We start from the raw sequence: 57,671 nt of genomic DNA on the forward strand, positions 1-57,671 counted from the left end.
TCGATGATATTGGTTTTATCCTTGAGGTCTGTGGTACAGGTGATCCCTTTGGGTTTGTTCAGGGCAATGTACACGGTAGCTTTTTTCTTTTTGAGAGGCTCCCCGTCTACTTCTACCACGTCGCCATCTTTAACGCGATTCCCTTTGGAGGCGATGTTGTCATTGATCGTTACGCGGCCCTGTTCAATATATTTATCAGCTTCGCGGCGACTGCAAAAGCCGGTTTCACTGATGTATTTGTTAACGCTTATATCCATAATCAGGTGCAAATTACTTAAAACCGGGCAAAAATGCTTCCACTGCTCCCGTATCCAGGTTCAGCAGTTTCATGGTATATAAAAGTACGTAGTGATGAAAATAGGCGCCGATAATACGTCCGCGGCCCTGTTCGGACTGGATGATATTACGGACAGCCCCGGTTTTCCGGTCCAGCACATATTCCACGCCCCACCCGTTGGCTTCGGTGGCGCCGGCGCTCAGGCATATCAGGGTATCGTCTTCCGTTACCAGGATATCCGTGCCATGTACCTGGCCACTGTCGCCGCCCAGGTCGGAGAAGTTGCGCTGCCACAGGGGCTGGAACTGCTGATCGCAGCAAAACAGGACGTTGCCATGCGTGAGAATCAGGTACTGCCCGTTCCACCAGGTGATTTTGCTCACCAGGTCGGGGTAAGGTGTTTTTACTTTAGTACAGGTAAAATCGGCGCCGTCCACGCGGATATATGCCTTCTGTTTCTCCATCGGGAAATAAAAAACATCCTGAAAAGAATCGTAAGTGCCATCGCCCAGGCGTACTGCGGAAGGTACTACTGCTACAATTTCACCGGTGGCAATATCCACCCAAACAGGTTTCTGGCTGTAGGCCTCCAGCAGGATATGCGTGCCTGCTGCATTAAAGAGGGCGTTATAATACAGGTGCCGGTTGCTGCTGTACAGTTCTTCCTGTGTGTCAATGTTCATCACCACCATCCGGCTCACCAGTTTGCGGGATCCTATAATCATCGGGGAATTCAGCACCAGCCAGCGGTTGCCGGGATGCCATGCTACCACGCTGTAACCGGGATACTGTTTCCACAATTGCACCCGTTCGTTGGGCGTGTCGTACCACAGCGGAGCTGCTCCCTTCTCATCAATGCTGGAAAGGAACAGCTGTCTGTTTTTATAATCTGTAATGATATTCATCTGGTTAGTTCATGTTTAACTGCGACAAAATTGTTGGGTCCTGGATCTCAGTATCTCTCGCCAGCAACAGTACTTTGGAGATCAGCTCGGCCGATTTCGGGTCATCATCTATAAACGGTAAAAATATCCGGCCGCGGTGCTGCGAATGCACCGGCAAAACAGACAGGTACTTTCCCGGCAGCTGGTGCGCCACAGCGCTACCCAGGTGCACGCTATATTCGCCGTGATGCCCTTTGATCCGCGCGTGACTGCCACTGATGGTCACGTTATCTACCTTAAACAAACGCAGCGTTTCCGCCAGCAACACACTCCGCATTTCAATGGACGAATGACTAGCCTCCGGATCCACCCCGCCGGCATGCGCTACACTCACCACCAGGTCAATATCCCGCATCACCTCACTGAATATCAGTGGAGAGATCTGCTCAAAGGCCACCGGCTTCCCGGTTTTCAGGTCATGAAATATGATGGTCTCCAGTGTAGGGGGCTCCACATCTGCAGGCGAAAACCAATCAGCCATCGCGTATATCTTCGCTACAAAACCTTCTTTATGGAATACTTTCTGCAACCCTTCTTCATAGTCCACTTTCCAATGCCGGTTCTTCAACAACGCTACGGTTTGAGCCGGCTGCACCTGGTGCCCCGCGTAACGGCGGGAGATAGATTTCTCCGCCAGCTCATCTGCCAATGGAATATACAGCTCACGGAACACCTGTTTAAATGGTTGCTGCCACTGTTTCTCAAAAAGATACCGCTGGTAGTCACTCCATACACGCAACCGGTACAGGTCTGCGCTGTGGGCAATACGGATCTCATCTCCTTCTGCCAAAACAAATTCCTTTCCTCCCGGTGTATGTAACACACCGTTGTGGTAAAACCCATGCCGCTCTCCGGCTACATACACGAGCTTCTCTAAATGTCGCGCAATTACCGGGTGATCAAATAAATTAGCCAGTTCTGAATATAAAAATCCATCGCCCCGTACCATCGCATCTTCGAGTGATTTCTTCGACCGGCTGAACTGCTCCCTCAATATCTTCCGGTAATCATGCAGTTCTTCTACTTTTGCGTCTTTCTTATATTTCGGAGGAACTGCCTTCAGGGCCTTATCTCCTTTGAAGGCTATCACATCGGCCACACCGGTGTCATCAATCACCAGCCCGATGGTCACATCATCATACTTCACCTGCGTTTCTTTTGATAAAATCCCTTGTACCTGCCGGGTTTCCATCGCCCAGGTTAGTCGCTGCGGATCGGCGTAACCAGCATTGCGGGCCAGGTTCTCCAGCGCTACCCTAATGGCCAGCGCCTCACTGGTTTGCTTCTGCGCACCAAACTGCCGGCTCTCTTTCTTAAATTGCTGCAGGTACTCATAACGTCCCAGCACATCTTTACCGGCGTTGGTTTTACTTAACGGAATCAGGCCATACATCCGCAGGTAATCCTGGTCGCGTTTCTCTTTTATCTTCTGGGTAACTTCTTTTAATTTAATATCCCCGGTAATAACGTCAGCGTATAAACGCGCTCTCCGGTGCTCATTACCATCACTGATGTATTTGGCGGCATCATATACTACCTGCCAGCGCACTTTCCCTATCTCTTTATATGCTTTCAGGAACCAGTCTTTGTCAACAGCACCAATCTTAAAATCAGCCAGGTCCACCGCGCTGTAACGCGCTATCTCACTCTCTGCCTCTGCATTCTGTTCCGCCGCACCGGACGATTTGGTATGCGCATGCATCCACCAGATGGCGGCATCCAGTCCTTTCCAGTTCAGGTACCTGCTCACAAATTTCTGCCACTGCGGGGCATACACCGCTGCTTCAATCAGCTGTGCTTCCGTTACAGTCAGTTGCTGCATAGCGGCATTAAAAAGGTCCTGCGTATCTCCGGGCAATGGATAACACTTCTTCAGCAATGTACTAAACTGCTGCTGCCGCGTAAAGGTATCGCCCCAGGTATAAATGTAACCCCGGTATAAAGAGGTCTTCCCTAGTCCCGTTAATATTTCCGCAAACCGGCTAATACCATACACCTGCTTGAGCTGCGGCACAAACTGCGTTACTGCCGTGGGTGTATCACCCCGCTTCAGTTCTATGTCCAGGAAATGTTCGCGCATACGTACAAACATCGCTTCCAGGAAAGAAAACTGTTCAAAATAATCAAACCCATTTTTATGCGGCTTACCCTGCGATAACAACCGGATATTTTCCTTGCTGATCAGCCCACGGTACATTTCACTCTCGCTGACAAGCCCTGCCTGGTAAGCATAACAGAACACCTCCAGCGGTGGTAAATGATCACCCGCGCTATCCGGCAATCCTGTAAATTGCCGCCAGTGGTACAGCTGCCAGCAATCGTTTATCAGCTCCGGCGCCAGGCGGGAACTCACCAACTCCAAAGGTTTATTCAACACGGCAAGCAATTGCCACCCGCCACGCACATACGGATAGGTTGTACCATCCGACCGGTAAGTAAACACCTCCGGCGTAAAAGACGCAAACAGCCTGCTGGCAACGCCAAGCAGAAACGCATTTCGTTCTTCAAAAGGATGGATCAGCTGCAACGCCGTAAGCGCCCGCAACACTGGATTCGACCATTTATAAGGATGCTGCTTTCTCGCGGCAGCCGGTAACATCACTTCTGCAGCAGGATAAAAAACATCCGTTAAATGCTGCCATGCTGCCACCTGCTCCTGCTGCTCCAGCATCAGCGTATTCAACAAAAACAAATCCCGTGACTGTATGTTGTTGGCCTGGTACCACTGTTCCCACACCTCCGGCAACGGATAAGCTGCATACTCCGCTTCGGGTGTTTCAAAGCGGTAACTATAAGGTTTGTTCTTATTAAATTCATTCGCCAGCAACACCTTGGCACGACTCCCATCATACTGCTCCACTTCATATTCGTAATCGCCATGCGACAATATCAATGCGTACAACGCTTCCAACGCCTGTTGTATAGCAGCTATGGGTTTGGAAAAACCAAACTCCCCGGTTTGCAAACACTGCGCATAATAATCATCGGTCTTTACTAGAGGCGCTACCACCGGCGATATCAGCGCCGGATCATATAAGCCGTAACCATTCTCCACTGTAAAATTCAGCGCCTCATTCTCCGCAGATAATTGTGACAACAACACTTCTTCACGCTGCGATATATTTTTTCTTTCCTTGAAAGATGCCTGCCAATCGTTGATTTCTTTTGTTAAACAGTTTGCCTTTTTCAGCTGTACAGCAATATCCAGTCCGGCTAAACGCTGCTCGGTGTCTCCTTCCAGCAACTGCGTGGTAACCGCCGCTATCACCGCTTCCGGCTGCCGTAAAATCAATGCAATGGCTTTGCTCCTGCCGCCGGCGCTCTTTCTTTTCAGTAACTCTATAAACACTGCCATCTCTTCCGTGGTAAACTGCTCTTTCCCCAATGCCCGGAAAGCCACATCCACCACAAGTTCAGCCCGGTCTTTCAACAGGCGTATCGCAAAGTTCCGCTGAAACGCTGTCAGTTCCGGGGCATCTTTCGCAGTCTGCTCATTCCAGCCCCAGGCCGCATGATAAGGAAAGGTAAGATGCGTCAGCTGCTGCCGCAGTGAAACATTCATCTCATCAAAATACAGCAACATTGTATCCAACCGGTCCTGCCGGTCCAGCACCAGGTGCGTCATCACCTGCAATGCCGCATTGCGGTCGAACTCCACATTCATCCACGAAAACACCTGGCCGGTAAACGTTTTTTCTTTGCCGCTGCTGCGCTGGACAATAGCATGCAGCCGGTCAAATAATTCCGGGAAATATTTATCGTAATGCTCTCCACGGTTATAGATCAGCAAATTAATACCTGTCAGCGCCATGCCCAGCACCACTTCTTCCTTATCTTCCAATGCCCGGTAAAACAGGGGCATGTCTATATTATAATATTTTGTTTCTCCTGCAAACTTCAGCGCAAGGCAACGCTTCTCTGTAGTGCCATTGGTAAACAACTCATCCAGGTAAGGTTTTGTCAGCTGCACATCCAGTACGCCCTGCGCCCACAGTGCCATGTATACCTCCATGTTGTTTTTGCTCTGCACGGCTTCCGGTATCAGCGCAGGTGTTTCGAGGTATATATGCGCTTTTTCAAGGAACTGCTTCACGGTGGTTTCTTTCTCCGCTTCCCAGCCGAGGCCGGCCCATACATCCACGGCACGCACTACAGAAGAAAAACGGGTCATGTTATTATCCAGCAACACTTTCGTCATATACTTCAGCGCACCAATACCTGTTTCATCCAGCGATTCCAGGATGGTTTGCCGCAGCCCTTCCTGCCGTTGTGCGGCCAGTAACAACTTCTCTACCAATACCCATGCAGGCTGTTTTTCACTATTCAGCAACGCTTTGATAATGGCCCGCGTAACTTTACCAATGCTGTCTTTATTAAAAATAATATCCTCCATCACCTGCAGCAACGCATCATTACCAAGATCAATGGCTGCTGCCCAAACCCGGTACAGCTGATGACTTTGCAGTTCCTGGTCGTAGCGCACCTGCTCCACTACGCTCAAATCAAAACAGTTAAATTTCACTACCGGCGCATACGTAGTTTGTGAAGCCTGCGGTACAGCATGAATAATAAAGTTCAACTGGTTTACAAAATACACTTCCGGATCATGCGGCGCCCGGAAAGAACGACGGGCCGAACTTACCTGGTACATCTGGTAAGGAATCCGCTCCCACGCATATTTTACATAGGCCGCCTTTTCTTCTCCAAAAAAATAAACAAGTAAACTCCATGCGGCAGGATCATTCCAGTGATTTGCCGGGAGCAGCGAGGCGATAAGATTATAACGTGTATCCTTATACGTTACATTTCTGCGGTAAGCAAAAGAGTGGTCTTTCTCTTCTTCCGGCGATTCCAGTAAAAACAGTAATCCCAGTGCGGCCATCTCTTTCGTTAACAAAGGATGGGTAATTTTGTTGGCATTAATGGCTTCCAGCTCCTCTGCCATTTTTTTCAAATGGTCAGGGATTTCCCGGCTCTCCAGGAACTTTTTTGCATCCATAAAAGGTCTTTTACTAAACGTTGACGGGTTAAAACAATTTTTCTTTACCAGATGCTTCCGGCGAGAAAGGTTAACCTGATAAAGGTAATAATTGTGAGACTATCTAACGAAAAAATGGCTGTTAAATTCTCTATTTCTTTATCATTGACAAACACCGCAAACAGGCCGTCTTCAAATGCCTGTAAGGCTGTAGTCTGCGCCTTTTCCGCATCAGCTTTATGTTCGTTGTAAATACTGCCAAAACCGGCTTTACCCGTAGCGGCAAGGTCGTCCGTTTGCTCCGGGGAAAGGAAGGGCAATAGGTTTTTCTCCGGCAGCTTATTGTTATACGCAGTTACCTGTTGTTTCACCACCGCCATCAGCAATTCGCGGAGTGACGGATGATCCGTTATATCGTCTATTTCCAGTACCTGCCTGTCTATAATCGCATGTTTCCGGCCGGCTTGTTTTACACTGATCGTAATTTGCATGTCTCCGTCTCTTTGGGTCCGGCAAATCTAACGGAAAAACCTATGTCGCCCAATAATTATGCTTTGATCTTAATCACTAAGAATGTAACTTGTTACCGGCAATCTGTCCCGCTGCCCGGCTCCCCGACATGAAAAGAATACTATGCCTGATCACTGGTCTACTGCTGCTGAAAAGTTCCCTACTCACGGGTCAGACAGCCCTGCCATACATACTCAATGGCGCAGCTGCCCAGCGTACGTGCAACTGCTATGTGCTCACACCGGATCAGCAGTTCACCAGCGGCACCGTATGGAATAAAAACAAGATCAACCTCAACCAGTCGTTTAATTATGTGTTTGATGTAAACCTGGGTTGTAAAGATGCAACCGGTGCAGATGGTATTGGTTTCATCCTGCAAACCAAAGGCACGAATCTCGGCGGTACCGGTCAGGGCATCGGTTTTAAAGGCATTTCACCGTCTCTCGGTATCATTATCGATACCTGGCAAAACAGCGATGAAAATGACCCTCCCTATGATCATATCGCCATACAGATGAACGGCATTACGGATCACAGCGATCCCACCGGCAATCTTACCACACCGGTAACTGTGCTGGCCAACAGCGATAATATTGAAGATTGCAACTGGCATCTCTTCCGCATCCGGTGGGACGCGGCAACAAAGCATATGGAAATAAGCGTGGATAATGAACTGCGCCTCACACTCGATAAGGACATTGTAAACGATATTTTCGGCGGGGATCCCAGCGTGTTCTGGGGCTTTGCCGGATCTACAGGCAGCAGCACCAACAAACAGGAATTTTGCGCCGCCCTGCGCCCGGAATTTAATTTCAATCCCCAGCAGATTTTCTGCGATGGTACTCCCATCCAGTTCAGGGACAATTCCAGCTCTTTCGGCTCTATCACCCGCTGGTGGTGGGATTTGGGAGATGGAACCCTTTCCACCGCTCCCCTGCCGCCCGCTCACGTATATCCTGCGGCCGGTCATTATGAAGTAAAACTGGTGATTGAAGATAACAGCGGCTGTATGTCCGACACCTTAAAAGCGCCTTTCACCGTAGGTGCGTACCCGGTAGTGGACTTTGGCCCCGACCCACTTTGTCTCAATGCCAAAATGCAGATGGAAGATCGTACTACCATCACCGTTGGAACACTTCAGAAATGGGAATGGAACTGGGGCGATGGCACCACCGCTATCGGTCAGCAACCAACAGCGCCCTACACCACACCCGGTACCCGGCAAATACAACTCTCGGTTACCTCCGCGCAGGGCTGTGGCAGCAACGCCACCAAATCTGTCCTGGTCAGCAACACCCCGCAGGTAAGCGGCAGGGGTGAAGATGTGTGCCTGGGCGTTCCTACCGGCTTTGAAGGAACCAACCTCACACCGGCCACGCCCATCAGCCGGTGGCACTGGGACCTCGGCAACGGCTACACGCTGTTGCAGCAACAGGGCACCTTCCGCTTCGCGGATACCGGCTACTACCCCGTACGGCTATACGCCGTTAGCAGCGACGGCTGCATCTCGCCCGAAGTGGAAGTTCCCGTCAGGGTTACTTCCGTATTCGCACAGGCCGGGAAAGATACTATCGTTGCCAGCGGCCAGCCCCTGCAACTCCAGGCGGAATGGCTCAATCCCCGGATCCGCTATGCCTGGTCGCCCACCACCGGCCTCAATGATCCCTACATACCCAACCCCGTCGCCATCCTGCAAAAGGACCAGACATACCGCCTCACCCTCACCTCCCCGGAGGGATGTGAGGACCACGATGACGTAAGCATAAAAGTGTATGAAGGACCGGAATTCTACGTACCAAACGCATTCACTCCCAACAACGACGGGCGCAACGACATCTTCCGCGTAATTGCCGCAGGCGTACCCAAACTGGATTTCTTTTGTATCTGGAACCGCTGGGGCCAGGAAATATTCCGCAGCGCCGACCTCCCCGGCGGATGGGACGGAAACTGGCAGGGGCGCCCTGCTCCCGCCGCCACCTACGTATGGATGGTGCAGGGCGTGGATTACACCGGGCGCCGCTTCAGCAAAAAAGGTACGGTAACGCTTATACGATAATTACATCCGGTAGCAAATCGCATTGATGTTCATGCCCGCTCCCACAGAAGCAAACAGGATCACTTCGCCGGCATGCACCTCCTGGTTGGCAATATGCCCCTTACGTACCATGTCAAATAAAGTAGGAACCGTGGCCACAGAACTGTTGCCAAGCTCGTGGATATTCATAGGCATAATATCCACCGGTATATCTTTAATACCGTATAATAAGTAGAAAGCCTTGATGATGGCAATATCCATCTTCTCATTGGCCTGGTGTATAAAGATCTTTTTTACATCTGCAATGTTCACACCTCCTGTGTCCAAACAAGCCTTCATTGCCTCCGGCACATGCTTCAGTGCAAACTCATATACCTTGCGACCCAGCATCTTGATATAACGTACACGCTTATCCGCTTCCGGTGCATACGACTTACCCATATAAATATAATTGAGCTCGTCCATCGCGTACGACTGTGCGCTCGCACTGATAATTCCTGCCGTACCTTCCGTGTCTTTGAAAGCCTCTACAATCACGGCGCCTGCGCCATCACTGAAAATCATGCTGTCACGGTCGTAGCGGTCAATCACCCTGCTCAGGGTTTCTGTTCCTATCACCAGGCACTTCTTCGCCAGTCCTGCTTTAAAAAACGCATCTGCCTGGATCAATCCCTGGATCCATCCCGGGCAGCCAAACAAAATATCGTAGGGTATACAGGAAGGATTGCGGATACCCAATGCCTGCTTCACCCTGGAAGCCAGCGATGGTACCGCGTCCGACTGAATCGTATCTGTTAATACATTCCCGAAATTATGCGCCAGGATAATCTGATCCAGCGTTTCCGGGTCCACTCCCGCATCTTTTATAGCTGCTACTGCCGCCGCTACTGCCATCTCCGTGGCGTTCATATCTATATCGGCATACCTGCGTTCAGAAATCCCCGTTACTTCCTCAAATTTGCGGATGATGTCTGCCGCCTCAGATGGGATTCTTTCCTGCCGGTCACTGTAGAATTCCTGTTGCAAAAAATCTTTATTTAGTTTTTTGTTGGCAGGAATGAAGCTACCAGTACCGGTTATAACTGTTCGCATTGTCTGAACCATAGATCGTTTTTTAAGCTGCCACCTGACAACCCATTACATAAAGATACAATAAAAAGCTACCCTGTATACACCCTCCCAACCTTCACCAGCCCGTAAACACAAAAGGCGCTGTCAAAAACAGCGCCATTATTAATATTGTTCTTTACTTAACTTATAAATTATCAACGATTCCTTTCAATAATTCGTACGACCGAAGCCGTGTGTCCTGGTCGTAAATGTGCGCAGTAGCCATCAGCTCATCTACCTGTGTTTCTTCCAGGAAACGCTGCAAGCCTGTTTGCACAGTAGCGGAACTACCAATAAAGGAACAACTCAGCATCTGTTGTGCATGCGCCGCCTCATACTCATTCCACACTCCCTCCATACTGTCTATCGGTGGGCCCAGTCTCCGCAGATTACCACGGATGATACCGAGGAACAACTGGTAAAACGAGGTGGCCAACCGGTTGGCTTCTGCATCGGTATCCGCCGCAATTACGTTTACACAGGCCATCGTATACGGAGCAGACAAAAATTCAGAAGGCTTGAATTGCTGCCGGTATATTTTCAGCGCGGCATGCAACTGTGCGGGTGCAAAATGACTCGCAAAGGCATAGGGCAAACCCATAGCCGCAGCCAGGTAAGCGCTGTCGGTGCTGGAACCCAGTATCCATATCGGGATATCAAGGCCCTCACCAGGTATCGCCCTCACAGCGCTGGTATGGTTATCGTACGATAAGTATTGTTGTAATTCCTGTACCTGCTCCGGGAAATCATGCCCCGCCCCAAGCCGGTCGCGGCGCAATGCCCGCGCAGTTACCTGGTCGGTACCCGGCGCCCTTCCCAGGCCCAGGTCAATCCGGTCGGGATAGAGCGAGGCAAGGGTGCCAAACTGCTCGGCCACCACCAGCGGCGCATGGTTCGGCAGCATAATACCGCCTGAACCTACCCGGATCGTGTTGGTACCACCGGCTATATATCCCAGTAATACCGCTGTAGCCGAACTGGCCACGCTCACCATATTGTGGTGCTCAGCCATCCAGAAACGCTTATATCCCAACTTTTCTACGTGTTGTGCCAGCCGCAGGCTATTCCGGAATGCATCTGCAGGCGTACTTCCTTCTGTTACCGGTGCCAGGTCCAAAACCGACAGCGGCCGTCTTAATCCATGCTTACTCATGGTTACAAATTTAGGTCATTGCGGCCCACCGAAACGGGGTGATATACTTTAGGTAAGCACTTACCCCTGTTAAGCATGCTCAAGCATATGTATAAATTCCGTGGAAAAACGGTACGCATCGCCCGGCCAGCGGGCAGATAGATAGTGCCGGTCCCGTACCGTAAATCCCCGCTCCGGATGTTGGGCATCATCCCGGGCCAAAGGCAGCGGCCCGGAAAGGAACTGCGTGGGATCGCCCAGCGCCGCCGTCACCTCGGCCTGTACAGTAACAGGATACGTGAGATAATAATCTTTTAACCACCACCGGGTAAGATGGTAAGCCATGCGCTCCTGGCTGGCCAGCAAGGCAGTGGTTTTATAGGAATGTAAAACGGATAACCCCGTCCGCGGGTCTTTGCTTCGCGCAGCCAGCACCACACCATGACAAATAGCGCCCACCGGCTTCTGCGCCATAAAAAAATGAGCAACGGCCTCCTGTAACAGGGATGATTCGAGGTAAACCTTCACGCCCTTATCATGGCCGCCAGGCAGCAAAAGCGCGTCATATTCCTCCGGACGGATTTGGGTATATTTTAAAGGGGTACAAAAAGATTCACTGTTCGACATCCGGTGATAAGCCATCACCGCATCTTCACGCGCCTGCAACAACCATTTCCACATACCCAGCTGTTCTCCCCTCAGTATCCGGAGATCCGCCATCCCGCTGTAACCGCCCGGCGTGGCAAATTGCACGTCGTATCCCTTTGCCGTCAGCAACAACCAGGGTATAGCCGCTTCGGTGGGATCGAAACCATAATCAGGTAGTGGCACCAGTACCTTCTTCATTCATGAACGTTTATGTGCAGGCAGTAACTTAAAAAGAAAGATAACAAAAAAAGCATTCTGCTGTTAGTGCTGGTACAAACAATCAGGTAAATAGGAATTTATTATTTTATAAAGATCAATAACGATAGTAATATAAGATAGATGACCAGCTTGGTGATCCGCCACCGGTTGGTGCGGAAGTGACGGGGACGCGTAAAATCAACATTGATCCGCTTCATAAAATACGCCGGTTTACCCTGTCCTATCATGGTTTTAAACATACCCCACTCTGTACTGCACCGCAACAACGTCATGTAATACGCTACTTTCAATTCACGATACCCCATGCCGGCAGCCCTTACGTAGTTAATACCCATGTCAATTAACGGAATAGCTGCTAAAAAGATCAGCCATTTCTGCCAGCTGAGAAATATAAAAAACAAAGGCGCACAAAGCAATGCCAGCACCCATCCTTCTATGGGATTAGGAAACGCATACCAGGTAAATTTTTTAAACCGCGGCAGCAACAACGCCATCCCTGCACCATAACGGGTAAAGCGATCGAAATGCGGTTGCGCATGGTTCCACCACGGATGCGTAACACGTGCTTCCTTAACACACATAAATTGCGTACCATGCAACATACTTACCCTGGCCCCAAGATCAATGTCCTCTCCTCCGCCAATAGCCGACAACATCGGGGAAAACCGCAAATCCTGCAATGCGCTCCGCTTAAACATAATGTTAGCCGTTACCCCCCACATGAATTGCTCCTTTTTTTTCGCGATAGTAAAAATACTGGTGAGGCCTGCTGCATCCAGCGCCCGCGTAAACGCATTTACCGGTGCAGGAAAATCTGTTAATCCAATAAAACCAATCGCAGTTGCTTTCTCTTTAGTCGCTTTTACATATTGTAACAACAAGTCGCTGTCCGCCACAATATCATCATCCAGGAATAGAATCCAGCTTCCGTTTCCCTCCTCAATGCCCCTGTTACGGGTTTCACCCGGACCTTTGTTTTCAGAATTTATAAAAAGATGAATTACGCCCTCTTTCGCCAGCCGCTGCAATTCCGCTCCGGGCTTTACCCCCGGATTATCCGCAATAATGTAATAGTTAAATTGCCATCCACCTGGTTTCGGCAAATGAATCAGGGGAAGCAAATATTGCTCATCCAACCGGAAAGTAGGAATGATAATATCGATAGAATCAGGAACCGCTAACATAGGGCGCGAAGATAAATAACATTTTATTTGCTTTCATAATGCAAATGAAATATATATTTGAAGCTAAACATATTTTTAATAGCTGCTTATAACGGTGAGGGTTAAACGAAATTAACTGAAAGAAACAGCACGCAGCATACCAGACATAAAAAAAAGGGGTGGCAAGACTACCTCCCCTTTAATATTTTAACCATATCCTATGAAAAACCTGATACAAAGATATACTCATGGCCGTTAGTTGCCCACCTTATTTTGTGAACGCATAATTATTGCCCGTGAATGCAATGAATCTGCCGTTGTTAACCGGCGGTTAACAAAATAATAAGTGTGGCCTCAACGCTTTCATTAGTTACCTAAAGTCTTCAGTGCGAGATAAGACATCAGCCCGGCGCCGGTTTCCAGCGCTTTTTCGTCGGCGTCAAAAGTGGCGGTATGCAAACCGGATACAATGCCCCTGTTTTCATTGCGTACACCCAACCTGTAAAAACAGGCATCCGCCACCTGTGAATAGGACGCAAAATCTTCTGCCGCCATCCAGATGTCCAGGTCAGCTACCTGTTCTTCACCCAGGTAGTCCACGGCATATGCCTTGCTGGCAGCCGTCAGTTTATCTTCGTTTATCAGTACAGGATATCCTCTTTCTATTTTAATATCGCAGGACCCTTCCATACTTTCTGCTATGGAGATGGCCATCTTTTTAATCTTCTCATGTGCCGCATTACGCCAGGTTTCGTCCAGCGACCGGAATGTACCCTCCAGCTTCACTTCATCCGGGATCACGTTACTGGCCCCGTTGGCATGCATCTTACCAAAAGTCAATACTGATGGCAGCAACGGGTTGGCACGGCGGCTCACAATCTGTTGCAGTGCTATAACCATATGACAGGCAATCACCACCGGGTCAATGCCCAGGTGCGGCATCGCACCATGACCGCCCTTCCCTTTCACCGTAATGGAAATTTCATCGTTACTGGCCATATAGCGCCCGGAACGGAACCCTACCTTGCCCACCGGCAACTCCGGCATCACATGCTGCCCCAGGATATGGTGCGGCCGTGGATTTTCCAGTACCCCTGCCTTAATCATCAAACTGGCCCCGCCGGGGATCACCTCTTCCGCCGGCTGGAAAATAAACTTCACCGTACCGGAAAACTCCTCCTTCATCCGGCTGAGGATCCCCGCCACGCCCAGCAGGGACGATGTATGCACATCATGCCCGCAGGCGTGCATCACCCCCTCATTCTGCGAACGGTAGGGCACTTCATTCAACTCAATAATGGGCAGGGCGTCTATATCCGCCCGCAGCGCCACCACCTTGTCCGATGGGGCGGCCTCCCCCTGCAATAAAGCAACAATCCCGGTATCTGCCATCCTTTCAAACGGAATGTCCAGCGCACGCAACTTCTCTTCTATAAAAAGCGCCGTCTGGTATTCCCGGTAGGAAAGTTCTGGATTCGTATGCAGGTGGCGACGGTTGGCCGTTGCCTCCTCCAGCAGTCCGCTGGCTAATTGCCGGATTCTTTCTTTAAGCATGTAGCAGAAGTTTTTTATTGCGCTCCTGTTCCAGGAACGTTTTTACTAAATCGTCATCAGTCAGGTGCGGATACGCCTCTTTATAATCCTCAAGTATACAATTTTTTATCCGGCCAAACACCTGCCACCCTAATAAACGACCGCCCTATGCCTACGACCTGCGCCAGCTTCTCAGTTTATATCCGTAAAATGCGTAGAACACCAGGTACAGGTAACACGGAAACAATACCCAGTAAGCCAACCGGACATTGTACATATCCGCTACCAGTCCGTATATCACCGGCAACATCGCATTACCGCATAACCCCATAATCATCACAGACGCCCCCAGTTTGGTGAACCGCCCCAATCCGTCCAGCGCCAGCGGCCAGATGCCCGCCCACACCAGCGAATTGGCAAAACCCAGCATTACCACAAACCAGATCGAGATATCCGTTACATGCCCCAGCAGCCTCACTTCGCCATGCATATATACAATTGCCAGCGTAAACACCGCGCCCAGTATGGTACATACCCTCAAGGCATTAGCCTGACTGATCACACGCGGTATCAGCGATATCCCCAGCAGGTAGCCGCAAATGGTAACGAATAACGTATAGGAAGGAAATGTTTTTGCCTCCAGCAAAGGGATATGCATGGATCCCGCATAACCAATAATAGTGTCAATGGCCACTACCTGCGTACCCACATGTAAAAATATCGCAAGCGCCCCCAGGATCAGGTGAGGAAACTGGAAAATGCTCGTTTTACCCGCATTGGCACTAGCGACGGCTGCATCTTCATGCTCTGTGTCAATTTCGGGCAAAGGGGAAAAACGCACCATGCAACCTAATGCAAACAATACCACCGATACCACCGCATAGGGCGCTATCACCCTTCTGATCAGCGCATCCAGCACGGCATTGCGGGCATCCCCCGTCATATGGGCAAGCTCCTTAAACAGGTCGCCGTCGGTAGCCTTCAGTATCACAGCAGCAAAGATCAGCGGCGCCACTATACCCGCCCCCTTGTTGCAGATCCCCATAATGCTGATACGCGCAGCCGCACTCTCTTTAGGCCCAAGGATAGTGATATAGGGATTGGCCGCTGTTTGCAGCACGGCCAGCCCAAGACCAATAATAAACAACCCCGCAAGAAATATCTCATAAGTGCGTGTATACGCCGCTGGTATAAATATCAGCGCTCCCAGCGACATCACCCAGAAACCTATCATCATCCCCTTCTTAAAGCCCACTGCCTTCAACAGGTATGAAGCCGGCACCGACATAAAGAAGTAGGAGATGTAAAAGGCAAAGGCCACCAGGTACGACTGGAAATTGCTCAGTTCGCAGGCAATCTTGAAATACGGTATCAGGATGGCATTCACCCATGTCACAAAACCAAATACGAAGAACAGTAAACCCACAATGAGTATGGATATTACGGTGTCCCGCCTGCTGAGTGATCCCGCTGTTACAGTAGCTGTCTGTTGTTTCATTCGGTTGATTTTAATTGCCCTGATATCATTACGCTAAACGCTTTGCTATCAACAGCGCCTGTGTGGTGGCATAATATTTTGCCAGCATACCCGGTACTTCCCAGGCCGGCATCTGACCGGATTGCACGTATACCAGGAATTGTTGCATCACTTTTGCAAACAACCGCTCAATAGGCTTCTGCATTTTAGATGGATGCCGATAAAGATAAAGTTTTGCCTCATCCGTTTATTTTTTTTCATTGAGAACGTTACCGGTTAAATTTTTCGTCGTTTGAGATCACAAAGTCATTATATTTGATCCGCAACCAAATAGCTAAACTCCAAAACATACCCGCTATGAGAATTATTTTCGTACTCCCGTTCCTGTTAATTTCTTTTTTCAGTTACAGCCAAACGGCTACCATTAAATCCATACTGCTGGACCAGTTACGTACTACCCACGATAAGGCCCATGCACAATGGTTTGTAACAGTAAACACCGCTATAGAAGGACTTACCTCTGAAGAGGCCAACTGGAAAGACAGCTCCGGTAACCACTCCATTGCGCAACTGGTGAACCACCTCATTTTCTGGGACCTCGGACTGTTGGAGAAATTCAACGGGAAAGCAAAGCCGGCTGCCAATATCAATAACGACGACACCTTTTCTCCCGCCACAAAGGAGCAATGGGAGGCCTCCGTTAAACGGATCGACAGTGTGCTCACTGCCTGGGAAACTGCTATTGAACAAGCCGATGAAAAAAAGCTCGCATCACAATACAGCACTATTGCCAATATCAACACACATAACGCCTATCATATTGGCCAGATCCTTTATATCCGTAAATTGCGGGGCAACTGGAATCCTGAAAAAGGAGTGAAATAAAATTAAAGTACCACAATGATTCCGGTTTGTCACCTTCCTCATTGTGGTACGTTCATTCATCACTCATGCATCTAAAACTACCTTCCGCCCAGGTAGGTAAATTTTTCATGGAAATATGTTCTTGGTAAAAACGGAGAAGAGATACTCTGCGTCATGATGTAACTCACTTCAAAGTAATCCACTTTACCATCTTCTTTAAATGTGATCTTATTTACACCAGTGGGATCCAGTACCGCAGACCGCATATTACCACCGGATTCCTGGCCGTAGTAATTTGTTACGCTGGTAATCTTACCGTTACTGTCAAAAAAGAATACAGGGCTGAAGCTGCCATAATACGATGCGGAAGTTCCATTCTTTATCGGGTGCCCGTATGTTTTGGCAGCATTACCATCTATATCATACAATGCAACAGAGTTACCCGTAAAAGTGATCAGGTGCATTTTCAGTGGGTAAAACCCGGTAAGCCCGGCGTTTACTACGTCCATCATCGGAGCGGTAGCAGCCATGGTATAGGCGCCATCATAATTATTGCGGGCTGAAAAAGAATACATGGCTTTACCAAAATTGCCGCTGACTACACCTTTGGAAGCACTGCTGATCTGCAGCGGTAAAGCGTAATTCACGTTAAAATCGAAATTGCCGTTATTAATAATCGCCACCTCAACCTGCGTTTTCCGTGTTCCTTTCTTTATTACAACCGAAGAAGAGAACTTAAATAAATCGGCGGGAGGCGCAACATAATCTGAGCCGTTCTGCCTGTTGAAAAGTGCCAATGCCGCGGTATCTACTGCCAGGCCCACTGTAATATCTTCCGGCGCATCCGTAGAGCCGGAGTAGCTTACGTTTACATGGAGGAAAACGGTATCTCCCAGCGCCACTACTCCCAGGTCTGTACTGAATCGCGGATAGGCAGAAGCTGCCACCGCCACGTTATCTCCCGTATTGGCAAATTCAATGATATTACCTGTCTTGCTGATATCCAGCCCCATCTTATCGTCATTGCTTTTCAGACAGGATGTAAATCCGGCCAGCAGGAACACGGAGAAAAATAATGTGCTTATTTTAAATTGTTTCATATCACAGATTTTAAATTGATCATAAAGCCCAAAAGATCAGGGAAGTAAAAGGACTAATGCCTTTAGGCATATTTGCCGCATTGTAAGCCCCTTCAGAAGAAGGATATAACAGGCGGGTAGGCAGCCTGTCGGGGCGGGTGCTTTCCGATACAGAAGATGCAAAGGTGGCGTAACCATCTGCATTGGCCGCGTTACTGATCTTTGGGTAATGTGTGCGCCTGTATTCATTCCAGGCTTCCTGGCTGTTCACGAAATTCAGGGCGATATATTTCTGCGTGATAATAGCCTCCATCTTCTGCTCTGCGGTAGCTGCCAGTGTAAAATTCACCAGCGGGCTAAGCTCATTGTCGGATAAATATTTTACCACATCGCCCGACGGATCACCATGAATAGTTTTACCATCGGCCATAGTATATAAATATTTAAAAGAAGCACTGATACCGTTGTTAAAAAGCGCAGCAGCATTGCCGGCCGGTATTAAACCTTTGACGGCGCCTTCTGCCTGCAGGAAATAACTTTCTGCGGCAGTAAGTAAAGGGAATCCGGCGCCGGGCCCTTTCAGCACACCGGTAGTATCTACGGCGGCTTTACCATCCCTTCCTGTTGCAGGATACCAGAAATTGCCGGAAACACTGGATGGCACGCTGTTGTTCTCCACACCAAGCCTGTTCAGGCCCGTTGCCGGGAATTTATAATACACGTTGGCACCCCTGTAAGGATCTGATAATTTCACCCCGTTATAATAGCTAAACACAAACATATTCGGCATCCATGCCTTAGTGGCATCCGTACCCGTACTGGAATACGCCCAGCTCTCCCATTTGGGATTCTGTTTTCCGTTGTCTTTTATATACCCCGGATTTACCAGCGCATCGGTGGTAAGAAATCCATCCGGGCTGAATGTGGTGTTGTTGAAAGTTACTTTACCACTGCCACGTAAAATGATCCTTAACTTAAGTGTATTGGCCAGTTGCTTCCACTTAACCACATCCCCGTTAAAAATCACATCCGCATTGCCCAGTGCATGAACTGCTACGGTGTTATCGCCTTCATTGATAAGCTGAATGGCAGTGTCCAGCTGTGCCGCCAGATCCTTATAGATCAGCTTTGCATCGGTATACTGAGGGCTCAGGTTATTGGCGCCGCTTAACGCTTCAGTATAAGGTACATCATTGTAGGTATCTACCAGCAATTGATAATTATTTGCCAGCATAATCCTGCCCACCGCCTCAAAATACTTATAGGTAGGCTGGCCCTTCGATTTGTTGATAATAGTGGCGTAATCTTCCAGGTTGTCGTAAGTATTATTCCACAAACCGGTAAAGTAAGTGGAAGAAAAACTATAGGAAATCGCTTGTCCGAACCCGCCAAAACCGCCGGCATTGGCGCCATAACCGGCCAACTCCATACCATAGGAGTTGAATTGATTCATAGCTGAAGCAGTGGCAGTAAGCGCCTGCGGCAGTATCAGTTCAGCAGTGGCAGAAGAAGCCAGCGCCCGGTTTGGATCCTGGTTAATATCCAGGTATTTCTTACAGGAGGTAGCCAGTACCAGCATTCCCATAAATATGATAAAATTCAGTTTTCTCATGGCAAATAATTTTTTTTGATCTTCATCCAATTTTAAAACTTCGCAGACAGGGTGGCTCCGTAATAACGGGAAGGAGGTGTTTGTCCCAGCCCAGTAAGACCAATAGCATTACTGTCGTTACCTGCATCGCTATACTCCGGATCGGTATAGTAATTGTCCTTTGCCATCCAGAGGAACAGGTTACGTCCCTGTACACTGATGGTTAATCCTTTCACAAATCCTGTTTTTCTCAATATTTCAGTGGGTACGTTGTAGGAGAGAGAAATTTCCCTTAGTTTCCAGAAATCACCGGAGGTTACATAGTTAGAGGTAACGTCCCGGTTGATGCCATCTGTCCAGAAACCATTGTTACCATTACCATTCTTCACTGTTATGTTGGTATTGGTAATATATTTACCCGGATTTGCGGGATCTGCCACCACGGAATTCGGAAATACAAATCTTTCACGGTTATATATGGCAGTCCTGTAGCCGGTTCCCGACCAGTCCATTTCAGGCCCCATTGCGTTATAAACCTGGTAGCCACCACGATACTCAAACAACACACTCAGGGAAAAACGTTTGTATCTTACCTGTGCATCAAGACTCAAACGATGCCGCGGCGTTGCATTTCCCAGTATGGAAATAGTATCTGCCTTTGATGGAAGACCGGTGTTACCATCTACAATCACTTTTCCATCCGGGGTGCGGTTGTAATCAAATCCCATAATAACAGGGAATGTTTGCCCCGGTACGGCGTAGGAACCCGGACCATCTGCACCGTAAGTGGACAGTGCCAGTCGTGGCAGGGCACTATTGATAAAATTCACTTTGTTATCCAGCCAGGTGTAGTTACCGCCTACAGTTACACTCCAGTCTGCAGATCTTACAGGCGTTACATGCGCAGTCACTTCCAGGCCTTTACTCTGCGTCTGCCCGGTATTGGTTCTCAGTACACTATAGCCGGTAGCATAGGATACGCGGGTGTTTACTGTCTGGTCATCCGTTTTGGTACTGAACCAGGTAAGATTGGAAACAAAGCGGTCATCAAACATATTCAGGTCGAAGCCCACTTCATATCCTTTGGTAATTTCAGGTTTAAGATTGTTTGATACCAGCGTGTTATCAACCGTATAGCCGGCGAGGGTACCATATGGAAATCCATACGACTTGCCGCTGATGGTAGGCTCCAGTTGGTAAGCGCCAAAGTCGTAGCTGTCGCCCAGGTTCACCTGTCCTACTTTTGACCAGCCGCCTCTTAATTTCAGGAAGCTGATGGTTTTATTACCCTGCAACGCAGTGAGGGCATCACTGGCCACAAATGAGAGATCTGCTGAAGGATAGAAGAAAGAGCGGTTGGCTGCAGCTAATGTCGATACCCAGTCATTTCTGCCGGTGACATGCAGGAACAGGTAGTTGTTGAACCCGATGGTAGCGCTTCCGTAAACACCCATCTGCCTGGCTTTATAATTGGCTTCCGTTGCGCCGGGCGTGCCTACTCCATTGCTTACATTAAATAAACCCGGTACCACCAGTCCGTTCGCTGAGTTGGTAACATATTTCGACTGATCCTCGCGCCATTGGCCGCCGCCGAGGAGTTTAACGTCGAAACGTCCCTGCTTCCGTGCGTACTGAACAAATAAATCAGTGAGATACTGTGTTTTGTAACTGCTGTTGTCTACTACAGAAGCCGCGATGTCTGCTTTGGAACTGGCATCTGTATGTTTGGCAAATTCGGTATAGGTAAATCCGCCGTTGGTATTTTTGCTGTTATAGTTCTTGGCAACAATTCCCTGGCGGGCAACGAAATCCAGTCCGTCGAGAGGTGTGAATTTCAATTCTACGTTTCCGGTGAGATAATTATTTTTCTGATCAGATCTGAAATTATCCTTGCTGAAATAAGGGTTCAGGTACCAGGGATTATAGAAGCCATTTGGATTAGCGAATTTGTTTGTTTTCCAATCGCTGTATTTGGTGATATCCACGTTGCTGGGCATGTTCAGCATGTTCGCATACATAGCAGCAGTGGCGTTGGTAATATCATATTTGTTCTGAACATAGTCGGTATGATAGGTAATGTTAATCGTGTTACCTATTTTCCTTGTTCCATTCACCCGGACAGTTCCCCGGTTATATTTATCATCCGGTGTGGTTCCTTTTGTGGTAAGGTATTGTCCTGATAAATAAAAAGTAGATTTTTCATCTCCGGTAGACATCGAAAAATCAGTTTGATTAGTCAGGCCCTTATTCCAGAATTTATTATGACCATCATTATACTGGTAGTAGGCTGAGTCCTGTGATCCATCTTCCAGTGCAGGTCCCAGGGGCCTTTTTACACCATCAAAAGCAGGGCCGTAAGACTGGTTTTCGAGATAGGAAAAAGGAGGGTTTCCGTTTTCATCTGTACCATAACCGGTACCACCGGCGCCGAATTTCTTCTGGATCTTTGGAAAAAATGCTACCTGTTCAATCGTGGTAGTTTGAGAAACATTTACGGAAGTAACTCCCTGCTTCCCTTTTTTGGTCGTTACAATCACTGCACCGTTGGAAGCCTGTGAACCGTACAGGGCGGCCGCTCCGGCGCCATTCAGTACGGTAACGGTTTCCACATCTTCCGGATTCAGGTAACCGAGAATATCATTGGTAACGATCATGTTGTCCAGCACGATCAGCGCCTGGTTGTTACCTGTTAAAGAACGCTGTCCCCTCAAAACGATGCGGTAATTGGGATTCACACCACCGTTGGTGCCATTGATCATCAGTCCGGCTACTTTACCCTGCAGCCCTCCGGCTATGTTGGTAGGTTTTGCCGCCACCAGTGTTTCACTTTTCACTACGGTATTGGCATATCCCAGTTCTTTTTTCTTACTGGCGATACCGCCCGCTGTTACTACTATTTCATCAATTGATTTGGAAGATACAGCCAGTTTTATGGTTACCTCATTTTGACTGGTAACCGGGATTTCCTGGCTAATGTATCCTACAGAAGATACCACCAGGATAACATTGCCTTTTACATGAATTTCAAAATCTCCATTTGGATTAGTCATTGTTCCGGTAGTGGTACCTTTAATTTGGACCGTAGCAAATCCAATTCCGGCGCCACTTCCATCCAATACATGTCCGGTAACAGTTCGGGTTTGCGCAGAAGCGAGCAACCCGAAAAGCATCAGCATAAAGCATAATGATGCATTTCTTTTCATGAGTGCAGTTTTTAGATTTAGAGTTAGATTCAGATGCTGGTTGTTGTTCTTTAAAAGCGGCCAATAAGCGGTGCTATACCGCACGGGAGTATACCAGGCAACGCCTGCCTGTTTTTTTCCTGTTTCCTGTGAGCAATTTTTTTTGATACAGGCTATGCATAGGCATAGCAATCCCGTTGGCGCTGAAACTGTTGATTGTTGCGCGTGTGCAGATGCTGGTTTAGTTGTTAAATAATGCGTACCGGACAAATGATTATTAACTGTCACTAAGACAATCATTAAAATAATCCGGAAGGTGAGCAACCATTAAAATCACATGACGATTGATGCAGTGTGCATCACGGCGGGTATTTGCCCATTGTTCAAATTTTGGTTTAGTGATAATATTTCCTCATACAGCATACCATCCCCTTCAGGATAAGAATCCTGGTTGTGACAGGCTGATTATATTGGCATAGATCCCCCTTTATGCCTGTTTATATAACAGCATAATTGTGCTTAATTGACAATAGAAACCCCGGGCTTTTTTGCAAAGCCTGCTCTACTCTGGTTTAATTAATGTATGTAATAAACTACGCGAAAACCCATTATATGTAAGGTAGTTGCTATCCATGCAACACCATCCGGGCTGGCGGTTTAAGGTTTTGTTGATTTTGGTTGATCGGTTTAAAAATTGTACTTAAACAAGTAGTTTGCTCTCCGGTAAAAGTTAAATAACAAGTGTGTTTAATTGCTCAAAACAAATATAGAGATTCACCGGAATAAATACAAGATAATTTTAAAAAATATTTATCACTGAAACACCTGTACACCCGCGGTCTGTCAATAATCTTTGTAAAAAATCGTGGATTCTCCTATATTTAAGCTGATTTTCACGTTATAAAGCAGCAAAAAAACGTTTTTGCAAACATTAGAGAATTAAATAAATGTTGATAATTTCCCGTTTTACTACAATAAATTCCGATCAATGGAAGTGACAAGAAGAGCTGCGCTCAAGCAGCTGCTGTATGTGTCAGCCGGCATGGCCATATTGCCTGCCTGTTTGCAACACACCAGCAGAACATCATTAACATTAAAGAACATCCAGGTAGATGGCGACCAGGAGAAAATGCTGGCCGAACTCGTGGAAACGATCATCCCCGCTACTACCACGCCAGGCGCTAAGGAGCTGTCCGCCCACTTATTTACCCTCATTATGATGGACGATTGCTATAAAAAAGAAGACCAGCAACGCTGGCTCAGCGGCATGAAATCATTTGAACAGGCATCTAAAAAACTAAACGGACATACCTTCCTGGACAGCACTCCCGCACAACGGGAAGCCCTGCTCAAAACCCTTGAAGCCGTAAAAGACGACAAGGACGACGTTTCTTTTTTCTACCGCGCTACCAAACGCCTTACCATCAAGGCATATACCAATTCCAAATATTTTCTTACCAAAGTAAATATCTACGAACTGGTACCTGCCAGATACCACGGTTGCGTACCGCTGAAACCCATTACCCGGAAGCTTGCCTAACTACTAATTGTATGAGTAAAGATAATACCAGCCTGCAAAACCGTACGTTTGATGCCATTATTATTGGTTCCGGCATCAGCGGCGGATGGGCAGCAAAAGAATTCACAGAAAAAGGTTTAAAAACACTGGTGCTGGAAAGAGGCCGTGATGTTAAACACATAAAAGACTACCCCACTACCAGCCAGTTCCCGTGGGAATTTCCCCACCGTGGCCAGATACCCGAAGCCATTAAGGCTGCCAACCCGGTGATCAGCCGCTGCTACGCCTATAAAGAAGATGCCATGCACTTCTTCGTGAAAGATACCGATCATCCTTATGGTCAGCCCAAACCGTTCGACTGGATCAGGGGATACCAGGTAGGCGGGAAATCACTGATGTGGGCCAGGCAAACACAACGCTGGAGCGACTTCGACTTTGAAGGACCCGCCCGCGACGGCTTCGCCACCGATTGGCCTATCCGTTACAAAGACATTGCCCCCTGGTACAGCCACGTGGAAAAATTTGTAGGCATCTCCGGAAACAAAGATGGCCTGCCAAACCTCCCCGATGGAGAATTTCTGCCACCACTGGAACTCTCCTGTGTAGAAAATTATTTTAAGGATTTTGTAAAAGATAATTATAAAGACAGACAGGTGATCTACGCCCGTTGCGCCCACTTAACGCAGCCAAAACAGATCCACCTGGACCAGGGCAGAGGACAATGCCAGAAGAGAGATCTTTGCCACCGCGGATGTCCGTTTGGTGGCTACTTCAGCAGCAACTCCTCCACTATTCCCTGGGCAGAAAAAACCGGTAATCTTACACTCCGCCCGTTTTCCGTTGTGCATTCCATCATCTTTGATGAACAAAAAGGAAAAGCTACCGGCGTGCGTGTAGTGGATACCAACACCAAAGAAATGATGGAGTATTACGCAAAAGTAATTTTCGTAAACGCCGCTGCCGTAAATACCAACGCCGTACTGCTCAACTCCACCTCCCACCGCTTCCCCAATGGCCTCGGCAACGATAGCGGTGTGCTGGGAAAATACTTTGCCTTTCATAGTTACCGCGGACGTATCAGCGGACAATACGAAGGATTCAAAGACTCTACCACCGATGGCCGTACCCCTACCAGCTCGTACCTTCCCCGCTTCCGTAATGTACACAAACAGGAAACAGATTTCCTCCGTGGATATGCAGCAGGATTCTCCTCCGGCAGAGGCTCGCATACCAACACCGACGGATTTGGCAAAACGCTGAAAGACCAGCTCTTCAACAGCGAAACAGGACCCTGGTATGTAGGCTCACACATGATGGGTGAAACTATTCCGAAAGAAATCAGCACCGTTACATTGGATAGTCAGAAGAAAGACGAATGGGGCATTCCGCAAATCAATATCAACGTAGACTACGACGACAATGATGAAAAGATGCTGAAGGATTTCTTTGAGCAGATGACCGACATGTTTACCAAAGCCGGTTTCACCAATATACATACCAGCGACTCCAAACAGGCGCCCGGACTGGATATCCACGAAATGGGCGGCGTACGTATGGGCAACGATCCTAAAACATCTATGCTGAATAAATGGAACCAGATGCACGCATGCAACAACGTATTTGTAACAGATGGCGCCTGCATGACTTCTACTTCCACACAGAACCCGTCGCTCACCTATATGGCGCTGACCGCGAGGGCGGTGGACTATGCCGTGCAACAACTGAAGAAGGGGGAGATATAATTGCGCTTCTTTATCATATTAAAACGCGGATGAACACCTCTTGTTCACCCGCGTTTTTTATTTAATTTGCACAGATGAAACCTGTTAATGAACTGATTAATACAAAAGAACCAGGCTGGGACCTGGTAAAGGAATGGATTAAAGATGGTAGCAACCATATAGAAATTCTTCCGAAAGATAGTGCCCGTGCAGAGCAGGCTTTATATGAAACCCAGGTAACCACCCGCTCCCCGATGGGCGCTATCATCTATGAAACCGGCGGACTACTGGTAGATCATGGCTGGATCCGGGTACTCGGCTCCGGCCACGAAAAGCTGGACCGTACACTGCCTGCCTGGAATAATGGAAAATCGTATATGCATTCCGGTGAGCAACCCGGCTTTTTATTAATAGCAGACGATGTGGTAGGTGGCTTCTTTGCCATCAATGCCGGCGGCATTGCGGCGCAGGAAGGAATTGGCAGCATATTTTACTTTGCACCTGATACACTGGAATGGGAAAATATGGAGATCAGCTACAGCGATTTCATTTCCTTTTGCTGCTCCGGCGACATTGAAGGATTCTATGAAGCTTTCCGCTGGAAAGGCTGGCGCGAAGAAGTAGCTGCATTAAACGGCAACCAGGCATTCAGCTTCGTACCATTCTTATTTACAAAGGAAGGAAAAGACCTGGATAACATCAGTAAAAAAGCCGTGCCGGTAGAAGAACTCTGGTTTTTGCAAATGGATCTGCAGAAACAATTCGGGCATTAAAATACCGCCGCCGGATAAAATGTTAAAATTTCCGTACCCACTCCCTACGGAGGAATAATTAGGCTACATTTAATCCCTGTAGCAATTAATCCTTACACTAAAACTTCGTCATGTCTCACAATTTATTAAAGGGAAAGAAGGGAATTATTTTTGGTGCGCTGGATGAAAGATCCATTGCATGGAAAACAGCACTATGCTGCGTGGCAGAAGGTGCGGAAATCGTTTTAACCAATGCTCCTGTTGCCATCCGGATGGGTGAAATAAACGGACTGGCACAGCAATGCAACGCACCGGTTATCCCTGCCGATGTTACCAACATGGAGGACCTCGATAACCTTTTCATCAAAACAAAAGAACACTTTGGCGGCGGCGTGGACTTTATCCTCCACTCCATTGGCATGAGCGTGAATATGCGTAAAGGCAACGACTATACGAATCTCAACTACGACTACATGCATAAATCGGTAGATATATCCGCCATGAGCTTTCACCGGGTATTGCAAACCGCTATTAAACACGATGCCATCAATGAATGGGGGTCCGTAGTGGCGCTTACATTTATTGCTGCGCACCTCGCCTTTCCTAACTATAACGAAATGGCCGATATCAAAGCGATGCTGGAAAGTATTACCCGCAGTTTCGGTTATCAGTATGGTATCAAAAAACATGTGCGCATCAACACTATTTCACAGTCGCCCACCATCACTACCGCCGGACAAGGCATTGCAGGTTTTGATGGCTTTGTAGCCTTCTCTGAAAAGATGTCGCCACTCGGAAATGCTACCGCCGATCAGTGTGCGGAGTTTACCGTTTCCCTGTTCTCTGACTACACGCGGATGGTTACCATGCAGAACATCTTCCACGACGGGGGCTTCTCCAGTACCGGTGTTACAGAAGCCATTATTCAGCAGATGTCTAAATAAAATAATTATAAAAAGATAAGCCTCTCCGGTAACCGGAGAGGCTTATCTTTTTATAAACGGCTCTTACCGGAAAAACCAGTACAGCGCTGCCATCATCAGCAGTAACACGGCAGACAATACTTTATAGTTAGCCAGCCCCGGCCAGCCTTTTACCCGCAATGGCGCTAAAGGACTCTCCCAGTAAAGACGGCTGCTTTCAGCGGTATGCTGCACCGGGAACACAAATGACAATGCCACCTGCAACAACGCACAAACCACAAACAAATAGAAAGCCACCATCAGCGGTGGTATGTTAATCGGATATAGTTTTCCGGTAAGATATACCCCCGCACCCAGCGCCGATCCTATCCACAAAGTATATTGCGCCGAAAGGGAAGATGCCTTTTTCCAGAACACACCAAGCAGAAACACGCAGGTGATGGGTGGTGCAATATGTGATATTACGTCGTTAATGCCGTTAAAAAGACTCTCATACCTGTTTAGCAATGGTAGTAGCCCAATGGATAAAATAAGCGCTAAACCGGCCGCAATACGGCCCGTTTTCACCAGTTGCCGGTCTGTTGCCTGCGGACGGTTCCGTTTGTACAGATCGTAGCTCACCAGCGTGGCAATAGAGTTCAGCGCACCGGAGATCTGGCTCATCAGGCCCGACAGCAACGCCGCTACCAGCACACCTACCAGCCCGGTAGGCACCAGCCGCGTAATCATCACGGAATAAATGCCCTTCGTATGCAGCTGTCCATCGGCCTGCCGCAATACTTCCAGGTCCAGGTGTCCTTGCTTGAACAACACATATGCCAGTAGTCCCGGGAGAATGAAAATAAAAACAGGCAACACTTTTATAAAACCACAGAACAGCGCGCCGGTACGCGCATGATTCTCATCCTTTGCACCCAATACCCGCTGCACAATAGTCTGATCCGCACACCAGTACCAGATACCAATAACAGGATAACCCAGGAACACCGCATACCAGGGCAACCCATTCGGATCGCCCGCAGGATGCAACATCGACAGCTTATCCAACTGATGGCCCTCCTGCAGCACCTGCACCACCGGTTGCCAGCCACCTACCTTCCACCACGACAGTACCGTGATGATCACCGCGCCGCCCAGCAACACTACCGTTTGCACGGATTCTGTTACCACCACGGCCCGGAGCCCACCTACAATAGTGTATGCGCCCGTTACCAATGCAATGAGGATAATACTGGTAAACATGTTTATGCCAAACAACGTTTCCAGCACAATGCCACCCGCCAGGAAAGAAAACGCAATATGGATCACGATTGCCGATACTACGGAAACAATCGCCAGCCAATCGCGGCACGCCCTGTTGTAACGCCGCTCCAGGAAATCCGGCAGCGTGGCCACTCCCGAACGGATGTAAAACGGAATAAAGAAGAGTGCCAGCAATATCAATGTAAAGGCGGCCATCCACTCAAAGTTACCTGCCAGCAAGCCGGTATCAAAGCCGCTCTGGGCAAGACTAACCAGGTGCAAACAAGAAATGTTGGTGGCAAACAATGCCATGCCTATCATGGGCCAGCGCAACGATTTACCGGCCAGGAAATATTCTCCTGCCGCTGAATCATTCTTCTTGCCGGATAATCCCGCCCAGAAGCCCAGCCCCACAATAAAGGCCACATAGCAAATGCTGATGATAATATCGGTAGTAGCTATCATCCCGGGAAAGTATTAAGAGACAGCAGATCGCAACTGCTGCCCGGTGTTTCAGGCGTCTTGTAAAAGCCGTCTGTAATGAGTGCAGGATGAACGAAGTGCTTACGCAGGTGCGGTATATGCTCCAGGAATAAGGCTTCATGTCCCATACCAATGTGATTGAACAACACCAGATGCTGATGCAGCTGTCCCATATCGCCTACGTGCGGTACCACCGGCACACCAAACTTTTTACATAACAGGCTTACCGTAATAAATTCGCTGACGCCTCCTACCCTTACCGCATCTACCTGTATAAACCCGGCGCTGCCTGTTTGCAGGTAATTCTTGAAAATCACTTTATTGGGTACATGTTCTCCCAAAGCCAGCTTCACGGGGTTCAACGCATCCGCCAGGGTTTTGTGCGCGAGGATATCATCCGGGTGCGTGGGCTCCTCTATCCAGTAAGGATTAATAGCTGCAAGTTTTTTACCAATAGCAATTGCCTGCGGCAGATTCCATTGCTGATTGGCATCTACCATTACTTTGATCTCATCGCCAACGGTGTTTCTTACAATATGCGCTCTTCGTATATCCGTGTCCGGGTCTTTTGCACCTACCTTTAATTTCAGTGCGCGAAAGCCGTTATCCAATGCGCGTTTACAATTAGCTTCCAGCTGATCATCGGAATAATTAAACCAGCCGGCGGAAGTATCGTAGGCGGGGTAACCCTTGCCCAGCACACCTTCGCGCGAAGTCCTGGAGGTCTGCATTTCCGTTAACATACGGACCGCTTCTTCACGGGGCAGTACTTCTTCGAGGTACGAGAGGTCCAATGTGTTCACTACCTGTTCGGGTGTGAGGTCTAGCAGCAATTTCCATAAAGGCACCTGCTGTTGTTTGGCCCACAGGTCGTAGCAGGCATTGGTTACCGCCGCGAGGGCCAGGTGCACTACTCCTTTGTGAGGGCCCAGCCATCGGAACTGCTGCTCATCGGAACGTTGTTTAAACCAATCGCCGAAGGAAGCCATCACTTCGGTAAGTTCTTTTCCTACCAGCTTTTCGCCGTAGAACCGCGCAGCAGCGCATACCAGTTCATTGCCTGCTCCCAGGGTGAAAGCCAGGCCGGTACCGCAATTACCTTTGTCGTCGTACAAACAGGCTACCGTGTACGAATATACGGGGTTCTGATGTATGGCATCGCTACCGGCGCCACCTGTTAAAGGGAACCGGGCATCTTTTACAACTATCTTACTGATCATTTTATGTTATCATTTTATAGGAGCAACACTAAGCGCCGGCTTATCCGTTTCCAATACCACTACGGTGTCATTGGCATCGGGCAATACAGCGGGCAATGTTATCGTGAACCGATCGGCGGCTGTAGTCAGCTTCACTGCAGCGCCTTTCAGGAGATATGCTTTATTAACTTTTACGCCCGGCATAGCAGGCAGTTCAATAGTTGGCTGCGACTGATCGAAAACGTGCACGTATACTTTGTTGCCACTCCGCGTAGCAGCATACTTGCTGTTAGGGTTGTAAGGACCGCCATGCGTATTATAAACAGCGGCGCCGTACTTACGAAGCCAGTCGCCCATCTCTTTCAAACGGGCTACCTGTGCCGGTTCTATGGCTCCATCGGAGCGGGGGCCTACATTAAATAACAGGTTGCCGTTACCACTGGCCACTTTTGCCAGTGTCTGAATACAGGTTTGCAGCGATTTCATTTTATCATCCGGCTTCCATGCCCACTGTTCGCAGATGGTCATGCAGGTTTCCCAGGGCGTGTTCATGTCCAGGTCGCCGATACGTTGTTCCGGTGTATCAAAATCGCCCAGGAAGGTAGACGTACCCGAAGCGCCGGTGCCGGAAAACGCTTTACCAAGACGGTTATTAATGATAAGATCTTTCTTCAGTGTTTTGAGATAGGTGTACACGTCCACCGCCATTTCCGGTGTCCACGGCTTTTCCCAGGGACCGTCAAACCACAGCATATAAGGATCATAGCCGGTTACCAGTTCTTTCAGCTGGTTTTTCATATACACCACGTACTGGTCCATGCGAGCATCTTTCCGTATACCCTTTGCCGTTGTATCATCCGGATTATCAATAGGGTAGTCCGGATGGTGCCAGTCGAGCACCGAGTAATAGATACAGAACTTAATGTGATACTTCTTACATGCCTTTGCCAGCAGGCCCACCACATCTTTCTTAAAGGGAGTGGCAGTAATATTATAATCAGTATAGGCAGATGGCCATAAACAAAATCCGTCATGATGCTTGGCAGTGATGGTCAGGTATTTCATACCGGCATCGCTGGCTGTTTTCACCCATTCCTCTGCATTAAATTTCACCGGGTTAAACTGGCGGTACAGGGTATCATATTCTGCAGCCGGCACCTTGCTGTGCCGTGACCAGCCTATTTCCGTTCCTCTCAGGGAAACAGGCCCCCAGTGGATAAACAGGCCAAAGCGCAGGTCCATAAACTGGTCCATCACTTTTTTACTGGTCAGTATTTTCGGATCCAGTTGTGCATTGGTCTGGGCTTTGCCCTGGAGTGCCAGCAACAACAAACAGAAAGCAGCTAATTTTTTCATTGTTCACTTTATTTTATGAGGTATGCTTATATCCAAGTTCTGCCCCGCCACTTACGGGCATAATACAGCCGGTGATAAAGCGCGCCTGTTCAGATAACAGGAACGCACATACGTCGGCAATTTCATCTGCCTCCGGGCAATATCCCAACGCGTGGATACCATCGAGGTATTGCGCTATACGTGCGGGTTCCGGCTGTTCACTGCTCCACCGGCGCAACATGGGCGTCCATACGCCTGCGGGGGCCACTGCGTTTACCCGGATGCCATCGGCGGCATAGTCGAGGGCCATTGCTTTGGTGAGTGCATTTACCGCTCCTTTACTGCCCGCATAGGCCGCGTGGTTTTCCTGGCCAATGTCCCCTACCATGCTGCTGGTGTTGAGGATACAGCCACGGGAAGCTTTCAGTGCAGCAATGCCATAGCGTGTGGTGTAATAGATGCCACGCACATTTACATTCATGACCAGTTGCCACTCTTCTTCGGTGGTATCATGTAAAGGTTTCGAAGGACTGGCAACGCCTGCATTATTGTGGATGGCATTGAGCCGGCCGTAGGTTTGCAGCACCGTGTCAATGGCCTGTTGTATAGCCGCGCCGCTGTTAAGATCTGCTGTGAGGAAAATATGCGGCGTGCCCATCTGCTCCTGCAGACGTTGCAATGCCGCGGTGTCTTTATCAATCACCGCCACGGTGGCGCCTTGCTTTGCATACACCTGCGCACAGGCTTCACCAATGCCGGATGCGCCGCCGGTAATCAGCACTATTTTATCTTGCAGTATCATCGTTTTTCATTTTCCGTGGATAATTCAAAAGTAAGCAGGGATAAGGTAGGTCATCCCGGTGAAATTGACTTAAATCAACACTATTTTGACTTATTTACTGAATTTACCTATTTTAGCCGGATAATATGAAGCCTCTTTTTGCCATACCGGGCGATAAAGCCCTCGAACAAAGTGTATACCTGATCAAGGAAATTACACAGCCGTACTTTTCCACGGAGTTCCACTTCCATCACGAATGCCAGCTGGTATACGTAGTGGAAAGCGCCGGGCGACGCATCATTGGCGACAACATCAGCTATTTTGAAAGCGGGGAGCTGATATTTGTAGGCTCCGGTACCCCGCATGTGTGGCACAACGAACAAAAGTATTTTGAAGGGAAAGACAAGCTCCAGGCAAGGTCGCTGGCGTTGTATATTTCGCCGGATCTCCTGGTAGAACATCTTAGTCCCTTTACCAATACGAGCGCCGTTAAAACCTGGCTCAAAAAGGCGCAGCGGGGCATCCAGTTTCATGGCAAAGCCAAAGCGGAAATACTGGCGTTGATGCAGCAGATGCTTACACAGCACGACCTGCTGCAAACCATCTCCTTTATGACCCTGCTACAGAAAATGATGGCCACCAAAGAATATAAACTCCTTGCCGGCACTAACTATGTAAACCTGTATAACGATAAAGATCAGTCGAGGATGGATGATATCTTCAAATATATTTTCCGTCATTTTAAAAGAGATATCCCGCTGTCGGAAATAGCAGCGGTGGCAGGCATCAACGTACACTCTTTCTGTCGCTTCTTCAAAAGCAGAACACAGAAATCATTTACTCATTTTGTAAATGAATTAAGGATCGGTTACGCCTGCAGGCTGTTACAGGAAAAGGAAATGTCGATGGCAGAGTTATCGAATAAGTGCGGATACAGGAATACCACGCACTTTAACCGCTTCTTCAAAAAGATCAAAGGGAAAACGCCGAGAGACTACAAGAGAGACGTTACTTCACTGGATTAATTTACCAGGAAATACACCACCCGGCAAACAGATCCATCACCCTCCTTTTGCAGGCTGAGCGTATGCTTGCCGGGTTTCAGATCATCACCCAATATGAGATACCACGGCAGGTACAGGCTTTTACTCCACTGCGTGCGCAGATCTTTTTGCTGCACAGCGCCGTCATCAATACGGTAGCTGATTACACCTGCATCCGGACCGGAAACAATGCCAATACCAATAGTACGCCCGGTGAATGGATACTCCACACTGGCACGCGCCGTGTCTGATACCAGCATAGGCACTTTTACAAATCCTTCGCGGGTACCCACCTTATCAATGGGCTCCCATGACTCAATGATGGAGAATCCACTTTTATTAACAGCTTCATGTATATTGCCATAGGCGCCGTTTTCATAATTGAGCGGGTCCGCTGCGCGGGGCAGTTTCACTGATGATAAATGCTTTGGCGCCGCTGCGCTGAAATCCTCTTCCAGTAACCGTTTGATCGCATCAAAATATAACTGCTGCCCAAAAGGAGAAGGATGCAGATCTTTAAAATCATCTTTCCAGGTAAACTCACGGGCATCTATGCGGGTAGTAATTTCTTTAGCGAGATTGATAAACGGCAGATGATATTTCTTGGCAAGATCTTCATGCACCTGTACTTCTACCGGCACTTTACCAGCGTGATAATCGGCCATCTTGTCTTCATCCACAAAAGCCATCAGCACAATATTCACCTGCGGATTGGCTTTCAGCGCATGACGGATAATTCCTTCCATAGCCCTGCGCTGCGTTACTTCATTGGTGCCATTCACCCGGTCGTTTACCGCTGCTTCCAGGAATAGCAGGTCGGTTTTCCCTTTGCTTAATACATCGTGTTCAAACCGGAACGCATGTGGTAAGCTGCCAAGTGAAGGAATCCCGGCATTGATAAAACGGAAATCAGTAGCAGGGTATGCAGCAGTGAGATAGTCGCACACCTTACCACGCCAGCCTTCCATATTGGTGATAGAGCCACCCATGAAAGTAATGGTAGCCTTTCTATCTGCTTTGATATGATACCTTACATTATCGAGGCGGCCATAACGGGTGATAAATTGCTCCTGCGCCAGCGCACTAACGGTAACGGCTATACCTAATAATACCCCTGCTAATTTCCTGATCATATTTTCGTTGGTTGTATCTCTTTTATTACCCCGTTGATTCTTACTTTTACTTTATGCGTAGCGGCGCCGCGTATTTTATAATTGGTAACGAGGCCGTTTTTCCAGGTCATGTCTACGGTATAATTACCTCTTGCTTTCAGCCCCTTTACTGTACCGGATGCCTTCCACGCATCGGGCAGTGCAGGCAACAAATCGATAAAGCCCGCATGACTTTGCAGCAGCATTTCCGCCAGTCCGGCTGCGCCACCGAAGTTGCCATCTATCTGGAACGGAGGCCCTGCAGAAAACATGTTTGAATAAATACCGCCACCGGCGCCGTAATTAATGTCTGTATTATAAGTGGGCTTGATTAATCCGGCGAACAATTTAAACGCGCGGTTGCCATCATGCAGTCGTGCCCAGAATAACAGCTTATAGGCGATGGACCAGCTGGGGCCATCATCCCCTCTCACTTCCAGCGTTTGTTTGCAGGCTTCGGCCAGTTCCGGCGTGGCTTCCGGTGTAATCAGCGAGGCGGGATACAATCCATATAAATGTGAAATATGCCGGTGCGTGGGTTCTGTCTCTTTGTATTCTTCCAGCCACTCCATCAGTCGTCCGTCTTTACCTACCCTGCCTGCAGGCGGCAGCTGTTTTAGTTTCTCCGTCAGCGTGGTGGTGAATGCAGCATCCTTGCCGAGTGTTTTGGCAGCGGTGATCACATTCATAAACAGCTCGCGGATGATCTGGTTATCAATAGTAGGCCCGTTGCAGATGCTGGCAGTTTGGCCGTTGGGCAGATAAAAAGAATTTTCCGGAGAAGAAGAAGGGGAAGTAACGAGCCACCCGGTTTTATCATCCTTTATCAGCATGCTGCTATAAAATTCCGCAGAGCCTTTTAACACCGGGTATATATCTTCCAGGTATTTTTTATCATTGGTAAAAGCATAATGCTCCCAAAGGTTATTACACAACCATCCGGATCCTGATTTGGTAACGCCCCACGATGCGCTTTCCCCTGGCTCTGTAAAGCCCCATATATTGGTGATCACATGCGCTACCCATCCTTCTGCATTATAATAAGCTTTGGCAGTTCTTTCACCGGGTTTCACCAGTCCGTGTACCAGCTCCGCCAGCGGCAGGTTGAGTTCCGGCAGGTTGCTCACTTCCACCGGCCAGTGGTTCATCTGCACATTTACGTCGAGGTGGTAATCCCCATTCCAGGGCGTCTGGATCTGGTTGGCCCACAGCCCCTGTAAATTAGGTGGCAACAAACCCACGCGGGTGCTGCTGATGCTCAGGTAACGGCCATATTGATAAAATAGTACGGGTAATCCGTTGTCTGCCGCGGGCGCCTTGTGAAAATCAATGAGCCGCTGATCGGTAGGCACCTGTGTTGCACTGGCGCCGCCCAGCTCCATACTAACGCGGTTGAATAAACGCTGATAAGCGGCTATATGCTGTTGCTTCTGCTGCGCATAACCTTTACGCATGGCTGCAGCGAGCAGTTGTTTCGTTTGTTCCCGGTAGCCGGGATTCCTGAAATCGGTAGCGGTAGATACATACAGGATCACTTCCGTGGCATCTTTAATAACCAGTGTATCCTTGTCCGTTAGCAGCTGACCACCTTTCAGTTTTGCCTGTACCCTGGTCAGGTATTTCATACCGGGATTGGCGGTACCGCTTTTCAATTCGCCGGACATTTGCAGCTCCTGTCCTTCGGTGCGGATGGTGGCTCTTTCCGGGCGACTGATACCAACCCGCATATTGAGTTGTCCGCCTTTGCCGGCCGTTAAACGGATCACGCCTACATCGCCGTTGAAGTCCGTAAAATATTCGCGCGTATAGGCGACCCCGTTAATTGTATAATTAGTAGTGGCTATCGCCTCATTCAACGACAAGTCCCTTTTATAACGGGCAGGGCTATCCGCTTTGGGATAGCTGAACTGCAGCAATAATTCGCCCAGCATCTGGAAACATCCGAAAGGAACATCCCCGGAGCCTTTGCCGGTACATACAAATGATTTGTCCATCAGCGCCTGGGCCTCGTTATTCTTTCCTTCGGCCAGCAGCTGCCGGATAGCAGGCAGTTGTTTGTAGGCATCGTAGTTGTTGGCGTCCTGCGGTGCGCCGGACCAGAGGGTGATATCATTTAAAACAATCTTTTCCTGGCTGATTCCGCCGTCCGGCATCATGCCCAGGCGGCCATTCCCAAGTGGCACCGTTTCCTCCCAAACCTTTGCCGGCTTGTTATACCAGAGCCGTAATGGTTGCTGCTGCGCCGCAGCTGTACCGGCTATCAACAGAGCGCCGGCTATTGCAATATGCCTGAAAGAAAAAAGTTGCTGATCCATGTTTTCCGGATAACGTTTTTGATGTAACAGGCAGGTGTGCCTGTTATGTATTAATAATCTCCGACTGTGGCAGACCATAGGTATATGACCTCTTCCGTGGAATTTGTATACCATCAAAATTAACGGCAATGGGGCAACAACTCTCCCTGAAAATTGACTAAAACAGACACTATCTTGACTTAATAAGGCATTTATTATTTATTCCTCACCAACGCCCGGATCTTTAAACAGGTGGGTAGAGTGGAAAGATAACCGTTGCTGGCAATAAAAGTAAAGATAAAACCCGTGCGCTTTTTATCGCGGTTTATCCACGGATGGCTGCCAAAGGCGCCGGGGCTGCTGTTTTCAATCAGTGCGCCACCGGGAGCGGTTACATCCCTCCAGTTGCCGATGCCGTAGAAATCTTTTGTATTGAGCAGTACTCCAGGATAAGGGGTGTAAGTGACAGTAACATGGCCGGTTTGACTCTCCTCCATTGCTGCTACTGCGGCTTCGCTGAGCACACGGGTACCATTAGCGGCTACGCCTTTGTTCATGATCATATCGAGGAAGCGGATATAATCGTCCGGTGTACTCCGGGCGCCGCCGCCAATCTGCGGATTGGCCGTGAGTCCGAAATCGGTGCTGGTCATGCCACAGGGCGCAAATATTTTATCCGCCGCCAGGGCGCTCCAGCTTTTACCGGAGGCCACTTCACAAATGCGGCCGGCTACCTGCATACTTACGCCGCCATAATAAAAGGTGGTGCCGGGCCGGTTCAGCAGCGCCACATTCCGGGCAATACCATCTGCCGCCTGTGTGAGCGTGATCAGCACATTGGATTCATATCCCTGGGAAGAATTTCCGGGGAAACCGGATGTATGGGAGAAGAGTTGCGCAATGGTGATATCTCCTTTATGATAAGTAGTAAAAACAGGCAGATATTTCCCCACACTATCGGTGAGCTTTATTTTCCCTTCATCTACCAGGCTCATAACCACTGCCGCCGATAACCATTTGGAACAGGAAGCAATGAGCTGGCGTGTGCTGCCGGTATAGCCGCCAAATCCTTTCGCATATACGGTTTTGCCATTTTCATGAATCACTGCATAACATTTGCCATCAAAGGCAACAGGTACGGAGTCGTTCAGCACCTGGTCCACATCACTGTAGCCGGTGGCGATAATGGTTTGGGATTCACTTTTACTGCATCCAGCGAGTAGAAAAATGGAGATAATAGCGGACAGGGAGTTCCGGAAGAAATCATTCATGTGACAGTTGTATTCAGTTGTAAGCTAAGAAATAACCTGAACCTATTCAACGTCCTCTTTTTAATTTATATTGCAACCGTTATGAAATACGCCAATATTTTATTTGACCTCGACGGTACGCTTACAGATCCTAAAACCGGTATTACCAAATCCGTTCAGTATGCATTGGCAAAGGCAGGTATTGCCGAGCCGGACCTTCAGAAGCTGCTTCCGTTTATTGGTCCGCCCCTCCAGCAGTCGTTCATCGAATATTATGGCTTTACCGAATCGCAGGCATGGGAGGCGGTTAGCGCTTACCGGGAGTACTTCAAAGTAACCGGCATTTATGAAAACGAGCAGTATGCCGGCATTCCGGAATTACTCACTGCGCTGCGCTCACAGGGGCGACGGTTGTTTGTTGCCACTTCCAAACCAAAAGTATTTGCCGACATCGTGATCCGGCACTTTAACCTGGAGCCTTACTTTACGGCGGTATATGGCAGCGAGCTGGATGGCACGCGGGCCGACAAGGCGGAACTGATCCGCTATGTGATGTCCGAACAACAATTGGATGCCGGCAACACCGTTATGGTGGGCGACCGCAAACACGACATCATAGGCGCACAGAAAAACCAGCTGCCGTCCATTGCAGTTGGCTACGGTTACGGCAGTACGCAGGAACTGCGGGATGCCTCACCCGATTATATCTTTAATACGGTGAATGAATTACATGCAGGATTTCCCTGATCACGACCGGTAATGCGGGTACCCGGAGACCGTATTACGGCTCCGGATGAAAAAAAAGTCAGCCCTAATTTGTTTATTAGCCCTTTATTAATGCACTGATTAGTGCCTCTCCCCTTAATTGCACCAGAAAACTTCCACGTTTCATTATCCATAGCCCGGCATTGTTCTAAGAAAACCACGGTAGCAAATCCGATAGTAATTCCTAATCATCATCAATTGTTCCACACATGAAAAACAAGTTGCATCTTCTCTTCGCAACCCTTGTTGCATTGTCTGTTGGCTGCTCCAAAAAAGAGGCCGTCAATTCACTCCAGTCGCTCGATGGCAAGAAGTCCGGCATCAGCGCACTGGGCTCTCCTGTTGGCGACGTAGTCGGCAAAATCACGGTAGGCTACCAGGGCTGGTTTGCCGCCAACGGCGATGGCTCCCCTATCAATGCCTGGTGGCACTGGACGCAGAACTGGGGCGCGTCGCCCTCTTCCACGAATAATGGTATTAAGTCCTGGCCCGATGTAAGGGACTACAGCAGCACCTATCAAACTGCCTGGGCAAACCTCGGCAATGGTCAACCTGCGAAACTGTTCTCTTCTTTCAACGACCAAACCGTGAACACCCACTTCCTGTGGATGCAGCAAAACGGTATCGACGCCGCGGCGTTGCAGCGCTTTAATCCAAATGGCACCGAAGGACCAGTACGCGACGCCATTACCGCCAAAGTAAAAACTGCTGCGGAAAACTATGGCCGCAAGTTTTACATCATGTATGATGTCAGCGGCTGGACCAACATGCAATCTGAGATTAAAACCGACTGGACCACCAAGATGTCGGCCTACACCTCTTCTTCCGCTTACGCCAAACAGAATGGCAAGCCGGTGGTATGTATCTGGGGCTTTGGCTTCAACGACTCCAATCACCCGTGGTCTGCCGCGGTATGCCTGGATGTGATCAACTGGTTCAAAAACCAGGGCTGCTATGTAATCGGCGGCGTACCCACACACTGGCGTACCGAAACCAGCGATTCCAGGCCCGGCTTCCTCGCTACCTACAGCGCGCTGAATATGATTTCACCGTGGATGGTAGGCAGGATCGGTAATGTTGCTGACGCAGATAATTTCTACACCAATGTAAACACACCAGACCAGGCGTATTGTAACAACAACGGGATCGACTACCAGCCCTGCGTACTGCCGGGTGATTTACAGGAACACCAGCGCGCGCATGGCGACTTTATGTGGCGCCAGTTTTACAACATGGTACGGGTAGGCGCCCAGGGCATTTACATCTCTATGTTTGACGAGTACAACGAAGGTAACCAGATTGCCAAAACAGCAGAAAACGCCTCCTTTATTCCCGTGGGCTCCAACTTTGTGACCCTGGATGAAGATGGCGTGGTTTGCTCCGCAGACTACTACCTGCGCCTCACCGGCGACGGCGGTAAAATGCTGAAAGGACAAATCGGTTTAACAGCTACCCGTCCTACTGCGCCTGTAGTGGGCGGCGGTGGCGGCGCTCCCATCGGGCAAACCATTACCCTTAAAAGCTCCAATAACCTGTACGTGAGCAGTGAAAACGGCACGCAGGCCATGAATGCCAACCGCGCCGTAGCCCAGGGATGGGAACAGTTTTCCGTGGTAAGCGCCGGTAGCGGTAAAGTAGCACTGGTAAACGGTGGCTTTTATGTATGTTCAGAAAATGGTACCCAGGCCATGAACTGCAACCGTAGTGTTATTGGTCCGTGGGAACAGTTCGACTGGATCAGCAACAGCGATGGCACTATTTCACTCAGGGGCAGCAATGGCAGCTATGTTTCCAGCGAAGGCGGTACACAGCCTATGACCTGCAATCATACTACTATCGGGGCTACTGAAAAGTTCAGGGTAAACCAGTAATGATTCCCCTGTTTTAGTATTTGGTTATTTGGATATGGCGTTACATCATGCCGGGCTATCACAACAAAATATCCAAATAACCAAATAAAAAAACAAACAAATAGCCCTAATTTTAGCCCCGGTAATCAACTAGTATATCGAATGAATGAACGACCCGGTGATGTATTGATCAGCATAATTATCGCAACGTATAATGCCGGTCAGCACCTCAGAGAATGCCTGCAATCTGTTAAGGAACAGACTGTGAAAGGAATGGAGGTGGTGATTGTAGATGGAGGCAGTACCGACAACACCCTGAGCATTGTGCAGGAATCCGGCCTGAAGCTGGTGAAATGGGTGAGTGAACCGGATAAGGGCATCTATGACGCACTCAATAAAGGCATCGGGATGGCAAGCGGAAACTGGTTATATTTCCTGGGCAGCGACGATCGCCTCCTGCCGGGCTTCAGTGAACTCTCCTCATATCTCCGCGATGACCACACTATTTACTATGGCAACAGCACCGGGTTCAATACAAACGGTCCCGTTGAATATCCGCTTTTACAAGGCAGTTTCAGCGAATACCGCCTCGCCAAATATTGTATGAACCATCAATCCATTATTTACCCGAAAAGCGTTTTCCGGAAATATTCCTATGATCTGCAATATAAAGTACTGGCTGATTACGCGCTTAACCTCCTCGTTTGGGGCGACCGCAATTTTAAGAAGCAGCATTATCCCATTACCATAGTATTGTATAACATGAGCGGGTTTTCCTCGGATAATAAAGACCGGCAATTTTTGAAAGATAAATTACAGCTGATCCGCAGGGGAATGGGCTGGTGGATGTATGTGCGGATGTTGGTGAAACGTTACAAGAAAAAACTGCTGCGCGAAGAAGACCTCTGGGCGCCGTAAGCGTTGATGTAGTGCTACCTGATTTATCTACCGTTATCTGCTAAGTATGAAACTCACTATAGATGTTGTAATGCCGTCCTTCCGGCTGGAGGAAAAATATGTACTTCCTGTGCTTCGCCTGCCGAGGCCGGATAATGCTGTCATTAAGTTTTACCTGATGGCAGATAATCCGGATATAGTGCCTGCTGAAAGTATCAGGGCGCTGGCGGATAACAACGATGTATTTCTTTATATCAATGAAAAAAACCTCGGTGCTTCCGGCACCCGGAACCGGGGCATATCTGTTTCAAAAGGCGACTGGATCCTGTTCCTGGATGATGATGTTACAGTAACAGATGATTTGTTGTTCAGGTATGCAGCTGCTGCGGCAGAACATCCCGATGAAATTGGATTCATTGGTCTTATTCATTTTCCACCGCCACCCAGCGATTTTGCCAGGGCGTTGATGGTCAACGGCAATGTAAATATCTTTTCTGTGGCGGCGAATAAGCCTTCGTTTACCTGGGGCGCCACCGCGAATATCATGGTAAAAAGAAGTGCGGTGGGCGATGTGCGTTTCTCTACCGATTACCCGAAAGCCGGTGGTGGTGAAGATGTTGATTTCTTCCTGCATGTGCGCGACAGGAATAACGAACAAAATTTCAGATCGTTGCCGGAAGCAGCTGTTACCCATCCGTGGTGGGATGGTGGCCGTGCCAACTACAAACGGCCTTACCGGTATGGAATTGGCAACAGCCGTTTGGGAAAGTACAATCCAAACTATACCTACCGCAATTTGCCCAATACGCCCGAAACCATATTACTTTGCGGCATCACAGCACTCGTGCTGTTGTTTACGGCCCCCGGTTGGGTTATCCCCGTGTTGTTATTTGCCGTGGGTAGCTTACCTGTAGAACTGGCGGCAACGGCGGTAATGATCAAAAAACGTTTTCCCGGCAGCTCCTTTGGAGTAATGTTTCATGTTACCATCCTGAAGCTGGTAAACGATGCCGGGGAGCTGTGGGGAAAGCTCACCCACGGAGAGTTTTCCAGGATCACCGAACGTTTTGATGATACCGGCACCATTAAAAAGAACACCTTCTTCAAAACCAATACCTACAAAATAGTAAAGTGGGTGTTATATCTGCTGTTGCTCACACTGCTCATTATTATCTGGCGTAAGCCCTGATCTGCAGCGACGAAGGATTTGGCAGCGTTACCTCCACGCCTGTTTTCTTCAGCAGTCCGCTTTTCTGATCTCTTTTAAAAACAACAATATTCCCTGTTTTCTGATTGGCCACCAATAGAAACTTACCTGTAGGATCAATCACAAAATTCCGCGGATGTTTACCCTGTGTGGATTCAACGCCTATTTGTTTCAATCGTCCGTTTTGTTGGTTAATGGAATAGATAAATATACTGTTGGCGTTTTCCCTGGTGGAGGCATACAGGAAGCGGCCATCGGGTGAGATATGGATATCGGCGCTGCCATAATCAGCCTGGGAGGTAGCCAGGCGGGCATCTACCCGCTGGAGGCTATCCAGTTTACCGGCATGGTACTGGTACGCCGTAACGGTGCCACTGATTTCTTCAATGCAGTAAGCCATTGGCAGCCTGGGATGAAACGTGATATGCCGGGGACCGCTGCCGGGAGTGGTACGCGTGAATGGCGGATTGGCCGGCTGTAAAGGTGCTGCAGCATCCGGCGCCAGTTGGTAGGCATGGATTTTATCTGCGCCGAGATCCGGAAAAAAAGCATACTGGCCATCCGGGGAAAAAACTGCCGCGTGGATATGTGAGCTGAGTTGCCGGCTTCGTACAATGCTGCTGTCTTTAAAAGCAATGGTTTGTTTGGCGGGAGCTATATGTCCGCCGCCGGTGAGCGGGAAAATGGACAGGCTGCCGCCGCTGTAATTGGCGCAGATGAGCCATTTGCCGGTTGGGTCTACGCCTACATAGGCGGGGTTATCACCGCCGCTGTCCTGCCGGTCGAGCAGCGTTACCGTTTCTTTCACACTGTCGAAAGCAAAACTGCTGACACCGCCCACGTTAGGTGTTTGGGCTTCGGAGCAGGCGTAAATATATTTTCCATCGGGCGATAACGTAAGAAAAGAGGGATTGAGAATGCCTTTGGTGGCAGACACCTGCTGCAACGCACCGGTCTGGTAGTTGAACCGGAACAGGTATACGCCATCTTTGTCTTTATCGCGGTTATAACTTCCCACGAAGAGATAGTATTGCTGTGCATGTGCAATGAAACCGCTGAAAAGCGTAATAACGAAGGCAAAGACTAATTTATGTAACAATGTGATGATGATTTAAGCATGAAGATATCGGCTAAGATAATTATCTCCCGAAAAAAAACGGGAAAATGATCACAGGGTTATTTTAAAGATTTTGTAAAAAAAGGACGGTTCATCCACCTGGCAGGATAGCCGTCCTTATTACGGATTTAAAGCGGTAATTTTGGGTTATTGTATTATTCACCAGTATTTTTTTTGCGAGATGAGAATAATATTTCTTTTAACACTGATCCTGGCCACACAGATTGCCTGCCATAGCCAGAATAGCAACAATAAACAAGCGCCAGTGAAAAATCCTTACTATTCCAGAACGGATACACGGAAACTGCATATTACCAACGCCGAATGGAAGAGAATACTGCCGCCCGACCTCTATGCCGTAGCCAGGGAAAATGCCACCGAACGGGCATTTACAGGCAAATACTGGGATTCCGAGGTAAAAGGCAGTTACTATTGCGCGGTTTGTGGCAATCCCCTGTTCAGATCAGACGCTAAATTTGCCAGCAGCTGCGGGTGGCCCAGCTTTTTTGAACCACTCAAAGCCAACAGCGTGATCTACAAGGAAGATAATTCCTTCGGTATGCAAAGGACGGAAGTGATCTGTGAACGTTGCGGTTCGCACCTCGGTCATATCTTCGATGATGGCCCCCCTCCTACGCACAAGCGGTTTTGCATGAACTCCGTGTCGCTGGACTTTGAACCGGATCCCGGCGCGCATTAAACCGGGATTCACTCCAGGAAATGATCCAGGAAGGCTTCGCCAAACGCGGAAACCCTCAGCGTTTTGTTTAAATTACGCCGGAAAGGATTAAACATCCCAATGCCCGGCAAGGGTTTCACCAGGTGATAAAAAGGCCGGCTCAGATCCTGTGAGTTGGCCAGGATAATAAATGTCAGATCCCGTTCCGGGATCTTTACAAACAGGGCAGAATAGCCGGTCCACCAGCCGGTATGCCACATTACCTTTACGCCTTTGTAGTACTTTACATACCATCCCAGCGCGTACTGGATGGTTTTGCCTTTGGGGGTGACATAAGGCGTAAACACTTTCTCCCAGGTACTATCTGCCAGGAACATTTTCCTATCAATGGCGGTGGAGTAAACCGCCAGATCGGCCACATTGCTCATGATGCCCGCCGCCGGGCCAAAACCGTATGAAAAAGTAACGGGCTGCAACTGCTTGTTTTTCCAGTCGTACGGTTTGGCTACCCGCTGCATAAACGCTTCTTTATCATAACCGCTTAATGCAAAGTTGACACTATCATCGGTACTGGGCGCCGTACTTTTCAGCGACAGCGGCCTAATGATCTGTTCCATCAGCAATTCCCCGAAGGTATGCCCGGACGACTGCGCAATTACCTTCCCCAGTTCATTATACCAGCTGCCATTGTAGCGGAATACGTAGCCGGGTTTATAGCTGTTAAACATGCTGCCCATGGCGGTATGTGTAAGCAGATGCCTGACTTTGATCCGTGGATCGCTGCCCCAGCGGGCGCCCAGGTTAATGCCGTATTTACCGATAGGATCATCCAGGCTTACCTTCCCGGCCTGTACCTGCTGCATAAGAATAATGGAGCCAAACGTTTTGGTAACCGAAGCTACCTGGTAAACCGTGTTTTCATCGGGCGCTGTTTGTTTTTCCAGGTCGGCATAGCCGAAGCCTTTTTTCCATACCAGTTTTTGTTCATTTACCACGCCTGCCGAAATACCGGGGATATGATATTTTTCCCGGAGATATTCCAGTTTCTTTTCAAGACGGGTCATTGCTGCAGCATTCCAAACTGCATCACGGGAGGTGACCGGTGCATTGTTTTGGACCGGCCGGCTGGCGCGGCAGGCAAATAAAAATAAGGCGATGATCAAAAAGGAGAAGTTAGCGCGATGTACCATCCGGGTCATTTATTTTGGTGGCAAAGCTCCCTGTTTACCGCGTTGTCACCTACTCATATCCGGATTTGAGACATATTAAAGCGCTGATTTCTGCGCATCCGGGGCGCTTTTCCGGAATTCTGAGGGCGACATGCCGGTGAGTTGTTTAAACACCCGCTGGAAAGTAGCCGGTGAAGAAAAGCCGCAATCATATGCAATGCCCGTGAAGGTAAGCTGATCAGCATCCTCCTGTAACAATTTTTCCTTGAACAGGTTAACACGGTAGCCGTTTACATACTCATTAAAATTTTTATGCAGATGCTGGTTCAACACTGCAGAAATAGTTTTGGGCGGTAAACCGGTATGCTGCGCCACCATTTGCAGGGTAAGCGCTGCATTCAGAAACAGCTGGTCTTCTTCCATTGCTTTTTTCAGCAACGTTACAGCCGGTGTTGTAGTAGATTCCGGCAATATAGTTTCGGCCTTTTTAGCCGTAACCAATTCCTGGTAGGAAATAATATACCCTTTAATCCCCAGCCAGTAAATCAGGAAAGTCATGGGTACATAAATAGGATACCAGTCGAATTTATCGAGTATCACATCGGTATAACGGGGAATAATATACGGCACCAGGTATACCAGCCAGATAGCAAGAAAGCCCGCAAACATCCAGGTGAGCTGTTGCAGCCAGCGCAATCCCGCGCCAGGTGGGTGACTGCGTTTATATGCCGACAGGAATTTAAAAGACAACCATGTATAAATGGCCAGTGACACCCATCGTGGAATGTCTGAATATACATTATAGGTATCTATAAAGATGATCCACGGCTGCGGGTTATTCTTCAATACGCCCGTCAGCACGCCCACCACAAACACATCGGCCGCAACCGGTGCTCCCAGGTCGATGACCACCGGCCAGAAGTGCCTTCGCCGTTGCGGGGTGAGTTTAAATTCCGGATCGCAAAAAGATTGTATGTAGAAATACATCAGCGGCCCTACCGGCATTACCACAATGAGCGGCAATAACTGCGACAGCAAATTGAGCAATGGCGAGTTAAACCAATGATAATAGGAACCACACAAACAAAAACCGGCCATGCTGAGCAGGAAAATAAGCGCCGCTAAAAAACGGTTTACCGCCCGTTTCCTGGTGGAGAAAAACAGGAGTCCGCTTACAATGAAACCCTGGATTACGCCCAGTAAAATAATCGTTTGGAATAAACGCTCCATAGTATCAATTCCCCGGCAAAATAAGATAAAATATTTACCCTTCGGAGCAGTGGCCCCGCTAGAAAAATTTCTCTATGGTGAGGCCGTAATTCATCAGCAGGTTTTCGCGCTCAGTACGGTTTAATTTATTGTAGGTCATGGCAGCGGTGATAGCCAGCCAGGAACGGAGTTTCACGGAAAGGGCATTATTGCATTTAATGATATAGTCGTTTCCGTGAGACAGCGAGTTTTGCAGGTAATTGGAGCCTTCCAGCACAATGATGTCTTTGATCACCCATTTATAATATACCCGGAAGGAATTCCGGAAAGTATGATACACGTCGGGGATGGTGTCGTGCAGGAAAAGATCGCTGTTTTCAAACAGGAGTCCATCGCTCAGGTTGAGGGTAGCGTTCTTCCGTTTAATGACGTCATATGCTGCGCCACCACCGCCCTGGAAGCGATCGTTGATCTTTAAGGAATAACTTTTATCATAGTTGGCCAATCCCCAGAAATACACTTTCTTTTCTCCCCGGTAAATATTAAAATCCATCGCGGTAGAAACATCGTTATTGGTAACGCTGTGGTCCTGCTTTCCATATACATAACTGGCGCCCATGTTCAGGGTCATCTTCTTTTTACTGATTTTAAAGCCCATGTTATTATTGAGCAGGAAAGAGTTGCCGTCGTTGGTCCTGTTCACCGAACCCGTAGAAGCGTATTTAATGTAGTAATGCACCGAGTCGCTGAACTGGGCGCTGGAACTTAAGCCGTAAAATAATACCATCCATAGTAAAACTAATCTCTTCATGATCACTTGCTTAGGTGTTATAATAATGCGTTCCGGGCGCCGCAATTAACGTGCCTGAACATTCAACGGCTATTATTATAAAAAACAACATTTTTTAGAGATCTTAGCCCATTGTACTCCCGGCGCATATTTTCCGGGCAGTGTATTTTGCTAAAACCACGTAAACAGTTTACAATATGTCATCAAGAAGAAATTTCCTGCTTCACACGGCATTGGGCATGGCAGCTACTACTATGGCGCCTTTCACCGTTGCCGCAGCTGCCGCTGTTCCGGCAAAAAAAGCGCTGCTGCCCATCGGGATGGCGGGCTATACCTTTGCCAAATTTGATCTCGACCAGGCCATCGCCATGATGAACCGGGTGAATATCAAAAACATCTCTGTAAAAGATATCCATCTCCCCTTAAACAGTTCTCCGGAAAAAATAAAGGAAGTGCTGGGTAAATTTTCCGCAGCGGGTATTAACGTGTATGCCGTAGGCGTTATTTACATGAAAACAGAAAAAGCAGTAGATGAAGCTTTCGATTATGCCAAACGTGTAGGCGTTCCGTTGATTGTAGGCGTGCCTAATCCGGAGCTGCTGGACTATACCGAGAAAAAGATAAAGGAGTATAATATCCGCCTGGCGGTGCATAACCACGGTCCGGAAGACAAGCTGTATCCCGGTCCCAAAAACGCATACGATCTTATTAAAAACAGGGACGAACGCCTGGGCCTCTGCCTGGATATCGGGCATGCCGCACGCGCCGGGGAAGAGCCTTCCAAAGCCATCCTGGCTTATAAAAACAGGATCTTCGATCTGCATATCAAAGATATTTCAGCAGCAGTAAAAGATGGCAAAGCCATTGAACTGGGCCGCGGCGTCATTAATTTCAAAAAGCTGGTTACAGCGCTGGAGAAAATCAACTACGCAGGCGTATGCAGCCTGGAGTTTGAAAAAGATATGAGTGATCCGCTGCCGGGCATTGCCGAATCCGCCGGCTTTTTCAGGGGTGTGATCAGTACGGTTAACAGCTGATCATGATCACTGCAACAAACGCAGGTTGCCGGAAGATATACATCCGGCAACCTGCATTTTTTTTAGAATTTTAAAGTAACGCTTGCCAGGAAGTTCACCGGCTTTTGCGCGATACCATTGGTATCCCAGTATTTTTCATCCAGGAGATTATTGCCTTTCAATGCCAGCCGGTATTTCGGTTGATCATAAAATACAGAAGCGCTCAACAGGGTATATCCCGGCAACAGAAAAGTATTGCTGGATTCAAACCAGGAGTCGCTTACATAGTTTCCGCCGGCGCCAAAGCCCAGTCCCTTCATCTTTCCGTAAGGCATATGATAGCTTACCCAGATATTAGCTACATCTTTAGGGCTGCCCACAATCAGCTTTCCCTGTATAGCTGCAGACGCTTTCGTATACCTGTTCTCGTTATGAGCATAACCAGCAACAATATTCAGTCCGGCTACCGGGTTGGCCGCCAATTCCACCTCGTAACCCTTGCTGCGTTGCGTACCATCCTGGAACATAAATGTTTTTCCATCTACAATTTCCGTGCGGGTTACATTGGTAACATCAATGTTATAATAACTGGCGGAACCGCTTAATTTATTGTCGAGCAGCTCCACTTTTACACCACCTTCCCACTGGTCGCCTTTTTGCGGCTTCAGGTTCAGGATGGTATTATCCGGTTGTACAAGCGGCGCCAGGTTTACAAAACCATTCATATAGTTGGCAAATAAAGATACCTTGTCTTTCCACACCTGGTATACTATCCCCAGCTTGGGCGACAAAGAGGTCTGATTATAATCACCGGCATATTTACCGGTAGCCACCGTGTAAGTACCGCCGGTAGTGAAGCGATCCACACGCAGGCTCAGCATGGTCATCAGCGCCGGGGTGATGTTCAGTACATCAGACGCGTAAACGCTGTAACTGTTAGACTTTGTACGGGTAGCAGAAAATCCTTTCTGATAAGACAGGTCATCAATCAAATCAGGATTCAGTTCTTTCACCGGCTGATTTATATTCACCACATCATAGTTCACAGTAACCCGGTTCAGGCTATTATAATTATAGTTGTAGTCGATGCCAATCACCAGGCGGTTTCTCAATGAAGCAATCCTGAAATCGCCTATGAAATTCTGTTGCAGCTGGATATTACCAAACGTTTCGGGTTTCTGGTTCCTCACGCTGCGCGCCATCGTAGAATCGGTGAGCAGGGTCATGTTGGTCCAGTAGAAATGTTTATAGAAGCCTTCAGAAAACAGGTAGTTGGTTTGGGAAGTCCAGCTGTCCGATATTTTATATTCGATCTGGCCCTGGATGTTGTTGATGCCATTGCTGATATCCGCTCCATTATTGATGTATGAACGCTTATACCCGATCTTAAGATCTTTAAAGCTTCTGGCAGTCACGTTTTTAAAATCATTTACGGCATAGGTGCCGGTGGCGAAGTTGCCCCTGGTGATTTCCACGTCTACCAGGAATTTCAACCGGTCGTTCACCTGGTAGGAGAAACTGGGAGCAATGGTATAATTTTTTGCATATCCCTGATCCTGGAAAGAGCCTTCCGTTTGCGCGCCGGCATTGAGCCTGAACAGCATGGAGTGGTCTTCATTCAGCGGGGTATTGATATCTGCAGTAAAGCGTGCAAACTCGAAGCTGCCGCCTGTGAAGCTTACGTTTCCGCCAAACTGTTCGTACGGCTTTTTGGTTACATAGTTATAGAGGCCACCAAAAGTGATGTTGCGGTTGCTGCCAAACAAAGTACCGGAAGGGCCTTTTATTACTTCAACACGTTCGAGGATAACCGGGTTCAAAGGCACGATGGCGCTTGTAACCATACCGTTCCGCATACCTGTGGCATTGGAAAAACCGCGGATGGTCATACCCTGAGAACCGCCTACGGCGAAGTTGGGCACTGCACCGGGAATATTCCTGTAAATATCCGTACGCTCGGTGATCAGTTGTTCCTGCATCAGGGCCTTGCCTACTGTTTGGTATACCTGTGGGTTCTCCAGGTTTTTCAGCGGAAGCCGTGCTACCTGGTCCGTATTCTTATCAACAAATTTGTTACGGTTGGTATTAACTACAATTTCCCGCAGCTGTGTATCAGACAGTTCCAGCCGGAGGGATACGTTTGTGGTTTGCCCCTTTTCCACGGTTACGTTTTGGGTAAGCGTCTGGTAACCGATCAGTGAAATTTCCAGTTGCCAGTCGCCGGCAGGTACCCGGTGAATGGTGAATGTACCATCATTCCCGGTGATGGCATTTCTCGACGTTCCTTTTATCACCACGGTTACCGAGGCGGCGGTTTGATTATCGCTGGTAGTTATTTTTCCTTTAATGGTACCGAAATCAGTTTCTGTATTAGACAAAGCATACAGCGGCAGTAATAAAATCAGGCAGTACAGCAATTTCTTCATGGTTGGATGCGAAAATTTTTGCAAAAATAGAACAAGGAAAACTGCATCGTTTTAACATTCCGGAAAAAAATCTGCTGGAAAAGAAAATTTTGATATTAGCTTAGCGGGCAAAGATCCCTTACATGAAAATTAAGCTTATCAGAAAATTCCTGGAATACGTTTACAATAATTATGTGGGCAATTTTTTAGGATTCGTTATCGGCATGGCGTCTACCCGCCTGGTATCCCACTACTTTACCACCCGCAGCATCCGGAATTTATGGGGACTTACCGCCCATAAAACCGTGGTAGACAAACACACCTACAATACAATGGAATGGACCATCTCTATCGTGATCGGTTTTATTGTGTTTGAAATTGTTTCCAAGTGGCTGAAGAAAAAGCTGAATGAAATATTGCCGAAGTATAAATTCACGCAATGGATGGTGGATGCTGAGGAGAAAGCGCCACCGGCCAATAATAATACTACTGCTGCGTAACAAAGAAGCCGGCACAAAAAAGAGGATGTTCAAAAATGAACATCCTCTTTTTTCTTATGTAGTATTGTCTTTAGAACTTATAGGTTACGTTTCCGGAAAAACGTCTGGGCATCTGTGGCTCAATGGTGCTCCAGCCTTTGTAGTATTCTTTATTACCGATGTTATCCAGTTTAAAGGCTACATTGAATTTGTTGGTGTTATAAAACAGGGAACCATTTAACACGGTGTAGGACGGTAAAGTGAATACGCCGGTGGTGAGCCTGTTCAGGATCATGTTTTCGCTGGCATAGTTGCCACCGAAGCCGATACCAAAGCCTTTCACAGGGCCGTTCTGGAATTTGTAGGTTACCCAGAGGTTCGCCAGGTTTTTAGGGCCGGCTTCTTCGGGGCGTCTGCCTTCATAATCTTTATCATCTGTTTTCACGAATTTGCTGTCGTTGTAGCTATAACCTCCGGTGATGTTCAATCCTGCTACCGGGTTAGCCACGATTTCCGCTTCTACGCCACGGCTGGTTCTTTCGCCACCTTGTGTATAGCCGGCTGTAGGGCCTCCGCCTACCTGCATGATGATATCTTTCACTTTAATATCGTAGTAGCTTACAGAACCCGTGATCATACCACCTAACAGGTTTACTTTCACACCGCCTTCCATTTGATTTGCCTGTTCAGGACGGAAAGTTTGCCAAACATTATCGCTGGCGCGTTGTCTTGGTGCGCTGTTGGTGAAACCATTCATATAGTTAGCAAAAACGGACAATGTATTCAGGATGGGCTGGTACACGATACCGAATTTAGGCGACAGGGCGGTTTGTTCGTATTTCTCGTTGGTACCGGCAGTAAGACCACCATTCTTGAAATGATCTACACGCAAACTGGCCATTACAGATAAGCTGGGCAGGATGTTAAATACATCCGACACGTAAGCGCTGTATGTTTCCTGTTTGAGGTTGGAGTTATCTATTGAGGAAGCATTCAGCAATGAATCCGTATGTTGCCTGGAAAGAATGCCGTTGTCGTTACCAGCCATGTTTACCAGGCCGTTCATTACATACCCGGTGCTGTTGCCTTGTGTCTGACGGCTGAAATAATCCAGTCCGGCTACTACCCTGTTACGGAACTGGCCTATCTTAAAGTCGCCAGTAAAGTTCTGCTGGATATCGGTGGTATTGGTACTACCATTCTGGTAGCTGATATACCGGGCAAAGGTCGGCGAAATGTTAGGGAAACCTGGTATGGCTGAAGAAGCCTCATACAGGTAAGAATAATATCCTTCTGATTTGGCGGTGCCTCTTGACACGATGGTTTGTGAGGTCCAGGTATCGGATAATTTATAGATAGCCTGCGCCTGGATGCTGGAAGTAGGCGTTTTGATGCTGAGGTTATTGCTGGTATAAGAGCGTTTGTTGTCGTATCCCAATTCCTGCAGGTTCTTTGCAAACAGCGCGGTGCCGCGGTCGAGGAACAGCATGGTTGGGTTGGTACTTTCCGTAGAAAGGAATTCGGTGTTCAGCATCAGGGTGAGGCGGTCGCTTGCATGGTAAGTAAGCGATGGTGCGATGTAGCGTTTCTTTACGAAGCCGGCATCCTGGAAGCTGTTTTCATCATGATAAGCGCCGGTTACGCGCAGCAGCACTTTGTTATCTTTATCCAGCGGGGTATTGATATCAGCGGTAATACGGTTGAGGCCATAGCCGCCGCCGGTATAGCTGATTTCGCCGCCGAAGTGGTCGTAAGGTTTTTTGGTAACGGTGTTGATCAAACCGCCGTAGGAAATTACGGAGCTGCCGTACAGTGTACCGGACGGGCCTTTCACTACTTCAATCCTTTCCACGTTGGCTACATCCAGGCCGCCATTGGTTAAGCCGGGCAGGCCGTTTACCAGCGTAGGTTGTACCGCGAAGCCACGCAGCGAGAAGTAACCTGCGCCATCACCGGCACGACCGGTAGATGACCATAATTTGCTGATACCGGGCGCATTGTTGAGCGCATCTTCGTAGCGGGTTACCACCTGGTCTTTTATCAGTTCGCTGGAGATAACGCTGTATACCTGCGGATTCTCGATATTCTTTAATGGCAGTTTGGCTACGTATTCACTGCTTCTTTTAGTGTATTTGTTCCGGGAGGCGGTTACCTCTACTTCATTCAGGTTCTTTTCAGAGATATTCAGCTGAAGATTGACGGTAACTGTTTTATCTTTTTCCACCGTTACCTGCTGGCTGGTAGTTTCATATCCTGTGAGAGATACCTGGATGGTATAATTTCCCGGTGTGATGTTGCGGAGTAAATAAGTACCGTTATCGTCTGTGAGGGTTGTTTTTTTAGTGCCTTTTAACACTACTACCACGCCTGGCGCCGGTTTATTGTCCGATGTGGTGATGAGTCCTTTGATACTGCCGCCGTTGTCTATTTCTTCGGCGAATGATGTGCCGGATACGATTGTTGACAGGAACAGTAAACACCATGCTGTTCTTTTTAAAAATTCCCTTATCATAGCTTTCTCCATTGTCTGGTTCCTTAAAATTTGCTGGCGCAAAGTTCGGGGAAGGAGGTATGCGGAGGCAGACGGATACGGAATTTGATTTACGCAATCGGGAAAAAATTATCACTAACTGGCTTTTTCTAATACCGGATTACGTTTAGGCAAAGTAACAAAAAACGTTGTTCCGCTGCCAGGCACGCTTTCAAACCAGATGCGGCCTTTATGTGCTTCTACAATTTGCCTGGATATGGCCAGTCCCAGGCCGAAAGATTCTTCGCCGGCAGTGCCTCTCCTCTTGGTTTCTGTAAACATTTGAAATATTTTACCTTGCATTTCAGCAGGAATACCAATCCCATTGTCTTTTACAACAATCTCCACTTCGTCCTGTTTTTCCTCCAGCTGTACGCCAATATTAGCTCCATCGGGGCTGAATTTAATGGCATTGGTAATCAGATTGCTTATTACCCGCCATATCTTTTCCCTGTTCACATACGAGGTTGTATGGGACGCATGCAAACTAATTTTTTGATTTTTTATTCCTGCTTTGAACTGCAGCAGGTCTACACAATAATGAATCAACTGATACATATCTACTGCTTCTTTTTTTAATTCTTCTGCGCGGCTGTTTATCAGTAAAAGATCTGAGGTCAACTCCAGCGAGTTCTCTCCCGCAGTTTTGATAAGGTTCAGCATCATCTCATCATCCTCAGAGCGCGGCGCTTCCTGCAGCAGCAGTGTAGCGATGGAGGTCATAGCGCCAATGGGGCTGCGGAGATCGTGGGCTACTATTCTCATTATCCTTGTGTTTTCCTCCTGGCTTTGCTCCAGCACGGAGAGCGTTGTTTGCAGGTTGTTATTCTGCTCGGATATTTTCTGATTCAAACGGTGTAATACACGGTATTGCCGGTAAATAAAAGCTACCAGCAATGCGCTGACACCACATAAGGCGATTAACAGCCAGATTTTCGCTTGCTTGTTACGGTTGCTGATTTCCAGTAGTTTATTATCCTCCTCTACCATATTATATTTAACATAGTCGCCGATGAAATTTTTCAGGTTTTCGTTTTCTTTTGTAAGCGCTTCTTCCAGTACCCCATGCGCCTGGTCGATCTTTGCGGCATTGCCGGTTAAGCGGGTAGTCTCCAGAATTGCACGGGACGCTGGTATCATCATATTCATGTAGCCCGATTCTTTTACCAGCTGGTAAGCCTGCTGATAGTATTTCAGCGCACTGTCTGCATTATTCTTATGGTAATCGCCCAGGGAGACCAGGCTATTCATTTCAAGGAGTTCCATACTTATAGCCCTGGACCTGTGCAGGGTTTCCTCAATTAATGGCAGTGCCTCCTCCCTGTGGCCCTGTTGAAGCAGACGGGTTGCCTGTATCTGCATAACAAGAATGGGGACCCATTCCATCTTATACCGGCGGGCAATTGCTGATGATTTGCCCAGGTAATAGCTGGCGCTATCATTGCTTTGCAACGGGGTAAACATACAATAATTAACATAGAGTAAACTCAGGATACTGTCCTGCTTTAGATGTTCACCCGCCTTCATGGCTTGCCGGAAGAATGATTCAGATTTTATGCTATCAGGTATTACTGCATATACCAGCGCCATATTCATGAGTACCTGGACAATATTGGAGGTATCGTTCAGTTGCCGGTAACCGGTAAGTGCCCCGCTATACACTGCCAGTGCTTCCCTGTATAGTCCTCTACAGCTGAAGGCTGTACCGATAACGTTATCCGCATCTATTTCGCCTTTGGCATAATGCAGCCTGCCGGCGAGCGCCTTTGCTTTCATCCCGTAATAAAAACAACTGTCGATACTTTTAGCCTGGTAAAGCAGCCCAACGCGATTCATGCCATCCACCAGTTTGATGCTGTCACGGATAGAGGAAAGCCGCGCCTGTTCTTCCCATATCAAAGCAGACTGGCCAGAGGCTTTAGGATATTGGAGGAAAAATAGCGCAACAACCAGCAGGAGTATGGTTAATTTTGCAGGTGTATTCATGTTATGGGGAAAAAATTCATATATACAATTTACACTTTTTTTTAAGTAATTTATTGAGAAGGACTTTCGGCCTATATGCGGGCAGCCATAAAAAAAAGCCACCCCCTTGCGGGAATGACTTTTCTCTTCATCCACTATCTATCTACTTAACTTTTACATTTGGAGCGGGTGCATCATTCCGTACTTCTTCAGTGGCGGTAGCCACCAACGTATCGCCGACGTTCAGTTCCCCAAATACTTCGGTTTTACCGTTTTCACTGCGACCTGTAGTTACCGGTACCCATTTAGTTTTCTTGTCCTGTATTTTCACCACGAATACGCCGGTGGTAGAATTGAGGACTGCAGAAGAAGGTACCACGAAGTTGCTGGCGTTGCCGGTGAGCGGAATGGCTACTTCTGCCACCATACCGGGCAACAACGATTTATCATTATTGGCTACATCAATTTCAATATGCTGGGAACGGAGCTTGCGGTCCAGTGCGCCTGCGAGGCGGATCACCTTTCCTTTAAACTCTTTGTTGTTCAGGGATCTTACTTTAAAAGCCACTTCACTCTGGTTAGTGAGGTAGCTGGTATAGGCTTCCGGTACACTTACCACCAGCCTGAGTTTCTTTTGCTCCTGTAAGGTGAAGATGGGCATTTCAGAACCCTTTCCGGAAGGGCCCACATAAGCGCCGGCGCTTACATTACGCGCGGTGATCACCCCGCTGAAAGGCGCGCGGATCTCGAGGTAGTTGCGGTTATCGCCTACTTCGCGGTGTGCGGCCTTGGCAGCGTCGAGCTGGGCCAGGTCGGATTTCTGGCGGGCAAAGGCCAGGTCCAGGTCATTCTGTGAAACGGTACCGGGGGTTTTGCTGGTTTCGAGCAGGCGGTCGTATGTAGCCTTGCTTGATAAATAGATGGCCTCCTGCGACTTTAACCTGGACTCTGCACCGGAGAGCTGTGAATTGATTTCAGGCGCTTCCATAGTGGCCAGCAGCTGGCCGGCAGATACTTCGCTGCCCACGTCTACACTCATCTTCTTAATAAAACTGCTCACTTTGGCATAAAGATCTACCTGCTGGAAAGCGATCAGCTCCCCGGGGATTTGTATAGAGGAAGACAAGCTGCCCTGGGTCAGGGAGAAAACTTCAACAG

At 48.3% G+C, this 57,671-nt stretch carries 42 protein-coding genes and 1 pseudogene (2 of these 43 cut by a window edge); 14 read left to right on the top strand and 29 right to left on the bottom strand.

The window, feature by feature from the left end; translation table 11 throughout:
- The 4 genes in view from rluF to V7S65_RS30055 are tightly spaced (at most 44 nt apart) and all read right to left on the bottom strand, a layout consistent with a single transcriptional unit that may run on beyond the window.
- Positions 1 to 257 carry the 5' portion of a 23S rRNA pseudouridine(2604) synthase RluF gene (rluF, locus tag V7S65_RS30040; protein WP_111579838.1) on the bottom strand. The gene continues 484 nt to the left of window position 1, outside the view, so 257 of the gene's 741 nt are visible here — the first part of the coding sequence; the start codon lies at positions 255 to 257; its stop codon lies off the left edge, out of view.
- A 13-nt stretch (positions 258 to 270) separates the two neighbouring features.
- Entirely contained in the window at positions 271 to 1,182 is a 912-nt protein-coding gene (locus V7S65_RS30045) for a hypothetical protein (RefSeq protein ID WP_336389332.1), read from the bottom strand.
- A 4-nt stretch (positions 1,183 to 1,186) separates the two neighbouring features.
- A complete protein-coding gene (locus V7S65_RS30050) occupies positions 1,187 to 6,220 on the bottom strand; it encodes a DUF4132 domain-containing protein (protein WP_336389331.1) in 5,034 nt (1,677 codons plus the stop codon).
- A 44-nt stretch (positions 6,221 to 6,264) separates the two neighbouring features.
- Positions 6,265 to 6,690: a hypothetical protein gene (locus V7S65_RS30055; RefSeq protein ID WP_336389330.1), complete on the bottom strand. Its 426-nt coding sequence runs from the start codon at positions 6,688 to 6,690 to the stop codon at positions 6,265 to 6,267.
- A 128-nt stretch (positions 6,691 to 6,818) separates the two neighbouring features.
- Between V7S65_RS30055 and V7S65_RS30060 the strand changes: the two genes are divergently transcribed.
- Positions 6,819 to 8,765, top strand: coding sequence for a lectin-like domain-containing protein (locus V7S65_RS30060; RefSeq protein WP_339546898.1), 1,947 nt, complete (start codon positions 6,819 to 6,821; stop codon positions 8,763 to 8,765).
- On the opposite strand, the gene V7S65_RS30065 is transcribed toward V7S65_RS30060, so the two are convergent.
- The 7 genes and pseudogenes from V7S65_RS30065 to V7S65_RS30095 form a co-directional block, all read right to left on the bottom strand.
- Positions 8,766 to 9,836 (bottom strand): 3-oxoacyl-ACP synthase III family protein, encoded by a 1,071-nt coding sequence (locus V7S65_RS30065; protein WP_336389328.1) that lies wholly within the window; start codon positions 9,834 to 9,836, stop codon positions 8,766 to 8,768.
- Between the two features lie 163 nt (positions 9,837 to 9,999).
- Positions 10,000 to 11,007 (bottom strand): LLM class flavin-dependent oxidoreductase, encoded by a 1,008-nt coding sequence (locus V7S65_RS30070; RefSeq protein ID WP_336389327.1) that lies wholly within the window; start codon positions 11,005 to 11,007, stop codon positions 10,000 to 10,002.
- 69 nt (positions 11,008 to 11,076) lie between these two features.
- On the bottom strand, positions 11,077 to 11,832 hold the full coding sequence (locus V7S65_RS30075) for a type 1 glutamine amidotransferase domain-containing protein (RefSeq protein WP_336389326.1): 756 nt from the start codon (positions 11,830 to 11,832) through the stop codon (positions 11,077 to 11,079).
- Positions 11,833 to 11,933: 101 nt separating this feature from the next.
- Complete coding sequence (locus V7S65_RS30080) at positions 11,934 to 13,037, bottom strand: glycosyltransferase family 2 protein (protein ID WP_336389325.1); 1,104 nt, start codon at positions 13,035 to 13,037, stop codon at positions 11,934 to 11,936.
- 345 nt (positions 13,038 to 13,382) lie between these two features.
- Positions 13,383 to 14,570, bottom strand: a complete 1,188-nt coding sequence (locus V7S65_RS30085) for a M20 metallopeptidase family protein (protein WP_079473034.1) — start codon at positions 14,568 to 14,570, stop codon at positions 13,383 to 13,385.
- A gap of 151 nt (positions 14,571 to 14,721) precedes the next feature.
- Positions 14,722 to 16,047 (bottom strand): sugar MFS transporter, encoded by a 1,326-nt coding sequence (locus tag V7S65_RS30090; RefSeq protein WP_336389324.1) that lies wholly within the window; start codon positions 16,045 to 16,047, stop codon positions 14,722 to 14,724.
- Between the two features lie 28 nt (positions 16,048 to 16,075).
- A pseudogene (locus V7S65_RS30095) lies at positions 16,076 to 16,243 on the bottom strand (putative oxidoreductase C-terminal domain-containing protein); the annotation flags it as partial.
- A gap of 140 nt (positions 16,244 to 16,383) precedes the next feature.
- Between V7S65_RS30095 and V7S65_RS30100 the strand changes: the two are divergent.
- Positions 16,384 to 16,911: a DinB family protein gene (locus V7S65_RS30100; RefSeq protein WP_079473032.1), complete on the top strand. Its 528-nt coding sequence runs from the start codon at positions 16,384 to 16,386 to the stop codon at positions 16,909 to 16,911.
- Between the two features lie 77 nt (positions 16,912 to 16,988).
- Here V7S65_RS30100 and V7S65_RS30105 read toward each other — a convergent pair whose 3' ends face one another.
- From V7S65_RS30105 to V7S65_RS30115, 3 genes are read right to left on the bottom strand one after another with little or no spacing between them, the layout of a single operon-like run.
- The gene (locus V7S65_RS30105; protein ID WP_336389323.1) at positions 16,989 to 17,990 is read right to left on the bottom strand and encodes a DUF1735 domain-containing protein; all 1,002 of its coding nucleotides are present in this window, start codon (positions 17,988 to 17,990) and stop codon (positions 16,989 to 16,991) included.
- A 19-nt stretch (positions 17,991 to 18,009) separates the two neighbouring features.
- Entirely contained in the window at positions 18,010 to 19,581 is a 1,572-nt protein-coding gene (locus tag V7S65_RS30110) for a SusD/RagB family nutrient-binding outer membrane lipoprotein (protein ID WP_336389322.1), read from the bottom strand.
- A gap of 32 nt (positions 19,582 to 19,613) precedes the next feature.
- On the bottom strand, positions 19,614 to 22,763 hold the full coding sequence (locus tag V7S65_RS30115; RefSeq protein ID WP_336389321.1) for a SusC/RagA family TonB-linked outer membrane protein: 3,150 nt from the start codon (positions 22,761 to 22,763) through the stop codon (positions 19,614 to 19,616).
- Positions 22,764 to 23,730: 967 nt separating this feature from the next.
- On the opposite strand from V7S65_RS30115, the gene V7S65_RS30120 reads away from it, so the two are divergent.
- From V7S65_RS30120 to V7S65_RS30135, 4 genes are all read left to right on the top strand, one after another.
- Entirely contained in the window at positions 23,731 to 24,282 is a 552-nt protein-coding gene (locus V7S65_RS30120) for a gluconate 2-dehydrogenase subunit 3 family protein (RefSeq protein WP_079473030.1), read from the top strand.
- Positions 24,283 to 24,293: 11 nt separating this feature from the next.
- Positions 24,294 to 26,003 (top strand): GMC family oxidoreductase, encoded by a 1,710-nt coding sequence (locus V7S65_RS30125; RefSeq protein ID WP_336389320.1) that lies wholly within the window; start codon positions 24,294 to 24,296, stop codon positions 26,001 to 26,003.
- A 74-nt stretch (positions 26,004 to 26,077) separates the two neighbouring features.
- Positions 26,078 to 26,755, top strand: a complete 678-nt coding sequence (locus tag V7S65_RS30130) for a DUF2625 domain-containing protein (protein ID WP_336389319.1) — start codon at positions 26,078 to 26,080, stop codon at positions 26,753 to 26,755.
- A 110-nt stretch (positions 26,756 to 26,865) separates the two neighbouring features.
- Positions 26,866 to 27,678 (top strand): enoyl-ACP reductase FabI, encoded by an 813-nt coding sequence (locus V7S65_RS30135; RefSeq protein WP_336389318.1) that lies wholly within the window; start codon positions 26,866 to 26,868, stop codon positions 27,676 to 27,678.
- A gap of 63 nt (positions 27,679 to 27,741) precedes the next feature.
- Here V7S65_RS30135 and V7S65_RS30140 read toward each other — a convergent pair whose 3' ends face one another.
- Genes V7S65_RS30140 through V7S65_RS30155 form a run of 4 tightly spaced genes read right to left on the bottom strand, consistent with a single transcriptional unit; the run spans position 27,742 to position 32,718 of the window.
- The gene (locus tag V7S65_RS30140) at positions 27,742 to 29,364 is read right to left on the bottom strand and encodes a sodium:solute symporter (protein WP_336389317.1); all 1,623 of its coding nucleotides are present in this window, start codon (positions 29,362 to 29,364) and stop codon (positions 27,742 to 27,744) included.
- Positions 29,361 to 30,602 carry an enolase C-terminal domain-like protein gene (locus V7S65_RS30145; protein ID WP_336389316.1) on the bottom strand — a complete coding sequence of 414 codons (1,242 nt, stop codon included), beginning with the start codon at positions 30,600 to 30,602 and terminating at the stop codon, positions 29,361 to 29,363. The genes V7S65_RS30140 and V7S65_RS30145 overlap by 4 nt, the downstream gene beginning before the upstream one ends.
- A gap of 9 nt (positions 30,603 to 30,611) precedes the next feature.
- Positions 30,612 to 31,937 carry an alpha-L-fucosidase gene (locus V7S65_RS30150; protein WP_336389315.1) on the bottom strand — a complete coding sequence of 442 codons (1,326 nt, stop codon included), beginning with the start codon at positions 31,935 to 31,937 and terminating at the stop codon, positions 30,612 to 30,614.
- Between the two features lie 13 nt (positions 31,938 to 31,950).
- Complete coding sequence (locus V7S65_RS30155) at positions 31,951 to 32,718, bottom strand: SDR family NAD(P)-dependent oxidoreductase (protein WP_336389314.1); 768 nt, start codon at positions 32,716 to 32,718, stop codon at positions 31,951 to 31,953.
- A gap of 125 nt (positions 32,719 to 32,843) precedes the next feature.
- Between V7S65_RS30155 and V7S65_RS30160 the strand changes: the two genes are divergently transcribed.
- Positions 32,844 to 33,722, top strand: a complete 879-nt coding sequence (locus V7S65_RS30160) for an AraC family transcriptional regulator (protein ID WP_336389313.1) — start codon at positions 32,844 to 32,846, stop codon at positions 33,720 to 33,722.
- Here the strand turns inward: V7S65_RS30160 and V7S65_RS30165 are convergent.
- The 3 genes from V7S65_RS30165 to V7S65_RS30175 all read right to left on the bottom strand — a co-directional run bounded on the left by V7S65_RS30165 (position 33,719) and on the right by V7S65_RS30175 (position 38,456).
- Positions 33,719 to 34,873, bottom strand: coding sequence for an SGNH/GDSL hydrolase family protein (locus V7S65_RS30165; RefSeq protein ID WP_336389312.1), 1,155 nt, complete (start codon positions 34,871 to 34,873; stop codon positions 33,719 to 33,721). The genes V7S65_RS30160 and V7S65_RS30165 overlap by 4 nt on opposite strands.
- The gene (locus V7S65_RS30170) at positions 34,870 to 37,206 is read right to left on the bottom strand and encodes a glycoside hydrolase family 95 protein (RefSeq protein WP_336389311.1); all 2,337 of its coding nucleotides are present in this window, start codon (positions 37,204 to 37,206) and stop codon (positions 34,870 to 34,872) included. The genes V7S65_RS30165 and V7S65_RS30170 overlap by 4 nt, the downstream gene beginning before the upstream one ends.
- A gap of 194 nt (positions 37,207 to 37,400) precedes the next feature.
- On the bottom strand, positions 37,401 to 38,456 hold the full coding sequence (locus tag V7S65_RS30175; RefSeq protein WP_336389310.1) for a serine hydrolase domain-containing protein: 1,056 nt from the start codon (positions 38,454 to 38,456) through the stop codon (positions 37,401 to 37,403).
- Positions 38,457 to 38,537: 81 nt separating this feature from the next.
- Between V7S65_RS30175 and V7S65_RS30180 the strand changes: the two genes are divergently transcribed.
- The 4 genes from V7S65_RS30180 (at position 38,538) to V7S65_RS30195 (ending at position 43,136) form a co-directional block, all read left to right on the top strand.
- Positions 38,538 to 39,182, top strand: a complete 645-nt coding sequence (locus V7S65_RS30180) for an HAD family hydrolase (protein WP_336389309.1) — start codon at positions 38,538 to 38,540, stop codon at positions 39,180 to 39,182.
- A 227-nt stretch (positions 39,183 to 39,409) separates the two neighbouring features.
- Complete coding sequence (locus tag V7S65_RS30185) at positions 39,410 to 41,071, top strand: lectin (RefSeq protein WP_336389308.1); 1,662 nt, start codon at positions 39,410 to 39,412, stop codon at positions 41,069 to 41,071.
- Between the two features lie 141 nt (positions 41,072 to 41,212).
- Positions 41,213 to 41,968, top strand: coding sequence for a glycosyltransferase family 2 protein (locus V7S65_RS30190; RefSeq protein WP_336389307.1), 756 nt, complete (start codon positions 41,213 to 41,215; stop codon positions 41,966 to 41,968).
- A gap of 46 nt (positions 41,969 to 42,014) precedes the next feature.
- On the top strand, positions 42,015 to 43,136 hold the full coding sequence (locus V7S65_RS30195) for a glycosyltransferase family 2 protein (RefSeq protein WP_336389306.1): 1,122 nt from the start codon (positions 42,015 to 42,017) through the stop codon (positions 43,134 to 43,136).
- Here the strand turns inward: V7S65_RS30195 and V7S65_RS30200 are convergent.
- The gene (locus V7S65_RS30200; protein ID WP_336389305.1) at positions 43,117 to 44,253 is read right to left on the bottom strand and encodes a lactonase family protein; all 1,137 of its coding nucleotides are present in this window, start codon (positions 44,251 to 44,253) and stop codon (positions 43,117 to 43,119) included. The genes V7S65_RS30195 and V7S65_RS30200 overlap by 20 nt on opposite strands.
- Positions 44,254 to 44,452: 199 nt before the next feature.
- On the opposite strand from V7S65_RS30200, the gene msrB reads away from it, so the two are divergent.
- On the top strand, positions 44,453 to 44,971 hold the full coding sequence (gene msrB, locus V7S65_RS30205) for a peptide-methionine (R)-S-oxide reductase MsrB (protein WP_079473013.1): 519 nt from the start codon (positions 44,453 to 44,455) through the stop codon (positions 44,969 to 44,971).
- 8 nt (positions 44,972 to 44,979) lie between these two features.
- Here msrB and V7S65_RS30210 read toward each other — a convergent pair whose 3' ends face one another.
- The 3 genes from V7S65_RS30210 to V7S65_RS30220 all read right to left on the bottom strand — a co-directional run bounded on the left by V7S65_RS30210 (position 44,980) and on the right by V7S65_RS30220 (position 48,139).
- Positions 44,980 to 46,140 (bottom strand): serine hydrolase domain-containing protein, encoded by a 1,161-nt coding sequence (locus V7S65_RS30210; RefSeq protein ID WP_336389304.1) that lies wholly within the window; start codon positions 46,138 to 46,140, stop codon positions 44,980 to 44,982.
- A 75-nt stretch (positions 46,141 to 46,215) separates the two neighbouring features.
- A complete protein-coding gene (locus V7S65_RS30215; protein ID WP_336389303.1) occupies positions 46,216 to 47,349 on the bottom strand; it encodes a helix-turn-helix domain-containing protein in 1,134 nt (377 codons plus the stop codon).
- Between the two features lie 58 nt (positions 47,350 to 47,407).
- On the bottom strand, positions 47,408 to 48,139 hold the full coding sequence (locus tag V7S65_RS30220) for a DUF481 domain-containing protein (protein WP_079473010.1): 732 nt from the start codon (positions 48,137 to 48,139) through the stop codon (positions 47,408 to 47,410).
- Between the two features lie 176 nt (positions 48,140 to 48,315).
- Here V7S65_RS30220 and V7S65_RS30225 point away from each other — a divergent pair, with 176 nt between their 5' ends.
- A complete protein-coding gene (locus V7S65_RS30225; RefSeq protein ID WP_079473009.1) occupies positions 48,316 to 49,155 on the top strand; it encodes a sugar phosphate isomerase/epimerase family protein in 840 nt (279 codons plus the stop codon).
- 62 nt (positions 49,156 to 49,217) lie between these two features.
- Here V7S65_RS30225 and V7S65_RS30230 read toward each other — a convergent pair whose 3' ends face one another.
- A complete protein-coding gene (locus V7S65_RS30230) occupies positions 49,218 to 51,560 on the bottom strand; it encodes a TonB-dependent receptor (protein ID WP_336389302.1) in 2,343 nt (780 codons plus the stop codon).
- Positions 51,561 to 51,682: 122 nt separating this feature from the next.
- On the opposite strand from V7S65_RS30230, the gene V7S65_RS30235 reads away from it, so the two are divergent.
- Positions 51,683 to 52,039, top strand: coding sequence for a hypothetical protein (locus V7S65_RS30235; protein ID WP_079473007.1), 357 nt, complete (start codon positions 51,683 to 51,685; stop codon positions 52,037 to 52,039).
- Between the two features lie 70 nt (positions 52,040 to 52,109).
- Here the strand turns inward: V7S65_RS30235 and V7S65_RS30240 are convergent, their stop codons facing one another.
- From V7S65_RS30240 to V7S65_RS30250, 3 genes are all read right to left on the bottom strand, one after another.
- A complete protein-coding gene (locus V7S65_RS30240) occupies positions 52,110 to 54,542 on the bottom strand; it encodes a TonB-dependent receptor (RefSeq protein ID WP_336389301.1) in 2,433 nt (810 codons plus the stop codon).
- 102 nt (positions 54,543 to 54,644) lie between these two features.
- Entirely contained in the window at positions 54,645 to 56,534 is a 1,890-nt protein-coding gene (locus V7S65_RS30245) for a sensor histidine kinase (protein ID WP_336389300.1), read from the bottom strand.
- A 142-nt stretch (positions 56,535 to 56,676) separates the two neighbouring features.
- On the bottom strand, positions 56,677 to 57,671 hold the 3' portion of the coding sequence (locus tag V7S65_RS30250) for an efflux RND transporter periplasmic adaptor subunit (RefSeq protein WP_336389299.1). It continues 127 nt past the right edge of the window; 995 of the gene's 1,122 nt are visible here — the last part of the coding sequence; the start codon falls outside the window, past its right edge — the gene reads right to left on this strand; its stop codon occupies positions 56,677 to 56,679.

The sequence above is a fragment of the Chitinophaga sp. CCNWYY40 genome (assembly GCF_037483205.1).
In the GTDB taxonomy this organism is placed as follows: Bacteria; Bacteroidota; Bacteroidia; order Chitinophagales; family Chitinophagaceae; genus Chitinophaga; species Chitinophaga ginsengisegetis.

Coding starts and splice junctions, on each gene's coding strand:
- V7S65_RS30045 (WP_336389332.1), bottom strand. CDS start 1,182: ATGAATATCATTACAGATTATAAAAACAGACAGCTGTTCCTTTCCAGC.
- V7S65_RS30050 (WP_336389331.1), bottom strand. CDS start 6,220: ATGGATGCAAAAAAGTTCCTGGAGAGCCGGGAAATCCCTGACCATTTG.
- V7S65_RS30055 (WP_336389330.1), bottom strand. CDS start 6,690: ATGCAAATTACGATCAGTGTAAAACAAGCCGGCCGGAAACATGCGATT.
- V7S65_RS30060 (WP_339546898.1), top strand. CDS start 6,819: ATGAAAAGAATACTATGCCTGATCACTGGTCTACTGCTGCTGAAAAGT.
- V7S65_RS30065 (WP_336389328.1), bottom strand. CDS start 9,836: ATGCGAACAGTTATAACCGGTACTGGTAGCTTCATTCCTGCCAACAAA.
- V7S65_RS30070 (WP_336389327.1), bottom strand. CDS start 11,007: ATGAGTAAGCATGGATTAAGACGGCCGCTGTCGGTTTTGGACCTGGCA.
- V7S65_RS30075 (WP_336389326.1), bottom strand. CDS start 11,832: ATGAAGAAGGTACTGGTGCCACTACCTGATTATGGTTTCGATCCCACC.
- V7S65_RS30080 (WP_336389325.1), bottom strand. CDS start 13,037: ATGTTAGCGGTTCCTGATTCTATCGATATTATCATTCCTACTTTCCGG.
- V7S65_RS30085 (WP_079473034.1), bottom strand. CDS start 14,570: ATGCTTAAAGAAAGAATCCGGCAATTAGCCAGCGGACTGCTGGAGGAG.
- V7S65_RS30090 (WP_336389324.1), bottom strand. CDS start 16,047: ATGAAACAACAGACAGCTACTGTAACAGCGGGATCACTCAGCAGGCGG.
- V7S65_RS30100 (WP_079473032.1), top strand. CDS start 16,384: ATGAGAATTATTTTCGTACTCCCGTTCCTGTTAATTTCTTTTTTCAGT.
- V7S65_RS30105 (WP_336389323.1), bottom strand. CDS start 17,990: ATGAAACAATTTAAAATAAGCACATTATTTTTCTCCGTGTTCCTGCTG.
- V7S65_RS30110 (WP_336389322.1), bottom strand. CDS start 19,581: ATGAGAAAACTGAATTTTATCATATTTATGGGAATGCTGGTACTGGCT.
- V7S65_RS30115 (WP_336389321.1), bottom strand. CDS start 22,763: ATGAAAAGAAATGCATCATTATGCTTTATGCTGATGCTTTTCGGGTTG.
- V7S65_RS30120 (WP_079473030.1), top strand. CDS start 23,731: ATGGAAGTGACAAGAAGAGCTGCGCTCAAGCAGCTGCTGTATGTGTCA.
- V7S65_RS30125 (WP_336389320.1), top strand. CDS start 24,294: ATGAGTAAAGATAATACCAGCCTGCAAAACCGTACGTTTGATGCCATT.
- V7S65_RS30130 (WP_336389319.1), top strand. CDS start 26,078: ATGAAACCTGTTAATGAACTGATTAATACAAAAGAACCAGGCTGGGAC.
- V7S65_RS30135 (WP_336389318.1), top strand. CDS start 26,866: ATGTCTCACAATTTATTAAAGGGAAAGAAGGGAATTATTTTTGGTGCG.
- V7S65_RS30140 (WP_336389317.1), bottom strand. CDS start 29,364: ATGATAGCTACTACCGATATTATCATCAGCATTTGCTATGTGGCCTTT.
- V7S65_RS30145 (WP_336389316.1), bottom strand. CDS start 30,602: ATGATCAGTAAGATAGTTGTAAAAGATGCCCGGTTCCCTTTAACAGGT.
- V7S65_RS30150 (WP_336389315.1), bottom strand. CDS start 31,937: ATGAAAAAATTAGCTGCTTTCTGTTTGTTGTTGCTGGCACTCCAGGGC.
- V7S65_RS30155 (WP_336389314.1), bottom strand. CDS start 32,718: ATGATACTGCAAGATAAAATAGTGCTGATTACCGGCGGCGCATCCGGC.
- V7S65_RS30160 (WP_336389313.1), top strand. CDS start 32,844: ATGAAGCCTCTTTTTGCCATACCGGGCGATAAAGCCCTCGAACAAAGT.
- V7S65_RS30165 (WP_336389312.1), bottom strand. CDS start 34,873: ATGATCAGGAAATTAGCAGGGGTATTATTAGGTATAGCCGTTACCGTT.
- V7S65_RS30170 (WP_336389311.1), bottom strand. CDS start 37,206: ATGGATCAGCAACTTTTTTCTTTCAGGCATATTGCAATAGCCGGCGCT.
- V7S65_RS30175 (WP_336389310.1), bottom strand. CDS start 38,456: ATGAATGATTTCTTCCGGAACTCCCTGTCCGCTATTATCTCCATTTTT.
- V7S65_RS30180 (WP_336389309.1), top strand. CDS start 38,538: ATGAAATACGCCAATATTTTATTTGACCTCGACGGTACGCTTACAGAT.
- V7S65_RS30185 (WP_336389308.1), top strand. CDS start 39,410: ATGAAAAACAAGTTGCATCTTCTCTTCGCAACCCTTGTTGCATTGTCT.
- V7S65_RS30190 (WP_336389307.1), top strand. CDS start 41,213: ATGAATGAACGACCCGGTGATGTATTGATCAGCATAATTATCGCAACG.
- V7S65_RS30195 (WP_336389306.1), top strand. CDS start 42,015: ATGAAACTCACTATAGATGTTGTAATGCCGTCCTTCCGGCTGGAGGAA.
- msrB (WP_079473013.1), top strand. CDS start 44,453: ATGAGAATAATATTTCTTTTAACACTGATCCTGGCCACACAGATTGCC.
- V7S65_RS30210 (WP_336389304.1), bottom strand. CDS start 46,140: ATGGTACATCGCGCTAACTTCTCCTTTTTGATCATCGCCTTATTTTTA.
- V7S65_RS30215 (WP_336389303.1), bottom strand. CDS start 47,349: ATGGAGCGTTTATTCCAAACGATTATTTTACTGGGCGTAATCCAGGGT.
- V7S65_RS30220 (WP_079473010.1), bottom strand. CDS start 48,139: ATGAAGAGATTAGTTTTACTATGGATGGTATTATTTTACGGCTTAAGT.
- V7S65_RS30225 (WP_079473009.1), top strand. CDS start 48,316: ATGTCATCAAGAAGAAATTTCCTGCTTCACACGGCATTGGGCATGGCA.
- V7S65_RS30230 (WP_336389302.1), bottom strand. CDS start 51,560: ATGAAGAAATTGCTGTACTGCCTGATTTTATTACTGCCGCTGTATGCT.
- V7S65_RS30235 (WP_079473007.1), top strand. CDS start 51,683: ATGAAAATTAAGCTTATCAGAAAATTCCTGGAATACGTTTACAATAAT.
- V7S65_RS30240 (WP_336389301.1), bottom strand. CDS start 54,542: ATGGAGAAAGCTATGATAAGGGAATTTTTAAAAAGAACAGCATGGTGT.
- V7S65_RS30245 (WP_336389300.1), bottom strand. CDS start 56,534: ATGAATACACCTGCAAAATTAACCATACTCCTGCTGGTTGTTGCGCTA.